Source organism: Anaerotruncus colihominis (assembly GCF_010206195.1).
Taxonomy (GTDB): domain Bacteria; phylum Bacillota; class Clostridia; order Oscillospirales; family Ruminococcaceae; genus Anaerotruncus; species Anaerotruncus colihominis_A.
Genome location: NZ_VIQT01000004.1, coordinates 1 through 40,618, shown reverse-complemented (window position 1 = coordinate 40,618; position 40,618 = coordinate 1). Strand labels below are relative to the sequence as shown.

Here is a 40,618-nt window from a genome sequence, read left to right as displayed (position 1 = left end):
TACAACATAACGGAAATTATGTGATCACAAGTCCCAGGCGTTCTATTTGCCGGCGGTGCGCCGCGCCGCTTTCCACCGTATAGATGCGTGTGGTGGAAACGTTCGTGTGCCCCAGAATGTCGGCCAGCCGGGACAGATCCTTTTCGAGAGAATAAAAGGTACGTGCAAATAAATGGCGCAGGTTGTGTGGGAATACCTTGCCCGCCTTGACGCCGGCGCGCTTGCACAGCGCTTTCATATCGCGCCAGATGTTGGAGCGGTCGAGCGGTTTTCCCGTCCTTGTGATGAAGACCGGCCCGGCTGCTCTTTTTTGTTTCGCCAGATAGGCCGACAATGCGCGCCGCAGCCGCTCCGGTAAAAAGATATACCGCGTTTTGCCCTTGCAGCGGACAACCGCGCGCCCCCTGCGCACGGCCTCTGCCGTAACAAATAAAAGCTCCGAAACGCGGATGCCTGTGGAGCAGATTGTCTGCAAAACAAGCGACAGCCGTTCGTTGCCGGATTGGACGGCTGCCCGCACCAGCCGCAGGTATTCATCGCGCGAAAGCTCCCGCTCCTCCCGGCAGAACAGCTCCCGCTGGATTTTCAGAGGCTTAACACGGCAGCCGGACCAGCCGCAGAAGCTTAAAAATCCGTTTGCGGCTGCCAGCATCGCGTTGACGCTGGCGGCCGCATACTGCTGCATCAGGCGTTCCTTCCAGGCGATTAAAGCGTGCTTTGTGACAGGCGCGCCCTGCAAAAAACGGTGAAGCGCGGCCAATCCACGGCTGTATTGGGCGATGGTGGAGCCGCTTTTTTCCTGGTCGCGCAAATAAGCGGTAAATTGCCGCAGACGCTCCTGTGTGATCACCTGTGGTTGTTTTTTACTTTCCATGGCTGAAATCCCCTTTCCAATCCTTGATACGGTTATTTTGCCGAATGTTCGGGAAATCATACCGGAAAATGAAAAAGGCCGGTTGGTATCTGGAAACCAGCCGCGCTTACGGTTTGGGCGAAGCAGCTTGACATGACGGGAAGAAACGTATAGGCTATCAGTAGAAGGTCTTAATATTGATTATGAGCCGCGTCGTCTGCGCGGGGCTGTTTGATGAAAATGCATCTGCCCACTCTGCGGACAGATGCGCAAAAACAGTCGCTTTGCAACTGTTTTTGACAGGAACCTGTCTTTGGAGGAGGGAACTGCTGTGGAACGCAGGAATACGAAGCAACGACAGCTTGTTCTGGAGGTGGTGCGCCGGCATGGCGGACATATCAGCGCGGATGAGGCGTATTTGAAAGCAAGGGAGATCGACCCGAGCATCAGCCGCGGGACGATTTACCGCAATCTCAAACTGCTGGGTCAGTCCGGCGAGATTAAACAGGTGCGCCTTCCTGGCGCTGACCAGTTTGATGTGCGCACGGACCGCCACGACCATCTGATCTGCAAGAGGTGCGGCAAGCTGGTAGACGTTGCGCTGCCATATGACGAGCGGTTGGACCGGCAACTCGCCGCGCAAAGCGGATGCAGGATCGATTCTCACCAGACCCTTTTTGATGGTCTGTGCCCGGAATGCTATGTCCGGCAAAAACAGGAACAGGAGGAATAGGCGCGGCGAAATACAGATGCAATGTTTGCGGGTTTATCCGCGACGGGGAAAAGGAAAGCAAACCGTTTGATCGGCTGACGGAGCGCCCCGTCTGTAACGCCTGCACGATCTCTCCATAGAGGATCTGCGCGCCGTCAGCCAAAAGATCAGCGAATATACAGATATCGTGCACGCCTGACTGAAAAGCCGTGTAAAAACGCTCCGCACAGATCATATTGTGCGGAGCGTTTTATACAGATGGTCATAAGTATGTTGATATATATAAATTTACGGTTCGATCGCGACCTTGATGACGCCGTCGCGCTTTTCTTCAAAGAGTGCATACGCCGCCTCAATGTCCCGCAATGGATAGGTATGCGTGATCAGCGGCGTAGTGTCCAGGCTGCCCTGTGCAATCAGACTGAGGATTTCCGCGCAGTCGCAGCCATCGACGCCACCTGTTTTGAAGGTCAGATTTTTGCCGTACATCTGCGGCAGCGGAAGAACCTGCGGGCTGTTGTAAAGCGCGACAATGGTGACAACGGCGTTTGGACGGGCGCACTGCCACGCCAGGCGGAAGGTTTCAGCCGTGCCGGCGACCTCCAGCACCACATCTGCGCCGCCATGATCGCTGTTGGCCTGTACGCATGTGAGTACATCCTGCGGCGATACGGCGATCACCTGCGAAAAGCGTGTCCGGAGAAATTGCAGGCGCAGGGGATCTGTTTCACAAACGATCACGCGTTTGGGGCGTTTGAGCAAGGTACACAGCAGCGAGCAAAGGCCGGTGGGGCCAGCGCCGACGATCAAAACGGTGTCCTCCGGCGTAATTTCAGAAATACGCGCCGCCCAGAAGCCGGTGGCGAGCACGTCGCCCACAAAAAGGGCCTGGCGGTCGTTGACATGATCAGGGATTTTGTTTAGCCCCTGGTCGGCGTAGGGCACGCGCACGAATGCGGCCTGCCCGCCGTCGATGCGGCAGCCGAGCGCCCAGCCGCCGTTGGGATCGGTACAGTTGTTGACAAAACCGTGCTCGCAGAAGAAGCAACGGCCGCAAAACGTCTCCACATTGACTGTCACGCGGTCGCCGGGCCGGACCGATGAAACGGCGCTGCCCACGGCTTCAACTACGCCGACCATCTCGTGTCCGACGGTGACGCCCGGCACGGCGCGCGGAACGCTGCCATGCTTGATGTGCAGGTCGCTTGTGCAGATGCTGGCCAACGTCACCCGGACAATTGCGTCCCGCGCGTCGAGCAGGACGGGCCTTGGCTTTTCAATCAGCGCAAAGGTTCCCGGCTTGGTATAGGTATAGGCAAGCATTGAGAGTTCACCTCCCTGGTTTGAATTTGTTTGTAAGACAAGTATACGCCTTCCGGCAGGCGGCTGCAAGAGGACGGCCTTGCTGGGCAGAGTGCAAAAATGTATGAATTTGTTCTCGAAAAGGCGGTGCAAATCTGGTAAAATAGTTATATAAAAGGAAGGAGGCGGCCAGATATGCAGCTTTCGCAGTTGATGTATTTTATAACAGTTGCAGAGCAGGGCAGCATCAATAAGGCGGCGGAAAAGCTGTTTGTGACGCAGCCTAATTTGAGCAAGGCGATCGGCAATCTGGAAAGTGAGCTGAAGGTGCGGATTTTTGACCGGACGAATAAAGGTGTCATGCTGACTGAGGACGGCAAAAAACTCTACCAATACGCGCGCACGATCCTCAACCAGATGGAGCTGATATCGGGGCTTTCGGCGAATGAACGGGTGCGGATGCTCTCCATCGCTTCTTATCCGATTATTACGATGGGTAGATTGGTAAGTGAATTCTACAATTTGCACAAACAGGAGGGCATTTCGCTCAAGTTGGTTGAGCAGCGTATGCAGCAGGTGCTTGAAAGTGTGGAAAGCGGCGAGGCGGAGATCGGTTTTATAATGAGCAATCACGCGCAGGCCAAAGAATTAAAGCACATGCTGCATTATAAAAATTTGCAGTACCATACGCTCGGCGCCGACACCTGGTATGCGAACGTCGGTCCGCACAGCCCTCTGTATGGACAGGATGAGGTGACGATGCAGCAGCTTTTACAGTATCCCATTGTCCGTCTGCCGGACGACTATTTTTCAAATCTGACCCATTATCTTGAAATTGATGGCGTCCGGTTGATTGATCACAAAAGGGTTATCTATGCCAGCGACAGCGCGGCGATTATCGAACTGCTGCGCATGACCGATGTGTTCCGGTATGGGCCGGGGGTGAGCGCGGCGGATTTTGAGGAATACGGTGTGCGTACTATCCCGATCCGAAACTGTAAGGTACAGATCAGCGCCGGATGGCTGCAACGCAGGCGCGAGCTGTTAAGCCCCGAGGCACAGGCGTTTGTCGCGTTGCTGGAGGGGCTGTATCCATGTGGGCAAGCGCAGAATCAGGATAAAAATTGATACAACCTGGATGTGAAAAATAATTATAGCTGGGTTATAACTATTGCAGAAATGTCAGCCAGCTAACCGATTGGCATGTTTAAAATATAAAAAAGAGGCGCTGTGTTTTGTGCACAGCGCCTTTTTTATTTGTGCATTCATACAATCTTTTTTAAAATGATCCGTGAAAATTTGCTGTTTTAAAAAATTTATAGCTGTGCTATAAATTTTTCAAATTAGACAGATGAAAAAATGCTGTGGTATTCTTGGAACAGTAAGAGGCTGTTTGAGGGAACGGGCGCGCCGGATATTTTGAAGGTTTTCAGATAGCCCCAAAAAATGAAAAGGATGGATGGGTATGACACCAATTTTGGCGCTTGCGGTATTGTTGCTTATTTATGCGTTGGGAGAAATGACCGCACAGAAAAGCAAGGCCGTGCTTTCCACAGTGCTTACCATTGCGATCCTGCTGCTTGCGGGATTCTGGAGCGGCATATTGCCGCGCAGCGTGATTGAGGACGCGCAGGTGACAGGCTTTGGAAACCTGATTGCCGGCCTTATGATCGTATCGCTCGGCACGACCATCGACTTCCCCGAGCTGCGCCGCCAGTGGAAGGTGGTTGTCACCTCGCTGGTCTGCGTCGTCGGCGCAGTGGCGGCAATCCTGCTGGTTGGTATCCCGGTGATCGGGCGTGATATGGCGATTGCAGGCGCGCCGATCTTTGCCGGCGGCAGTGCGGCGACGCTGATCATGACATCGGCCCTCGATGAAAAGGGGCTGGTGCTGGCGAGCACTTTCTGCATTGTTTTGTATGTGACGCAGAAGTTTATTGGCGTGCCGATCGCGTCGTTCCTGCTGCGCCGGACAGCGCGCGAATTCCGGGATGATCCGGAGCTGGTCGCGCAGTACAGCGAACAGCAGCAGGAAAACGGCGGCGCGCAAAAGCGCGGGCTGCTTCAGCTTCCGCAGTCGTATGCCCGCCCGTCTGTTTTTCTGGCAAAGATGGGCCTGGTCGCAGTCGTGGCGCACTATGCCTCGGCCCTGACAGGCGGCGTGGTACATTATTTCGTGATGTGCCTGATTATGGGCGCGGTGTTTTTCGCGCTGGGCTTTTTGGAGAAGGGTATCCTCAATAAGACGCAGTCGAGCGGCCTGATAACATTTTTTATCACGATCCTGATCTTCTCCAACCTCGCAAAGACGACGCCGCAGCAGGTGATTTCTGTTTTGCCGGCCCTGCTGGTTTCCGCGGTCAGCGGTGTGCTCGGTACGGTTGTAATCGGCATTATCTGTGCGAAGCTGATGCATATTCCGTTCAGTCTGGCAGTTTCGTTTGGCATTAGCTGTACCTTCGGCTTCCCGACCACTGTATTGATCCCGCAGGAGGTCGCCGAGGCGTTTGGCCGCAATGAAAAGGAAAAGGCGGCGATCCTCAACTATCTGCTGCCCAAGATGCTGGTCGCCGGCTTTGTCACCGTAACCATCGCGTCCGTGCTGATTGCAGGCGTTGTGATCCGTATGCTGTAAGCCGCCGCAGGAGGGACAGATGATGGAGCAATATTTTGAACAAATCAGCTGTTATATTGACGGGCAGCGCGCGTCCATGCTCGCCCTGTGGGAGGAGCTGGTCAATACGGAGAGCGGTTCCCGGCAGATCGAGGGGGTAAACGCAGTCTGCGGTATCCTGCGGCGAGAGATGGAGCGCGCGGGAATCCATACCCGCGTCCTGCCGATGCCGGACGCAGGGGATATGCTGATCGGCGAATGGAATACCGGCAGCCCAAAAGCGCCGTTGCTGCTTATCGGCCATATGGACACGGTATTTCAGGAGGGCGCCGCGCGGGAAAACCCGTTTCGCGTGGATGAAAACGGGATGGCGTACGGTCCCGGTGTGCTGGATATGAAGGCCGGGCTGGTGATTGCGCTGTACGTTGTCAAGGCGCTGGCCGCCGTGGGCTGGAACGAACGCCCAGTCAAGTTCATTTTCGCCGGCGACGAGGAGAATCTGCATATGCTTTCCAATGCAAAGGAGCTGTTCGCCGCCGAAGCGAAGGGCGCGCTCGCCGCATTCAATTTTGAGACCGGCTATATGGACGACCGTTTTGTGGTGGGGCGCGCGGGCGGCGGCCCGGCCCGCATCAATGTGCACGGCGTCGCCGCCCATTCGGGCATTGCTCCGGAAAAGGGGCGCTCCGCCGTGCTGGAAGCCGCATATAAGATCGTTGAGATTGAATCGCAAAACGACATCGCGCGCGGCCGTCTGATGAACTGCGGCGTTGTAAGCGGCGGCGTCGGTGAAAACACCATCCCGGATGCATGTTCCATCCGCATTGGTATCCGTTTTCCAAACGCGGCTGTCGGCGAAGAAATCTTTGATATCCTGAAAAAAGCGTCTGACCGGAGCACGGTGCCTGGAACGACAGCGGAACTGGATCTGTCGCGCGTCATGCAGTGTATGGAGACGACAGATGGCGTGATGGCTCTGTTTGAGCATTTAAAGGAGACGGCCGCAACCTGCGGCTATGGGGAAATCGGCTGTTTTCAGGTTGGGGGCCTGTCAGATTCAGGCATCACGGTTGCCTGTGGCGTCCCCACTGTATGCGGCATGGGGGTCCGCGGCGCAGGCAGCCATACCGCCGCGGAGCACGCGGAGGTGCGGTCGCTGTACAGCAGATGCGTGCTGGCCGCCTGCGCCGCGTATACGCTCAGGGATGATTTCGCAAAGACCTGATGGGTCCGATAAATGGGAACAGGAGACACAGACGGCCCGCGCTTTCTGAAATTGGAGGCGCGGGCCGCTTTTGCATGCGATGAAGCCGGGCAAATGGGAGCGGCGGCAATTGTGAATGCAGGTTCTAAAAGAGCTTTGGCGGTTCGGCGGCGCGGCGCATCCGGTCGATCAGATCATCCAGGCCGCTGTCGCGCGGCGCGGCGCGGCGGGCAATCTCGGCCTGCCAGTCGGCCCAGGAACCATCGAAGGCGCGTACGCCGCCGTTTTCCACGAACAGCAGGCGCTGTGCAAGCCGTTCGGTGAGACGGCGGTCGTGCGTGACGACAAGCAGCGTGCCCTGCCAGCAGGTCAGGAGCCGTTCGAGCGCCTCCAATGCGTACAGATCGAGATGATTCGTCGGTTCGTCAAGGACGAGCAGGTTGCAGTCGGAGGCAAGCAGGCGCGCAAACGCGGCCTTGGCGCGTTCACCGCCGGACAGGACGCCGGCGGGCTTGGATACATCGCAGCTTGTCAACCCCAGATTCGCGAGGATGGCGCGCACCTCGTGCTCCGCGAGCGGAGAGCCGCTGCGCGCGTTTTCAAGCACCGTCCGGCCCGGGTCAAGCACGTCGTGATTTTGCGAGAAATATCCGGCCTTTACGCCGCCGGCAAAGCGTGCGTGCGCACCGCCGCGCATGAGATGTTCAAGCAGCGTCGTCTTTCCCGCGCCGTTTGCGCCGAGCATAACCGTGCGTGTGCCGGTCACAAGCTCGAACGATGCGTTTTGCAGCACGGTGCGCGTGCCGTAGCGGACGGTCAGTCCCTCTATGCACGCGGCGCGCCGCGCCGTGACGGGACTGGCCGAGCCAAGCGCCATGCGCACCTGTGGCAGATCGGCCGGGCGTTGCTTTTCCTCCAGCCGTTCAAGGCGTTTGGCCAAAACGCCCGCCCGCTTTGCAAGCTGTCCCTGCTGCTCGGCGGCTTTGCCCTTGTGCAGGCGCGCTTCGCTGTTGCCCATACGCTTTGGAGCCTTGCGCATCGCGCGCGTCTGTTCACGCCGGCTGTAAACCTCCTGTTGGAGACGGCTTCTTTCCGCGCGGTACTGTTCATATTCGAATTGCTGGAAGGCGCGTTCGCGGTCGCGCTGTGCGAGATAATCGGAATATCCGCCGGGATAGACGCGCAGCCCGCTGTTTTCGATCGCCCAGATGGACGTACAGAACCGGTCGAGCAGCGCGCGGTCGTGGGAAATGAGCACAACCGCGCCGCGATCATCCAGCAACAGCTTTTGAAGCTGTTCGATTCCATCGAGGTCCAGGTTTGTCGTCGGTTCGTCGGCGAATAAAAGCGGCGCGTTCTGAGAAAACGCCGCAGCCAGCGCGTAACGCGTGCGCTCGCCGCCGCTTTTGCGCCCGCCGCCCGGGGACAGCAGGCGCAGAGGCGGCCCATCGGCCGCTCCATCGGCGTCGCCGGACTGGCGCGCAATCGCGATGGGGCATCGCCGGTCGATGCAGCCCTGATCGGCCGGCTCGTCGCCGTGCAGCACAGCGAGCAAAGTGCTCTTGCCCGCGCCGTTCGCGCCGACCAGGCCGATGCGGTCGCCGCTGTGAATTTCGAGCCGGTCAAAGGCAAACAGCAGCCGGTCCCCGAACGATTTACTGACATGGTCAGCCTGTAAAAGCAACATAAACAATTCCCCCATTCCGCCGCTGTCATACGAGCTTGTTAAAAAGCTTTCAACAAATTCTGGCATAAGCGGCGCAAACAAAAATGAAATTTCTGCCGGCGGACGGGGAGGGGCCTGGCCGCCACTGCCGGCCGCTTCAAGGGAGCGGGGCAGAGGGCGGTTTTATTTTGTGCGGACAAATACACAAAATCCCTCCCGGAAATCCTGTCCGGGAGGGATTTGACGCGACAAAAACACACCGCGCAAGAGAACGCGGGCAAATCTGCATATCATCAAAACAGCCGGACAGGACAAATCAAAACGGACAAACGCCCGCCGAAATGTTCCTTTGATTGTCTGACTGTTAAGAACGCATTGTACGCAGTTACCTCGTGTTTCTATAGAATTCTACTGCATTTTATCACGGCGCCGCGCGCCTGTCAAGCCCTATTCACGCACAGCGTTGCGGAAAGAAACGCCGGTTAAAAACGGCGAAAACCCGATGCCGGAGACGCCACGGGCCGTCGCATAACAGGTTGTTTCAAAATAAAGCGGAATGACCGCGCCGTCTGTGAGCAGCAAGCGCTCCGCCTCGCGGTACGCTTCAAGCTGGCCCTGTGCGTCCAGCGAGGCGACCGAAGCGAGCAGCGCGTCAAATTCCGGGTTTTGATACCCGCTGAAATTCTGGCCGGAATCGGAACGGAAATAGGAAAACAGAGCGTCCGGCGACGAATAGTCCGCGGTCAGCGGCAGGATCGCGGCTGAAAAATCGCCTGCGCCCACACGCGAGAGAACCTCGTCCTGCGGCAGCACCGTTAAGCCTGAAAACAGGCCGAAGGACCGCTGAAGCCCCTGCTGGACATAACCGGCGAGCATTTTTTGACTGTTTGCGCCGCAGACGAGGATTTCCCCCGGATCGATCTGCGGCACGCCGAGTTCGCCGGTTCCGGCGGCATAATACCGCTTGGCCAGCTCGGTGCTGTAAGCGATGGGGCTGTCCTCGCCGGCATACGCGCGAAACGGCTCGCCGCCCATGCGGACAGCCGGCGGGATCAGCATGGAGGCGGCGCGCAGGTTTTTGGGAAGCTGCCCTTCAAACAGCGCGCGGTTGAGCGAATGGGCATAGGCTCTGCGGACAGACGCATTGGAAAAAGGTTCGGCGCGCGTGTTGAACACAAGCACCCAGACAGTGTCCTCAAACGCTTCAATATCGCCGCCCATGGCCGCGACAGCCGGCAGCGATTCAAATCCAATCTCACAGGCGTCTGTTTCGCCGTTTAAAAAACGTGTGACCGGCCCGCCCGCGCCGTCCAGAAAGGCGGATGTATACAGGTCGACGCCCGACGAAAGGACTGGCTCATCGGAAACATACTGTGGGTTTGGGCGCAGGGCGATGCGTTTTTCGTTATTCCAGATAGAGATATAAAATGGGCCGTTGAAAATCAGGCTGTCCAGATCGAAGCCGTAGCGCGCGCGCGTGGAACGGAAAAACGACTCGTTGCAGGGCCTTGCGTAGCTGGCGGACAGCAGCTCCGGCAGCAGGGCGTTGGGCCGGTCAAGCGTAATCTCAAGCGTGTGGTCGCCAATGGCGCGTACGCCGAGCTGGTCGGCTGTGAGCGCACCCCTCAGAATCGCGTCCGCATTTTTCAGGCAGGAAAATTCCCCTGCGAACGGACTGGCCGCCTGAGAGTTGAACATGCGCCGAAACGCAAACACAAAATCGTGCGCCGTCACAGGCGTACCGTTGTACTGCTTGCCGCCGCCCGTCCACACGGCGTCTGTGCGCAGATGAAACGTATAGGTCAGCCCGTCGGACGAGATCTCGTGAGATTGGGCCAGACAGGGCTGAACGTTTCCGTCGGGCATCTGGCGGAACAGCCCTTCAAACGTGTTGGAGATGATCATGCGGGCGGCCGGGGCGGTCGCAAACTGCGGGTCCAGATTGCTCACGCCGCCTGGTATATCGTATCGCACCGGGCCCCCTGCGCCGCCGCTGCAGCCGGCGAGCAGGACAACCAGGGCCAGAAGAAGGATCAAAAGACGTGTTTGCTTCATAGCGCACCCCCTTTGCACAAAACTGTTTTCGATAAAGAAACTGTTCCGTTTTCAAGCCTCAGAAGGCTTGTGAAAAGGGAAAAGCTCCTGTATGCTTTTATTCTTTGGGCAGGCTTTAAATAAGCCGGGGCATCCCCCTTGATCTGTTTGAGAGATTCCGCTGTTCATTCCGCCTGCTTATGACGATCATCCTAATGCATAGTTTAGCAGACTTCACAATCAATTGCAACGCGGCCGCACCCGTCTATAAGGTGTGTAAAGCCGCCGCGATTCCTGCGCGCGTTTTCGCGAAAAGGCACACAAAAGGGCGAAAAACAGAAGAACACAAGATATTGTGCATATACGCAAAAAATCATACTAAAAAATGTGCCGTCTCCCATTGACAGGCAGGCTCTTTTCCATTAAAATGATAGATGTTCGATTTGAAGAATACCAAGATATTGTGTATCGTTTTTGAATTTACACAATATATGGAAACGGTGAGAAGTTGGAGGGCCAAATGATCCAAACGATTATCAAGCGCGACGGGCGGTGCGTCCTGTTTGACGCGGATAAAATCGCATCTGCGATTTTTAAAGCCGCCCAGGCACTCGGCGGCAACGATTACGAGACGGCGAAGACGCTTGCCGGGCAGGTGGCCGCCTATCTCAATGAGCGGTATGGAGATGAAAGCCCCTCTGTCGAGCAGATCCAGGACGCGGTCGAGCGCACGCTCGTCGAGAGCGGACATGCCCGCACCGCCAAGGAGTACATTCTCTACCGCGCGCAGCGCACCCGTGTGCGCGACATGGGCACGCGCCTGATGAAAACGTATGAGGAGCTGACATATAAGTCGGCCGACGAAAACGACATCAAGCGCGAAAACGCCAATATCGACGGCGACACGGCTATGGGCACCATGCTCAAATATGGTTCGGAGGGCGCCAAGCAGTTCTATCACATGTTTGTGCTCAATCCCGTCCATTCCAAAGCGCATCTTGACGGGGATATCCACATCCATGACCTCGATTTTCTGACGCTGACAACCACCTGCTGCCAGATCGATATTGAAAAGCTGTTTGACGGCGGCTTCTGCACAGGCCACGGTTTTCTGCGCGAGCCGAACGATATCCAGAGCTACGCAGCGCTCGCCTGTATTGCCATCCAGTCCAACCAGAACGACCAGCACGGCGGGCAGAGCATCCCCAATTTTGACTACGGCATGGCAAAGGGCGTCGCCAAGACATACCGCAAGCAGTACACGCGCAATGCCGCCAAGGCGCTGGCGTTGTTCTGCGGGCTTGAAAACGCGGAGGACACAGCCAAGGCTATCCGCGAGCGCGTCCACAGTGAGACGGGGTTATACCCCGTCCTGGCTGACGACAACAGCTACCGTGAGCGCGAGGCCCCGCTGCTGGCGCAGTATGCCGACGGGGCGCTTGTGAAAAAAATCCAGAGCTTCGCCGTTGCGGAGGCGGCGCGTGAGACGCGCCGTGCCACCTATCAGGCGATGGAGGCGCTTGTACATAACCTGAACACGATGCATTCGCGCGCGGGCGCGCAGATTCCGTTTTCCTCCATCAATTACGGGACTGATACGTCGCCTGAAGGGCGGCTCGCGACAGAATGCGTCATGCGCGCCACCGAGGCCGGGCTTGGCAACGGCGAGACGCCGATTTTCCCGATCCATATTTTCAAGGTCAAGGAGGGCGTCAATTTTAATGAAGGCGATCCAAACTATGACCTGTTCAAGTTGGCCTGCCGTGTGTCTGCCAAGCGCCTGTTTCCAAATTTCTCCTTCATTGACGCGCCGTTTAACCTGCAATTTTATAAGCCCGGCCGTCCCGAAACGGAAATCGCCTATATGGGCTGCCGCACGCGCGTCATCTCCAACCACTATGACCCAAGCCGCCAGATCGTCAACGGCCGCGGAAACCTGAGCTTTACATCAATCAATCTGCCGCGTATCGCCATCCGTGCAAAAGGCGATACCGACTGGTTTTTCGAGGAGCTTGACCGCAAAATCGACCTTGTGATCGAGCAGCTTTTGGAGCGGTTTGAAATCCAGGCGAAAAAGAAGGTGCGCAATTTCCCGTTTTTGATGGGACAGGGCGTCTGGATCGATTCCGACAAGCTCGGCCCAGACGACGAGGTGCGCGAGGTGCTCAAACATGGCACCCTGTCCGTCGGCTTCATCGGCCTGGCCGAGACGCTCAAGGCGCTGATCGGCCAGCACCACGGCGAAAGCGATTATGCGCAAAACCTGGGACTGGAGATCGTCGGCCATATGCGCCGGCGCATGGACGACGCCACGCGTGAGACAGGCTTTAACTTCTCGTTGCTCGCCACGCCGGCCGAGGGGCTGTCGGGACGCTTTGTCCGCATGGACCGCAAGCTCTACGGCGAGATGGAGGGCGTCACCGATCATGAATTCTATACAAATTCGTTTCATATCCCTGTCTATTACAACATCTCCGCCAGCCGTAAAATCAGGCTGGAGGCGCCGTACCACGCCCTGACGAACGCCGGCCATATCTCCTACATCGAGCTTGACGGCGATCCGCTGAAAAATCTTGATGCGTTTGAACAGGTCGTGCGTTATATGAAGGAATGCGGCATCGGCTACGGCTCGATCAACCACCCGGTCGACCGCGATCCTGTCTGCGGCTATACAGGCATCATCGACGAAGTCTGCCCGCGCTGCGGCCGCCGCGAGGGCGAGGCCGTCAGCGTCGAAAAGCTGCGCCAGCTCGGCTGCTGGCATGAAAGTGCCGCTAACTGCGGCTACTGCGGCGATCCCTTCGAGGAGGACGAACGCGCCGCAAACCCTCTCTCCTTTTAAGCGCGCTTTTCCCCGCTTTTTTGAAAAAAAGCTTGGCAAAAAGCTTTCCAGCCTTTTTGAAAAAAGGCTTCGGCGAAAAACTTAGTTCGGCTGCGCCGCGAACAGTGGGGCAGGCGCAGTAAATCTGATTTACGCCGCGTCGATCAAAAGTTTTCGCCCGCCTTTTTCAAAAGGCGGCGGGTGAAGGGGAATGACAAGGCCCCTTGCGGGTCTTGTCATTCCCCGAGGGCAGAGCCCTTTCTCCGGGCCGCAGCCCTCATAAAAAGCGCGGACCGCAGGCCGCAAGACACCCGTTCAGACACGCCAGCCTGCCCCCAGCAAAATCCGTGACAGACGCCGCGCGGCTGGCATGGATTTTGCAAGCACCCGCTTTCCAGCCTTTTTGAAAAAAGGCTTCGGCGAAAAACTTTCCGGCTTTTTTGAAAAAAAGCCTCAGCAAAAAACTTTAGTCGGCTGCGCCGCGAACAGTGGGGCAGGCTCCGGTATTTTTACAGGCTGCGCCGCGAACAGCGGGTTTGGCGCCGCGTTTTCGGCGATAGAAGGCGAAAACAAGCTGAATCTTTCATATCTATAAAATTCATTTTTGGAGGCTTACAGGATGGTACAGGTTCATATCGAAAACGAACAGATGGTCGGACAGGGCGTCGGCTTTGAGCGCATCCGCCGCATTACGGGATATCTCGTCGGAACGCTTGACCGCTTTAACGACGCAAAGCGCGCCGAGGTGGGCGAGCGCGTCAAGCACACAGTCAGCCGCGAAGTTAAGCTGTGAGCGAGCCGCCGCGCCTGCGCGTATCCGGATGCGTCTCCGATTCCATTGTGGACGGGCCTGGGATGCGCTATGTCGTTTTTGTACAGGGCTGCCCGCACCACTGCCCCGGATGCCATAACCCGCAGACGCATGATTTCGGCGGCGGCTATGACGCCGACCTGGACGAGATCGTCCGGCAGATCGCCGGAGACCCGCTGATGAGCGGCGTGACGTTTTCCGGCGGCGAGCCGTTTTGTCAGGCCGAGGCGCTCTGCGCGCTCGGCGAGCGCATCCGTGCGCTTGGAAAAAGCATTGCTATTTACTCCGGGTATACATATGGGCAGTTGATACAAAAAGGAGAAAGCGATCCGTCGGTTCTGCGCCTTTTGGATCTGGCGGACCTTTTGATCGACGGACCATACATTGAGGCACAGCGCGATCTGTCCCTGCGGTTTCGCGGCAGCAAAAACCAGCGTGTGATTGATCTGCGCGGCCGCTCCCATGCGGCGCGGACATAAACGTGGTCCAGCGCAGTCATAAAAAGGAACGGGCCCTGCGGGGCCCGTTCCTTTTTAGCTTAATACCTGGTAAACGCAATATTCATATCGACATTGCCGCTGATTCCATTCACGCGCCCGGTGCTCGAATATTGCAGAATATCGAGCTTGTAGGGGTAGAACGGGACCTTGTAGTACTGCGCCAGCCAGAGGTCGTATTCGCTGATGGCGGCCAGATCCATCTTTTCGATAAACCATTTGGTATAGCTGTAAACCATCGGCGTATAGCCTGCGTCCTCGACCGCGCCGCAGAACGCATCGACAATCTGGGTCGTCGTGCGCGGCGTCAGCCTGTTGGTGCGGGCGCTGGCGGACGGCGCGCCTTCGATATCGAGCACAACCGGATAGGTGATATTGTACCCATCAATCGCGTCGAGCAGCATACGCGCCTCCTCGAGCGCCTCCGAGCGGTTGACCGCCTGCGAGTAGAAATAGACGCCCACGTCGACGCCCGCGTTGAGCGCGCCCTCGATATTCTGCTGATAACGGCTGTCATAGTTGAGCTTGCCCGTGCCATAACCGCGGTAGCCGACACGGATAAACGCGAAATCGACGCCCGAAGCCTTGACCTTATCCCAATTGATCGTGCCTTGGAATTCCGAGACATCGATACCCTTGCGTGCGTTGCCGTAACGCAGCTCGCCGTTCGAACGGCGTGTCAGGCTGTCCCAATCGATGTGGTTTTTGGGGATGCCGGATTTGATTGGTATGTATTCGAGCGTGTTGCCTGTTTTGAATACGAAGCAGTCGTCAAAAAACCGCTGGACATACTGCGCGGGCAGGCCGTATTCGCGCGCATAACTTTTGAGCGCCGATTGCCGGATCGATTTTTTGCCATCGATCTCGTCGAGAAAATCGGGGTCGACATCATAATCCTTGGCTACCTGTTTGAGCAGCTTGACAGGGATGTTCGCTCCACTTGAAACAGCGGTTGAGCCGGAGCCGGTCCGGTCGACAGGTTCCTCGTAGCCAACCTCATCCACAGGCTTGAGCAGCCGGCCGTCTGCGCTGACCGAGGCGGCGGGCGTCAGGGCGACGAGCGCAGCGGCAAGCAGCGCGGACAGGATGCGTGTGTTTTTTTTCTGTTGCATGGGTGCACCTTCCTTCCAGCATGTTGTACGCTTTTCTGTTCTATTTTAGCGTATTTTGTCGCCTTTTGGAAGGGGGAAACTCCATCAAATCACATGGAAATTCAAGGAGCACCGCGCAAAACCCCTGCCCGGCATGTTGTCAGGGGCGGCCACGCCCGGCGGCGCTCCTGGCCTTGCAGATCAGTTGCGTCATCGTGCCCATCGGGCAGTAAACGCACCAGGAGCGCGGCTTGAACAGGATCATGGTGACAAATCCGAGTACAGTAGAGGTCAGCATGACGCTGTAAAAGCCAAAGGCAAACTGCGCCGCGCCTGCATGAACCAACGTCCCGTGATATGCCCAGTTCCAGGGCAGCTTAAATGTCCAAAGCAGCGTTACAACCTGGCGGAGGCCCTGCACGTCTGCAAATACCAGATAGGTGACCCAAAGCATCTGGAAAAACATGATAAAAAAGAAAATTAGAAACCCATATCGGAACCATTTGCTTTTCATCCAATGTGGGATATCCTTTTTGCGCGACAATCCGAATTTCCCGCCCAGCAGGCCCAGGAGCTGCCCGCGTCCGCAGTAGCGGTTGCAGTACCCCTTCCCGCCGCCGGCGATTGCGATCAAAAGCGGGATAAAAAAGCACAACAGGCCGAGCCATGCGAACAGGATGTTGAAAAAGCCAAGTGCAAGATAGGTCAGGGACGCGATCCAGAGATAATCATACCAGTGTTTCTTCACAGCGCCGCCTCCCGAATGGTGATCACTGTCGCGGGACATTCCTTCGCGCAGCGGCCGCAGCCGACGCATTTTTCCGGATCGACGACGGCCATGACGCCGCGTGCGATTTGGATTGCGGATTTGGGGCAGACCTTGACACAGCAGCCGCAGGCGACACAGTCGGATGGTTCGACAAAGGCTTTGCGCACGGCCCGTTTCGTCTGGTTCATAAAGCATCCTCCTTCATTAGCCGGATGGCAGGATACCTTCATTGTAACAGGCCGGCCCCGCAGCGCACAGTGACTTGATCACTATGAACAAACTATTGCCGGCTGTCTGAGACAACGCGCCCGTCGATGATGCGGATCAACCGGCCGGCCGCGGAGGCGATCGATTCGTCGTGCGTAATCAGAATAATTGTGTGCCCCTCACCGTGCAGCGCGCGCAGAATCCCCATCACCTGCGCGCCCGCCGCGGAGTCGAGGTTTCCGGTCGGTTCGTCTGCCAGAATGATCGGCGGCTTGGCCGCGATCGCCCGGGCAATCGCGGCGCGCTGCTGTTGACCTCCCGATAGCTGGGCGGGATAGTGGCGCATACGGTTGGCGATCCCAACTCGTTCAAGCGCCTCCTGCGCCAGACGCAGCCGCTCACGCCTGGGAATCCTGCGGTAAATCAGCGGCAATTCGACATTTTCCAACGCAGTCAGGCTGGGGATCAGGTTGAAACTTTGGAAAATAAAGCCGATTCGCCGGTTGCGGATGCCGGCTAAAATGGTTTCGGGAATATCGGCTACATTTTTTCCGTCAAGCAGATATGATCCGGCGTCCGGCGCATCGAGACAGCCGAGCATATTCATCAGCGTCGATTTGCCCGAGCCGGACTGACCAGTGATCGCCACAAATTCACCGGCCTCTATGGAAAGCGATACGCCGCCGAGCGCGCGGACCTCGCTTTCGCCGGCGCTGTATATCTTGCATAAATCGGTCAACTGAACAAGCGGCATGATAAAAATCCCCCTTACGGTACCAGTGTTCGCACCGTGAGGGGGATTTATACTGCCAGAAGCTGTACCAATTGATACAGCTTCCTAGTCCGCAGTCAGCGCGCCGCCAGGATGACTGCGCTGAAGGGCGCGAGCAGTTCGTCCTTTGAGAGCGCCCCGAACAGCGGGACGGCGTTGCGGAATTCAGCCGGTATAACGGCCGGCGCGGGCTGCTCCGTGCGGTTGACCGCGATATACAGCGACCTTTCGCCGCAGTCGCGGATAAAAGAGACAACGCTTGAGGTGAACGAAACCGGGCAAAATCCACCTGTTGACAGCGACGGATAGTCGCGGCGCACGCGTCCAAGCTGCCGGAACGTCTCAATCAGATCGGCGTCCTCGCGGCCCCAGGGGTAGCAGCAACGGTTAAACGGGTCCTTATAGCCGTACATTCCCGCTTCGTCGCCATAATAAAGACACGGGATACCCGGCAGCGTGTATTGAATGACCGCCGCCAGACGCAGGAGCTTTTTACCAAGCTCGTAGCGGTCGCGGGAAAGCGTGTTGTTCTGCCCCTGCCACTCGCGTCCGTTGCCGCCGGTGGGCTGTCCGGCCAGAGCAGTGATCGCACGTTCCACATCATGTGTTGAGAGCGAATTCATCAGCACGTCGAGCACGGGTTTCGGATAATGCTCCAGGATATCCATGACCGTCATATACAGCCGGTAGCAGTCGCCGCCGCGTACAAAGGCAAGGATGGCGTCCTTAAACGGATAATTCATGACGGAATCGAGCTGCCCGCCAAGAAAATAACGGCGGCGCACGCCGTAGGCGCATTTTGTCGACGCGTCCTCCCAAACCTCTCCGATCACCGCGCCCTGGGGATTTTCCGCCTTGACAGCGGCTGTGATCTGATCAAGAAACGCGTCGGGCAGCTCGTCGGCCACATCGAGCCGCCACCCGGAAACGCCGGCGCGCATCCATTTGCGCAGCACGCCGTTTTCCCCGCAGATAAACGAGCTGTAGGCCGGTTCCTGTTCATTGAGATTCGGAAGCTCGGTAAAGCCCCACCAACTGTCGTACTCGTTGGGCCAGTTGTTAAACTGGTACCAGCTACGGTAAGGGCTGTTGGGATCGTTATACGCGCCGCCGTCTCCATAGCGGCGGAATTTGTTAAAATAGACGCTGTCAGCGCCGGTATGGTTAAACACGCCGTCAAGAATGACAGACATTCCGCGCCGTTTGGCCTCGGAGCACAGCGCGCGCAGATCCGCCTCACTGCCAAGCAGCGGGTCGATTTTTTCATAATCGGCTGTGTTGTAGCGGTGATTGGAATGCGCTTCAAAGATCGGGTTCAGATAGAGCACCGTTACGCCGAGACTTTCCAGATAGGGCAGCTTTTCGATGATGCCGCGCAGATCGCCGCCGAAATAATCGGAGTTTCTAAACTTGCCGTCCTGATCCGGCCGGTACACAGGCAGCTCGTACCAGTCGGTATGCATACTGCGGTCGCCCGGGACGTCCGTTTTCGGCATACCGGACGCATAAAAGCGGTCGGGAAAAATCTGGTACATGACGCCTGATTTCAGAAAATCGGGCGTTTTCATATGCCGGTCGTAAATTGTGAGCTGCCACATTTCACCGCCGTCGGGAAACAGCGCACCAAATCCATCCTGCCCGCGCGCGATGTGCAGTGTGCCGTTGACGCCCGTGACCTCAAACACATAAAAATAAAGCTGCGGGTCGGGTGCGTAAAAAATACAGTCATACGATGATGTGACGCCGTCGCTTGAAGCGTACCGCATGGGGATTCGTTCCGGGCAGTCCCAGTGGTCCGCCTTATACATCAGCAGAAACGGGTCGCGAAGCTGATAGGAGATCGGCAAAAAAACCCTGAAATGTACAACCTCATCCGTTGCGGCTGCGCCAAACGGCGTCTTACAGCGGGAATCCCGGCTGTCATACAGAAAATCGTTCATCCTCGTCACTCCTTTCTTCCAGCCTTTTTGAAAAAAGGCTTCGGCGAAAAACTGCATACCTTTTTTGAAAAAAGGTATGCCAAAAAACTTCATACCTTTTTTGAAAAAAAGGTATGCCAAAAAACTTTAGTCGGCTGCGCCGCGAATAGCGGGGCGGGTTCCGGTATTTTTACAGGCTGCGCCGCGAATAGCGGGGCGGGTTCCGGTATTTTTACAGGCTGCGCCGCGAATAGCGGGGCAGGTTCCGGTATTTTTACAGGCTGCGCCGCGAATAGCGGGGCGGGCGCTGCGCTTTTACAGGCCGCGCCTGCCCCAGGGTTGGGTCCATGGGATAGGGGCGGCCCGCCCCTGTCCCGTGAGGCGCGCTGAGGGGCGCAGCCGCGGCTTGTCCGCGCCCGGCGGCTACAGCCGCCGGAAAGCCCCGAATAGCCGGCCGGGCAAGCGAAGCGGCCGGCGGTGAGCGGCCCGCGCACGGGTCGCGCGCGCCCCAGTGGCCGGCGGTGAGCGAACCGCGCACGGGTCGCGCGCGCCTTAGCGCTCCAGCGACCTATTATAGGTTCCAGATATAATGGCTGTAATCGTTGATGGAGCGGTCGGCGCAGAAATAACCGGAGGCCGCGATGTTGTGCAGCGACATGCGCTGCCATACTTCGGTCTGCGTATAAAGCTGGGAGGCTTTCTTCTGGATATCGCAGTACGATACGAAATCGGCAAGCACCATGTAGGGGTCGTTAAAACGCAGGGAGTTGGAAATGTTGGGGAATTGCTGGTTGCAGATGCCCGCAGGGAGCATGTCAAGCGCACGGCGCAGACGATCGTCGCGGATAAAGTTTGACGGATGGTAGCCGGCCGCGCGCAGGGCGTCAACCGCTTCGGTGGTCATGCCGAAGATCAGGATATTTTCGCTGCCGACATGCTCGCCGATTTCAATATTCGCGCCGTCAAGCGTACCAAGCGTGACAGCGCCGTTGAGCATCAGCTTCATATTGCCGGTGCCGCTTGCCTCGGTCCCTGCCAGAGAGATCTGTTCGGAGATTTCGCTGGCGGGCATCAGCAGCTCGGAGATGGTGACGCTGTAATTTTCCAGAAATACGATGCGCAGTTTGTCGCGCACAGCCTCATCGCCTTCGATCATGTCGCGCAGGGTACAGATGAACTTGATGATCTGCTTGGCCAAAAAGTATCCGGGCGCGGCTTTTGCGCCGAAAATATATGTCTTGGGAACGAACGGCGCGTTCGGATTGTCCTTGAGCCAGAGGTATTCCGTCAGGATATGAAGCGCATTAAGATGCTGCCGCTTATATTCATGCAGGCGCTTGACCTGTACGTCAAAGATGGAATCGGTGTTGAGCGTCACGCCGGAGGCGTCAAGCACATATTTGGCCAGACGCTGCTTGTTTTCCTTCTTGACGGCGGCAAGCCGTTCAAGCGTCTGTTTGTCGTCGGCGAACCGTTTAAAACGGCCCAGATGCGACATATCGTGCAGCCAGCTGTCGCCGATGGTGTCGAACAACAGCTTTGTCAGTCCGGGATTGGACTGGTAAAGCCAGCGGCGCGAGGCGATACCGTTTGTGACATTCTTGAATTTATCGGGTGTGAGCTTATAATAATCGTGGAACACGCTGTCCTTGATGATCTGTGAATGCAGCTTGGAAACGCCGTTGACACAATGCGAGGCGATGACGGCCAGATTGGCCATGCGCACCTGATAATCGTAAATGACGCGCATACGGTCAATATCGTACTGGTCGTAATGATACGTTTCGCGCAGCAGCTCGCAGAAACGGCGGTCGATCTCCTGCACGATCATATAGATACGCGGCAGCAGGTTGCGGAAAATGTCCTCATTCCACTTTTCAAGCGCCTCGGCCATGACGGTATGATTGGTATAGGCAAAGGCGTCCGTCACAATTCTCCACGCCTGATCCCATCCATAACCGCAGTCGTCAAGCAGCACACGCATCAGCTCGGGAATGGCGAGCGTGGGATGCGTGTCGTTGATCTGGACGGCGTTTTTTTCGCCGAAATTGTCAAGCGTGCCGTAAAGCGCCAGATGGCGGCGCACAATATCGGAAATTGAGGCCGCGGTCAAAAAGTACTGCTGCTTGAGACGCAGCATCTTGCCCTCGGCGTGGTTGTCGTTGGGATAAAGAACCTTGGAAATCGCCTCTGCGGCGGAGGCGGCGCCGACAGAATTGACATAGTCGCCGCGGTTAAAGGCCTCCATATCAAAGCCGGGGCTTTTGGCTTTCCACAGGCGCAGCATCGCGACGCCCTCGCTGCCGAAGCCCGGGACATACATATCATGCGGCACGGCGTAAACGGTCTGATATTCGACATGGTTGACCCAGTGATGCCCGCCGGACCAGCCCTCCTCGATGCGGCCGCCGAATTTGACCGGTACGGTGCGGTCCGGCTTGACCTTGAGCCAGACGCTGCCGCCCGGCAGCCAGTAGTCAGGCGTTTCTGTCTGCCAGCCGTCGATGATGCGTTGCTTGAAAATGCCGTATTCATACAGGATAGAGTAACCCATTGCAGGCAGCTCGTTGGTGGCCATCGCATCAAGATAGCACGCCGCCAGGCGGCCAAGGCCGCCGTTCCCAAGCCCTGCGTCCGGCTCGAGCGCGTACATGTGCTCAATATCAACGCCGAGGCTGTCCAGGGCAGCCGTCATGGCGTCGTGGACGCCGAGATTGTAAAGGCTGTTTTTGAGCGAACGGCCCATCAGAAACTCCATGCTCAGATAGTAAACCTTTTTGCGGGCGCGCGCGTTGTTGTGCGCGTCAAAAAACTTGTATTTTTCACTGAGGATACCGCGGATCACACGACACAGCGCCTCATAATACGCTTCGTCGGAAGCGTACTCCGGATCAATCAGCATGTCGTTTTTAAAAGTATCCAGGATCAGGTTTTCCAGGACCGCCTTTGTATAATGTTTTTTTGTATCGATTCCCATTGTGAACCTCCCGAAGGCGGGCGTATCCGCCGCCTGTTTGAGTTAGGCGCGCCGTTAAAAACGCGCCGCTTTAATGAAAGCCCCGCTGCATTTTTATCCAATCTGGACGTTTTTGCGTGAAACACGGATTGCAGCAAACAAAAGCGAACAAAAACTGACGGCCGCAGACAATCCCTTTTCATGGGGCTTTGAGACAATTATCTTTATTATACTTAAATAAATGCGCGCGTGCAAGCGATTTGACGTAAATTTATGGAAGCGCACAGGCCATATCGATTGAATGCACGCTCATTCGTGGATTTTTTTGGGTGCGCCCCTTTATTCGCGCGGCCAAATGCGTTATAATAAGGATGATGGCCGGCAATAAGAATCCAACGCCGGCCGCGCGTTGCGCGCAAAACCCACAGGAAGGCAGCGGACTGAATTATGAATACATTCAACCGGATAAGGATTGTCGTAAACGGCGTCCATTATACAATTTCAACGGCGGAGCCGGAGGAATATGTGCAGCAGCTGGCGCAGGAGCTTAACGAGCAAATCCGCGGCGTCACCGATAAAAACCCCTCGATCTCGTTTAACGATGTGATGGTCCTGTGCGCCATCAATTATATTGATGCATACAAGCGCAGCGAGGAGAACGCCGACCGGATGCGCACGCAGATTTCCGAGTATCTGGAGGACGCCGCCAAAGCGCGCATCGAGCTTGACGAGGTCAAGCGTGAAAACGCCCATCTGCGCCGCCAGCTTGACGGACGCGAGACAAAGGGCCAGACAAAGCTGGAGGAAAAGTGAGCGCACGGGCCGGTCAGCCGGAGGTGCTCGCGCCGGCCGGCAGTCCCGCCGCGCTTGATGCGGCGCTGCTCTGCGGTGCGGACGCGGTGTATTTTGGCGTTGATGTGCTCAATGCACGGCGCAACGCCGAAAACTTCACGCTGGAGCATTTGGCGGACACTGTCCGCCGGTGCCATGTGCGGGGTGTCAAGGTATACCTGACGCTCAATATCGTTGTGCTCGAACAGGAAATCCCGCAGCTCATGCAGGCGGCCGAGGCCGCCTGCGCGGCCGGCGTGGACGCCGTGATTGTGCAGGACGCCGGCGAGGCGGCAATCCTGCGCCGCTGCGCGCCCAAACTGCCGCTGCACGCTTCAACGCAGATGGCCGTGCACAATGCCGAGGGCGCGCGCCGGCTGGAATCGATGGGGTTTTCGCGCGTCGTTGCAGCGCGCGAATGCGCAAAGGATGAGCTTGCTGCCATCGCGGCCGGCACTTCGATGCAGGTCGAGGCGTTTGTACACGGCGCGCTGTGCATGAGCGTTTCGGGACAGTGTTATTTAAGCTCCGTGCTGGGGCGGCGCAGCGGAAACCGGGGACTGTGCGCACAGCCATGCCGTCTGGCGTTTACGGCGGGCGGCTGCGGCCATGCGCTTTCGCTCAAGGATATGAGCCTGATTGAACGCGTCCGCGAGCTGCAAAAGGCCGGCGTCTGTTCGCTGAAAATCGAAGGGCGGATGAAACGGCCGGAATATGTCGCCGCCGCTGTGACGGCGTGCCGCGCCGCCTTAGCGGGTGAAACGCCGGATTTGGAGTCTTTGCAGGCCGTATTTTCGCGCAGTGGATTTACGAATGGTTATTTCGATGGCCGCATTGATTCCAACCTGTTTGGATATCGTCAGAAAGAGGATGTGACAGCGGCCGCCGGCGTGCTTGGCAAGCTGGAAAACCTGTACGCCGATCCGCGCCGTCAGGTGCAGAAGGTCGGCGTTGAGATGGCGTTTGCGATGAAGGCCGGCGCGCCGGCTTCCCTGTCGGTACTCGACTGCGACGGAAACCGCGTCTGCGCCGAGGGGGATATCCCGCAGGCGGCCGTCAATAAACCGACAGACCCGGACCGTGCGCGCGCCGCGCTGTGCAAGACGGGAGGGACGCCGTATCGTGTAGAGCGGGCGCTTTGTTCGATCGATCCGGGGCTGATGCTGCCTGCGTCGTCGATCAACGCGCTGCGGCGCGACGCGCTTGCAAAGCTCGACGGGGAGCGGGGCGCGCCGCGGCCGGTCCAATTTGACGCGGATGCACTCTGGACGCCGCCCGACAGTCCGCACGCGCAGCGTCCGGCGCTGCATGTGCGTCTGTACGATCCAAAACAGCTCAGTGAGGAAATGATGGAGGCGGCCGCGCTTGTGACGCTGCCCGTGCAGGCGTTGCTGGACCTCCTTGAAAGGGATGTGCCGCCGTGTCCAAAAAAGCTGTGCGCGGGCCTTCCCCGCATTCTGTTTGACGGACAGGACAGGCTGCGGGCGCAGCTTGAACGCCTGCGCGGGTATGGCGTCAAGCATGCGGCGGTGGGAAATCCCGGCGCGGCGCAGATTGCGGCGGACTATGGTTTTGCGATGCACGGAGAGCCGTTTCTCAATGTAACGAATTCCTACGCGGCCGAGGCGCTGGCCGGATGGGGGCTTTGTGATCTGGCTTTGTCGTTTGAATTGAGCCTTGACGCGGCGCGGGCGCTGCGGTCGCCGGTTTTGCGCGGCGTGACTGTGTACGGCCGCCTGCCGCTGATGACAATGCGGGCCTGTCCGGTCAAGGCGTTTGTCGGCTGCGCGCGGTGCAGGCAGGGGGAAAATTTCATAACCGACCGGCGCGGCGAACCCTTTTATACAAGCTGCGCGTATGGCTGCGCCGAGCTGCTCAACCCGATGCCGCTGTATATGGCGGACCGTTTGGACGAGCTTGGCGGCTTCGACTTCGTCGAGCTGCGCTTTACAACCGAGACGCCCGCCGACTGCGCGCGCATCCTGCGCGCATACCGTCACGGCGGCAGATGCGACGGCCCGTTCACGCGCGGCCTCCTCTATAAAACCGTCCTGTAGCTCTGGCCTTTTTGAAAAAAGGCCCCCGCTTTTTTGAAAAAAAGCTTGGCAAAAAACTTAGTTCGGCTGCGCCGTAAACAGTGGGGCAGGCGTTGCGTAATCAGGTTTTACGCCGCGTCGATCAAAAGTTTTCGCCCGCCTTTCCAGCATTTTTGAAAAAAGGCTTCGGCGAAAAACTTAGTTCGGCTGCGCCGCGAACAGTGGGGCAAGTCCCCGTGTTTTTACAGGCTGCGCTGCGAACAGTGGGGCGGGCGCCGGCTTTTGAGATAAGCGCATATATAAATGATAAATGAAAAGGAATGACCGCCATGTTAAAAATCAAACGCCTGCGCCCGTCGGCGCAAATCCCGTCGTATGCGACGCCGGGCAGCGCTGGGCTTGACCTGTGCGCGGACTTGGACGCGCCGGTGACGCTGGAGCCGGGCGGCGCGGCCACAATTCCGACCGGCCTTGCCGTACAGCTTGAGCCGGGACGGGCCGGATTCATTTTTGCGCGCAGCGGGCTTGGCGTGCGCCATGGAATCGTCCCGTCAAACTGCGTCGGCGTGATCGACAGCGATTATCGGGGTGAAATTTTGGTTGGGCTGCGCAACCAGTCGCAGGAGGCGTTTATCATAGAGCCTGGCATGCGCGTCGCGCAGATGGTGATTCTGGCGGTGGAGACGCCGCCGCTTTTGGAATGCGAGACGCTCGACGATACGGCGCGCGGCGCGGGCGGCTTTGGCTCGACAGGAAGCTGATCGGAGGGATGAACAATGCGCAAAACCCTGATAGCAGTTTTTTATTTAATTGCGGCCGTGGTGATCGGCGCGCTTCTGGCGGCGGCGACGGCACAGATTCCGTTTTTGTCGTGGCTGGCGTTCGGCAAGAGCATCGGTATTCCGGTGGATTCGCCGGCGGTGCTCGATCTGTCGGTCATCAAGCTTGCGTTCGGTTTTGAGGTTGGCGTGACGGTGGCGCATATCCTGTGCTTTATCGGCGCGTTTGCGGGATACAAATATACAGTGAAAAGGATGCGTCTTGATGAACGCGATGAATATGAAAAGGGAGAATAGAGTCCTGCTTGCGTCGCAGTCGCCGCGCAGGCGGGAACTGATGAAGCTGCTGTTTGCGGACTTCGATACATGCGTCACAAACGCCGACGAAACGCTTCCGGCCGGCGCTGCGCCAGGCGAGGCCGTGCGGGAAATCGCACTGCGCAAAGCGCGTGCCGCCGCGTGGGAGCATATGGACGCGATTGTGATCGCCGCCGATACAGTTGTTTCAATTGATGGGATGATCCTGGGAAAGCCGCGCGACGCCGGACAGGCGGCGCAGATGCTCCGCCGCTTGTCCGGACGCATACACCAGGTCTTTACAGGCGTGGCGCTCTGCCGCAGCGGGCATGAGGAGTCGTTTTTTGTAAAAACCGACGTTGCGTTTGCGCCGCTTGATGAAAGTGAGATCACATGGTACCTGACGACGGACGAGCCGTTTGACAAAGCCGGTGCGTATGGTATCCAGGGGTATGGCGCGCGTTTTATCACTGGGATTACGGGCGACTATTTCAATGTTATGGGCCTGCCGGTCAACGCAATTTATGAACGTCTTGGCGAAATTTGCCGCTAATGGTGTAAAAAACGCAAAACGTTAACAATCTGGTTGTTGTGCATTGGACAAAGGTACGGTATAATAACCGCAGGGCGGTTATTATATGCCTCATGGCCGGGGCGATTCGCGGGCGCAGCCCGCTGCCGCCCCAATGGCATATTATACCATGCCGCTTTGCGGACATGGTATAATAACCGCAGGGCGGTTATTATACGACTCATGGCCGGGGCGATTCGCGGGCGCAGCCCGCTGCCGCCCCAATGGCCGATTATACCATGCCGCTTCGCGGACATGGTATAATAACCGCAGGGCAAACAGCTTTGCCGTTTGCGGCCGCCATCCGGCGGCAAACGCTGCCGCCCCAATGGTCAAATATACCATGCCGCTTCGCGGCAGACAAGCTTGAAAGAGCTTGCCGCTGTGGTATAATAAACACAGAGTGTTTATTATACCAGGTTATGCCCAACGGCTCGCCGCTTATGGGGCAACCGCCTTATGACCAGGGCAATACGCGGTCGATGGCTAGCCGCCTGCGGTGGGCTTTGTTTCATACGGAACGCAAAGAAGAAATATACAGGAATGGCCTTTTACATACCGCAAAACGCGGATTGCTTCGATTGGAAATCGTTCCTGTTGAGATTTAAAGGGGGACGTTGCAAATATGTTCACAAAGGATATCGGTATTGACCTAGGCACAGCCAATACGTTGATTTTTAGGAAGGGCAAAGGCATTATTATGCGCGAGCCGTCCGTTGTCGCGGTCGATACGCGCAACGATACGGTGCGCTATGTCGGGCGCGAGGCCAAGGAGGTCATCGGGCGCACGCCGGGCAGCATTGTCGCGGTGCGCCCGCTCAAGGACGGCGTCATCGCCGACTTTGATATCACGGCTTCGATGCTTCAGATTTTTATCAAAAAGGTGTTTAACAATTCTGTGCTGGCGCGTCCCAGAATTATCATCTGCATCCCGTCGGGCGTCACCGAGGTCGAGCGCCGCGCTGTGCGCGAGGCGGCCTTTAAGGCCGGGGCAAAGCATGTTTCGATCATCGAGGAGCCGATGGCGGCCGCGATCGGCGCGGGCCTGCCCGTCGCCGAGGCGACAGGCAGCATGGTTGTCGATATCGGCGGCGGTACAAGTGAGGTCGCGGTGATCTCGCTCGGCGGCATTGTCGCGTCGCGCTCGGTGCGTATCGGCGGCGATGAGCTTGATAATTCCATCATCCAGTACATCAAGCGAAAATACAACCTGCTCATCGGCGAGCGCACGGCTGAGGATATTAAAATCGACATCGGTTCGGCATTTCCGTTTGAAAACGAGGCCGCGTCCGAAGGCGACGAATCCAAGGAGCCGCCCAAGACGGTCAAGGACATCAAAGGCCGCGACCTGATGGACGGTTTGCCCAAGAATATCCAGATCACCTCGCAGGAGATCCGCGAGGCTTTGGCCGATCCGCTCTCGCTCGTGCTCGACGCGATCCGTACCACGCTGGAAAAGACGCCCCCGGAGCTTTCGGCCGACATCATCGACCACGGCATCACGCTCACGGGCGGCGGCGCGTTGCTGCGCGGCCTGGACGCCTTGATCGAAAAGGAGACGGGTATGCCCGTACATATCGCGCAGACGCCGCTTGACTGTGTGGCGATGGGTACAGGTAAGGTGCTCGACGACATCGACCGTCTGCGCGAGCTGCTGTCCGATGATACGAAGAGCTACTGATATCATTGAAACACTTCAAAAGCGCCGCTTTTGAAGTTTGCGGCTTGTACAGCCTACAGCCGCGGAGGACCGTTTGCGCAGTTCTGTTTCGCATTACATAGTTAAAAGCGCATTTCACGCGCCTGCGGGCTGAAAGCCCGCTTGCCTGAAAACAAATCGTTTTCAAGTTTTTTGGCCACATCATTCGCCTGTGCTTTCGGGCGCCTGATCGAATTGTGTATCATCATCCGCCCGCGGCGGATGTCTGGAAAGGTTTCGTCTCTTGGGAGAATTTTTTAAAAGCGGAAAATTTAAAGTGTTGATCGCCCTGTTTATCATGCTGATTGCATTGATGCTGCGCGCATCCTGGACAGGCGGTCTGTCTCCGGCCATCGAGCAGGTGGCCGGAGCTATTGTCGCGCCGTTTCAGAAGCTTTCATCGACGATTTCGGACGGTGTGAGCGGCCTTTTCCAACGGTACGCGCGTGCCGACGAGGTCGCGCAGGAGAACGAGGCGCTGCGCGACGAGATCAACGGGCTGCGTGCGCAGCTTGTCAATTATGAGGAATACAAGCACGAAAACGAGGAGCTGCGCAAATATCTGGACATCGAATACAAAGAGGAGCATCCGGATTTTGAGATGGAACCTGCGGCTGTGGTCGCGCGCGACCCGGACAGCCGGTTTTATTCGTTCACGATCGACAGAGGTTCGCTCGACGGCGTCGCGCCGTATGATCCTGTCATCTGCGCGGACGGGTTGGTCGGACGCGTCAAGGAGGTCGGTCTGACCTATTCAAAAGTCATCACCATTCTTGACGTTGAGATCGATGTGGGCGCCTACGACGCGCGCACGCGCGATATCGGCATTGTCAACGGCTCGGTTGTGCTCGCGGCGGACGGCCGCTGCATCATGAACTATCTGCCGCGTGAAAGCGGCGCCGCGCAGGGGGATTTGGTCGTGACATCAGGCGGAAACCTCTATCCAAAAGGGCTTGTGATCGGCAAGATCGCCAGGCTGGACAACGCGCCCGGCAATATTTCGCTGTATGCGGAAATTGAACCGACCGCTGATATCCGCAATCTGACCGATGTAATGGTGATCACATCCTTCAACGGGCAGAAGGGGGGCGCGCCCGTTGAATAACCGGAAATGGTACCGTGTGGCCAAATATGCCGCCTATGCCGTTCTTATGCTGTTTTTATATGTATTACAGACAACGCCGCGCCTTTTTTCCATCCTGGGCGTGCGTCCAAATCTGGTTATCCCGGCGGCTGTGTGTATCGCCGTGCTGGAGGGTGCGTTCGCAGGCGGCGTTTATGGAGCTTTGGCTGGTATCCTGTGCGATCTGGTCGGAAGCGCGCTGTTTGGTTTCAGCGCCATCATCCTCATGCCCGCGTGCGTTGCGGCCGGGCTGCTGGTGACGTATCTGCTGCGTCCCGGAATCATCAACTATGTTCTGCTGCTGGCCGGCGTGCTGCTCACGCGCGGCCTGCTCGACTTCCTGCTCAATTATGTGATGTGGGGTTACGACAGCGTGTGGATGGTATTTGTATATGGGATCCTGCCGGGTATTATCTATTCAGCGGCTGTATCGCCGCTGATCTATTATCTGCTCGCGCTGATACGCGGACAGTTTGAAGCACGAATGGAAATCTGATTAAGGGCTGTTTGAAAAATTAAAATTACCGTCTTGTTTTACAAACAGCGGCGGACGCCGCGTAAAAAAGCCTCGGAATCCGAAAGGATTCCTGCGTTTTTTGCCTTGCATTCTCCAGCTGTTTGTGAACAATCCGGCGATTCCTCTATTTCCAAACAAGCCCTAGGCCAGTAATATGCGCCGCGCGCAGGGCCGGTGCGGCGCTGACAGGGGGAAGGCATGAATCCAAAAAGACAATCGCTGCGCGCGGCGCTGCTGCTGACGCTGCTGTGCGTGGTGCTTGCGCTGTATTGCCTGCGCCTGATGCAGATGCAGGTGGTTGACGGCGAAAAGATAATGGCGGAAATTGAACGCGGGAGCACGACCGAACAGGTGATCAAGGCGGCGCGCGGCGAAATTCTGGACCGCAATGGCCGGCCCCTCGCATCAAATACGATTGGACGCGACGTGGTGATCAATCAGGCGTATATGGAGCGCGGAACAACAAACCGGACGATTCTGCGCCTGATCGATATCATGGAGGAGGCCAATGAGGATTGGATTGACAATCTGCCGATTACAGAACAGGAGCCGTTCGCGTTCAAGGAAAGCGATGTGTACGAGGTGTCGATTGCGCGGCTGAAAGACGCGCTCGGCGTCGCGCAATATGCGACGGTGGATGATGTGATGTCGCATCTGATCGAAAATTACGGGCTGGAGGAGTTAAGCCCGCTTGACGCGCGCCGTGTGGCCGGCGTGCGCTATGAAATGGATCAGCGCGGTTTTTCTGCGTCGGTCCCCTATACGTTCGCTACGGATATCAAGATCGAAACGATCCCGAAAATCAAGGAACGGAGCTTTGAGATTCCGGGCGTCGATGTTGTGGAAAGCACCATCCGGCAATATGTGGCGGGCAACCTGGCGCCGCATCTGGTCGGGACGACCGGGCCGATCTACAAGCCGCAGTGGGACGAGGCTGAAAAGGTGAAAAATCCTGACGACAGTATTTCAGCCGTGATTGGTGAAAAGACATATCAGATGAATGACCAGATCGGAAAATCCGGCGCGGAGCTTGCGTTTGAGGGATACCTCAAGGGCACGGACGGCACGCGGCGTATCACGACAAATGCCGCGGGCGATGTGATCGAGGTTGCGGAGGAGCATGAGCCTGTTCCTGGAAACACGGTTGTGACCACCATTGATTCGCGCCTGCAAAAGGTGGCGCAGGATGCGCTTGAGAGCAACATTAAAATGCTCCGGGAGACGAAAAAGCCCGGACGCGGCCAGGAGGCCGAGGCCGGCGCGGCTGTTGTGGTCGAAGTCAACACTGGCGAGCTGCTTGCCGCGGCGACGTATCCATCGTACAACCTGGCGACATATCAGCGCGATTACGACCAGCTTGCCGCGACAGAGGGCGAGCCGCTTTTCAACCGTGCGCTTTCGGCCGCATATACGCCCGGTTCCTCCTTCAAGCCCATGGTTGCGGCCGCCGCGCTTGCCGAGGGCGTGATTACGCCGGAGACGATGTACAATTGTACACATATTTACGGCCGCTTTACAGATGTTGGATACTCGCCGCAGTGCGAGGGTTATCACGGAATGCTCAGCGTCGTGACGGCGCTGCGGTATTCCTGTAACATTTTCTTCTATGAGGCCGGATATTATATGGGCATTGATAAAATTGACGAATACGGCGCACTGTTTGGTTTCGGACAGCCGACCGGCATCGAGCTTGCCGAAAATATCGGGCAGGTGGCCTCGCCTGAGGTCAAGGCGTCGTCGCCCGCTTATGCGGACGATCCGTCGTGGCGGCCGGGCGATGTCATCCAGGCGGCCATCGGCCAGCAGGCGACAACGATCTCGCCGCTGCAATTGGCAAACTACACCGCTACGATCGCCAACAATGGAAAGCGCATGAAGGTAACAATGCTTAAATCGGTCAAATCGTATACGCTTGACGAAACGGTCTATGAACATGAGCCGGAGGTCGCGCAGTTCATTGACGAACCGTGGGCGATCAAAACCGTGCAGGAAGGCATGGTCGCAGCTTCGCGCATCGGTACGGCAGCGGGCACATTCGCCAATTACCCGATTACAGTCGGCTCTAAAACAGGTACGCCGGAACGCGGAGACGGGCTGTGCAACGCTGTGTTTATCGCATACGCGCCCGCCGAGGATCCGGAGATTGCGGTGGCGGTCGTGGTGGAAAAGGGCTGGGAAGGATATCAGATCGCGCCGGTTGCGCGCGAAATTTTCGACGCGTACTTTTTTACACAGGGCGATGCGGCGTCAGGCGGCTCGGGCTATGGCGCGCTGGCGCCGTAGGAGGCGCCGGAAGGGGAAGAAAGCGAATGGCACAGATGATTCTGGTGACAAGCGGGCGCGGCGGCGCGGGTAAATCGGCCGTGTGCGCGTATCTTGGCGCGGCGTTGGCTGCGTGTGGTAAAACGGTTTTGATCATCGAGGCGTCGCGCCGCTCGCTTGATGTATTTTTGGGCGTACAGGACCGCGTTGTGTTCGACCTTGCCGATGCGCTTGCACATCGCTGCGAGCTTGGCGAGGCTACAGTCACGTGTGAAAACGGTGTCCGGCTGATTTGCGGCCCGGTCGCCGGCGACACGCCGAAGCTCGGAGAATGGGCGTGCGCGCAGCTGCGCAGCGCGCTGGACGGGCACTTTGACTTTATTCTCGCGGAAATGGACGGTTCCGATCCGGCGCTTGCCGCGCTGGCGGCCTGCGCCGACCGTGCGGCGATCGTCTGCGCGGCGGATCGCGTCTCCGCGCGCGACAGCCGCTCCGTATCGGACGCTCTGGCCGCCGCGGGGATGCAGGATATCCGGCTGTGTATCAATATGCTCACGCGCGAATTTGCGCGCGAGCGTCCGGTGCCGGATCTGGATTGGATGATCGACAATGTCTGTGCGCAGCTGATTGCGGTTGTTCCGTTTGACGGGGCGCTGGTGACGCCGGCGCCCATGGGAAAAAATACAAATCTAGCGAATCTAACCAAAATCATATTTGATAATTTTGCACAAAGAATTATGGGAAACTATATTGATTTGGAGCTGCAATAAATGTTATAATAAATTATATCGCTTTACTTGGAACCATTTATAAAGAGAATAAATGAGTCTGGCGAACTGGTACGCGCGCCAAAATGCGGCCGGACGCGTGAGCGGTCCGAGCAGATGGGAGGTAACATCAATGAACATTGCGCTGATTGCACATGATTCAAAAAAAGAATTGATGGTACAGTTTTGCATTGCGTACTGCGGCGTTTTCAGCCGGCATGATATCTGTGCCACGGGTACGACCGGGAAGTTTGTCGCGGAAGCGACCGGCTTGGAGGTGATGCGTTTCCTTGGAGGCGCTCAGGGCGGCGATCAGCAGATTGCGGCGCGCATCGCCTGCAATGAAATTGACCTGCTGCTGTTTTTTCGCGATCCGATCCGTGCGCGTCCGGACGAGCCTGACGAAGCTGGCCTGCTGCGGCTGTGCGACGTGCACAACATCCCGGTGGCCACCAATATTGCTACGGCGGAGGCGCTGATCCACGCGCTTGAACGCGGAGACCTTGACTGGCGCAACATCGTCAATCCGAAGCGGTAGCCTTTCCAGGAGTCCGGATAGGCTTCCGGTATTTTTCCGTCAGGCCGGGTAGACGGCCGAAGCAGTCATTTAACCGCGCCTTTGCGCGTAAAAAGCACCTCGCCGCGCACGGCTTTGCAGTGCCGCCGGCGGGGTTTTTGTATTGATACGGGCACATCATCTATCATGATACGGGAATTGGCCGCGCCGTATCCGACGGTGGTAAAGATCTGGCCGCCTGCGGCGGCAGGACGGCTGAAAAAGTTGCATCGCGCGGCATGCGTCCATTGAAAAATCAAGTTGGACTGTTTATAATAAGGATATCTGCCAAAAACAGCCGGCGGAAAACCCATCCATATGGCAATGAGCCAATACGGCCAGGAAACCGGATGGAATTTGTGCCCGCCGCTTGCGGCTGGCTTTTATGGGAGGACAATCAAAATGGCGTTACTCACAAACGCGCCGCGCGGCACACAGGATGTGCTGCCTTCGCAAAGCGCAAGATGGCGGTACATTGAGGAGACGGCGCTCGATACGGCGCGCCTGTTCGGTTTTGAGGAAATCCGCGTGCCGACCTTTGAGCATACGGAGCTTTTTAACCGCTCTGTCGGCGATACGACGGACGTTGTGCAGAAGGAGATGTACACGTTTTTTGATAAAGGCGACCGTTCGATTACACTGCGGCCCGAGGGGACGGCCGGCGTGATGCGGGCAATCCTGCAAAATGGACTGACCGGCGGACCGCTGCCGGTTAAGGCGAGCTATGTCATAAGCTGTTTTCGATATGAAAAGCCGCAGGCTGGCCGCCTGCGTGAATTCCACCAGTTCGGTGTGGAGATGGCCGGCGCGGCGTCGCCCGCGGCCGACGCACAGGTGATCGCGCTGGCCAAGGCGGTGTTTGACGCGCTCGGTGTGACGGGGCTGGCGCTGGAGATCAATTCGATCGGCTGCCCGGAGTGCCGCGCCCGTTATCATGAGGCACTGCGCGCCTATTTTCAGGCGCGCGCCGGCGAGCTGTGCGAGACATGCCGCGGACGTTTGGAAAAAAACCCGATGCGCATCCTCGACTGCAAAAGCCCGGTCTGTGCGCAGATTGCCGAGGGCGCGCCGCACGTGCTCGATTATATCTGCGACGACTGCCGCGCCCACTTTGAGGGGTTAAAGACGCGTCTTGATGCGCTTGGCATCGCTTATACGGTCAATCCGACGATTGTGCGCGGGCTTGATTATTATACGCGCACCGTATTTGAATTTGTGGCGACCGGCATCGGCGCGCAGGGGACTGTCTGCGGCGGCGGCCGGTACGACGGCCTGATCGAGATGCTCGGCGGCACACCGACGCCGTCGATCGGTTTTGCGATGGGATTGGAGCGTCTTTTGCTTGTCATGGATCAGCAGGGCTGCGCATTTTTGGAGCCGCAGCAGTGCACCATGTATATCGGCAGCATGGGCGAGGCCGCGTCGGTGCGTGCGATACAGCTCGCCGACGGGCTGCGGCGGGAAGGCTTCTGGGCCGAGTGCGATACGGTCGGACGCAGCGTCAAGGCACAGATGAAATATGCAGACAAGCTCGGCGCGAAATTCAGCTGTATTCTCGGCGACAATGAGCTTGCGGCCGGGAAAGCGACTGTCAAGCGGATGGACAGCGGTGTACAGACCGAGTTAAAGCTTGACGCGGACGTGTTTACGCGTTATGTGTACCACAATACCTTTGAAGAAATCGCCGAAAGCGGACCGGCGCCAGAGCTTTCTCAAAAATGACGATATGATAGGAGAAATACAGGATGGATACAATGCAGGGGTTAAAACGGACGGACTATTGTGGCGCATTTACGGCGGCCGACGACGGCAGGCAGGCGGTCGTATGCGGATGGGTTCAGCGCGTGCGCGACAAGGGGATGCTGGTATTTATTGATCTGCGCGACCGCACAGGCGTCATGCAGCTCGCCTTTGATGATAAAACCGCCGCAGATCTGCGCGCCAAGGCGCAGACTGTGCGCGCTGAATTCGTATTGATGGCGAAGGGCACTGTGCGTAAACGCGAATCGGTCAACCGCGATATCCCGACCGGTGAGGTCGAGCTTTATGTCGATGACCTGCGTATCCTGGCCAGAGCGCAGACGCCCCCGTTTGAGATTACAGATCAGACGAACGTCAAAGAGGAACTGCGCCTGCGTTACCGCTATCTTGACCTGCGCCGCAGCGAGATGCAGCATGCATTGCTGATGCGCCATAAGATTGTGAAAGCGGCGCACGATTATTACGATGAAAATGGTTTTATTGAGATTGAAACGCCCGCGCTGATCAAATCGACGCCGGAAGGCGCGCGCGATTATCTGGTACCCAGCCGCGTGCATCCGGGGGCGTTTTACGCGCTGCCGCAGTCGCCGCAGCAGTATAAGCAGATGCTGATGCTGTCCGGTTTTGACCGCTATATGCAGATCGCGCGGTGTTTCCGCGACGAGGATCTGCGCGCTGACCGTCAGCCGGAGTTCACACAGATTGACCTGGAGATGTCGTTTGTCGACGAGGACGACGTGATGACGGTCAATGAAGGCTTTATGAAGCGTGTGTTTCACGATGTGCTCGGCGTTGAGATCGAGACGCCGTTTCTGCGTATGCCGTATGATGAGGCGATGCGCCGCTTTGGCTCCGACAAGCCTGACGTGCGCTTTGGCATGGAGCTGACCGATTTGTCCGATCTGCTTTCCGGGTGTGCGTTCAAGGTGTTCCGCGGCGCGCTCGACGCGGGCGGCAGCGTGCGCGCCATCAACGCGAAGGGCGCGGCCGACCATCTGTCGCGCAAGGAGATCGATAAGCTGGCCGATTTTGTCAGGACATACCGCGCGGGCGGCCTGGCGTTTACACGCCTGACGCACGATGCGGAAAGTTCCTCCTATGAGAAATTCCTTACAGACACGGAAAAAGACGCGATCCGTGCGCGTATGGGCGCGGAGAAGGGCGACGTGATCCTGATTGTCGCGGACGGTAAAAACCAGACGGTGTTTGACAGCCTGGGCGCGCTGCGTGTGGAGCTTGGCAATCGCCTGGGCCTGATTCAGCCGGGCGTGTTTAAATTTTTGTGGGTGACGCAGTTCCCGCTGTTTGAATACAGCGAGGAGGAGGACCGTTATGTCGCCAAGCATCACCCCTTCACACATCCGGCCTTTGAGGACATCGACCGTGTCGAAAGCGACCCTGGCGTTTGCCGCGCACGCGCATATGATATGGTGCTCAATGGCTGCGAGGTCGGCGGCGGTTCCATCAGAATCAATACGCCGGAGCTTCAGGAGCGGATGTTCCGCGCGCTTGGCTTCAGCACGGAGGAGGCGCGCGCACGCTTCGGTTATCTGATTGACGCGTTTAAGTTCGGCGCGCCGCCGCATGGCGGTATGGCGTATGGGCTTGATCGCCTTGTGATGCTGATGCTGGAAAAGGATTCAATTCGCGATGTGATCGCTTTCCCGAAGGTACAGAACGCCAGCGAACTGATGACGCAATGCCCGGCCGAGGTCGATGAAAAGGCGCTGCGCGAGTTGTCGCTCGCCATCGTAAAAGAGTGAGGCACAGCGCGCGGCCCATATATGGGCCGCACGCCGGATTACGGGACCGAGTCCCTCATATTGGCGGTGTGTTAAATTGAGAATCAAGTGTGGGACATGCGGAAAACCATATGATTATGCGCGGTATGAAACATGTCCGCGCTGCGGCGCGCATAACCGGCCGCCGCGCGGCGGTGAAAAGTACGCATATGAGCCTGCGCAGGCGCCGGAAGGCGCGTACCATGATTTGTATACGCTGCTGCGGCAAACCGGCCGCCGTACCCGGCCCGGTCCGCGCAGTATGGCGCTGGCCGCGGTGCTTGTGCTGATGATCGGCCTGACTTTGATACAGGCGTACAGCCGTCTGCATTCTGGTTTGTCCCCACAAAGCCCGCTGCCCGCATGGGAGCCGGCCACGGAGCGGGCGTTCCAACCGGAGACGGATGCAGGCAGCCGGCTGGATGACGCTTCGGATGACGAGGGGGATGTGCCCGAAACGCCGCGCAGGACGGTCAAACCGGCGGGCGGTTCATACAGGCTCGCCGCCAGGGACGTTGCGAAAGACGATAGGGCGGCCTTTGCACCGGGCGCGGCGCAGGCCGCGCCCGGTGACGCCGGCGAAGCAGATGCTTTGCCGGCGGACGCGGCGGAAAACGCCGCGTCAAAGGCCGCCCCCTCCCCCGGCGATGGTTCGGCCATGCCGGACATCATGCGGCGCGCATCGGTTTCCTATCTGCAAACCAGCTTTGAAGGCGCGGGGGCGTGGCTCTCGAGGTTGTATGCACCGGCATTGTCGACGACCCGGATGTGCAGGAACGGCTGCTGCCCGGTGAAAAATGTATATTCATCCACTTCAATGCGCATGTGACCGACCATGGGCTGTTTAATTATGAATTTTTCCAGCCGCCGTTTGTACACGATGTGGATGGCCGCGGACGAAGGATGTTTCTGGACGAAATCCCGGATGGCTTTACATATCTTGAAGTTGACGATTTGCGGTACAGCGGCGCTGACGCCATGAGCGGCCAGTTGTTTTATGCGGTGCCGGAGGATTGCACACAGTTCACTCTGACATATGGCGCGCGCGACAGGGACGGAGAGCCTCAAAGCCTGCGATTGCGGGTATAACTGAAATAAGGAGAGCATATGAAGCAACGAAGCTTTGCGATCGCCCTTGTAAGCCAAAAGGCGCAGCGGCAGATTGAACAGGGGCATCCCTGGGTTTATGATACGGAGATACGTTCGATCGAAGGCGCATATGAAAACGGGGACCTTGTCGATATCGCAGGTGAAAAGGGAACATATCTTGGAACCGGATTCGTCAGTGAACAGTCAAAAATCCGCATCCGTATGGTTTCCCGCAATGCAAACGACCGCTTTGATGAAGCGTTTTGGGCGCGCCGCCTGCGCTATGCGTGGGAATATCGAAAAACTGTGCTGGACGAGACGGATTTGTCCTGTTGCCGTGTGATTTTTGGTGAGGCGGACCAGTTTCCGGGTTTGACGGTCGACCGCTTCGGCGATGTGCTGGTGACACAAACCCTGTCGCTTGGTATGGAACGTGTCAAGCCGCTTTTATTCCCGTTGCTGCGCGGGCTTCTGGAACAGGATGGGCAGCGAATTCGCGGCGTTTATGAACGAAACGATGTGCCCATCCGGGAGCTGGAAGGGCTTATGCAGGGACGCGGTTGGTTTGGCGGTGACGGCGGCGTGACAAAGACACAGATTGTTGAAAATGGGATTACTTACGAGGTCGACTTCGAAAACGGACAGAAAACAGGATTCTTTCTCGATCAGAAGTACAACCGCCGGGCAGTGGCGCGTCTTGCAAAGGGACGGCGTGTGCTCGATTGCTTCACGCACACAGGGTCGTTCGCGCTCAATGCGGCGCATGGCGGCGCAGCTTATGTGCGCGCCGTCGATGTGTCGGAGGCTGCCGTCGCGCTTGCGCGGGATAACGCGGCGCGTAACGGTCTGGATGGTGTGATCGAATGTCAGGCGGCCAATGTGTTCGATTTGCTGCCGGCGCTGGAAGCGGCGGGGGAACGTTTCGATTTTATCATTCTCGACCCGCCGGCGTTTACAAAGAGCCGCCGGACGGTTGGCGGTGCACAGCGCGGTTATAAGGAGATCAATCTGCGCGCGATGAAGCTGTTGCCGCGCGGCGGATATCTGGCGACCTGTTCCTGCTCCCATTTTATGACGGACGACCTGTTCCAAAGGATGCTGCGCGCTGCGGCCCATGATGCTTGTGTAAATCTGCGCCAGATCGAAGCGCGTCAGCAGTCGCCCGATCATCCGATTTTATGGAACGTTCCGGAAACAGATTACTTGAAATTTTATCTGTTTCAGGTTGTGTGATTTTGCGACTATTAGAAGAAAATACATTTTACCATTGGCATATTAAAATAAACGATACGCCCCGGAAGCTTAGAAGTTTCCGGGGCGTATCGTTGAAAAATGCAGAAAGACACAGCACTTGCAAAATCCACGCCAGCCGCACGGCGCTGGGGCGTGCACAATCCGTGCGCGGATTGCTCACCGCCGGGGGGCGCGCGTGACCCGTGCGCGGGTCACTCACCGCCGGGCGCTGCGCTTGCCCGGCCGGCTATTCGGGGCTCTCCGGCGGCTATAGCCGCCGGGCGCGGACAAGCCGCGGCAGCGCCCCTCAGCGCGCCTCACAAGGGGAGGGTCGAGCGACCCCTCCCCTTATGTTATCCCCACCTCTGCTTGGCGCGACCGTATTGGGCGCACGCCAGTACGTCCGGAGGGGGATCGTTTCACTGAACCTGCCCCACTGTTCGCGGCACAGCCGACTAAAGTTTTTTGCCAAGCTTTTTTTCAAAAAAGCGGAGGGCTATTCGTCGCCCGGCGAGCGGCTGCGGGTGATCAGGCGCAGGATTTCAAGCACCTCCCTGCGGCGCTTTTTTGGCAGACGCCGGTAAAGTTCAATCAATTCCTGCTCCGATGCGGTGACAAAAGACCCTGCGCTGCCTGTCCCGAGCACTTGGTCCGCTGAAAGCTGGTAAAGCTCCATAAGCTGCGCAAAGGTGGTCAGATCCGGTTCCGCGATGTTGTTTTCATAACCGGAGAGCGTTTTATTATTGATGCCGGTGCGCCGCATGACCTCAGTCTGTGTCAGGTCGCGGTCCTCTCGGGCTGATTTCAAAATGTATCCCAGGTTGTGCATAGCGGTTTCGGATGCCTCCTCGCCGGACAGTCCGAGCCTATCCGGCATTCATTGTGAAATCACGACAGGATTCTATGTTTAGTTTATATATTTTTTTCTCTTTAACGCGATTATTCTTAAAAATTACGAATATGTATATTGAAATCTTTAAAATTAAGATATAAAATGAAGTTATGCGGCAAATTTAAAGAATGGAGACAGCAGATGCACAGACAAATTGATATTTTTGGAGTAATCGCGCTTGGCATACTGGCTTCAC

33 protein-coding genes and 1 pseudogene are annotated in these 40,618 nt (G+C 57.4%); 23 read left to right on the top strand and 11 right to left on the bottom strand.

The window, feature by feature from the left end:
- Window positions 1-16 precede the first annotated feature (16 nt).
- Complete coding sequence (locus FMM72_RS02285; protein ID WP_180322864.1) at window positions 17-874, bottom strand: tyrosine-type recombinase/integrase; 858 nt, start codon at window positions 872-874, stop codon at window positions 17-19.
- Window positions 875-1,184: 310 nt separating this feature from the next.
- On the opposite strand from FMM72_RS02285, the gene FMM72_RS02280 reads away from it, so the two are divergent.
- A complete protein-coding gene (locus FMM72_RS02280) occupies window positions 1,185-1,586 on the top strand; it encodes a Fur family transcriptional regulator (protein WP_257431579.1) in 402 nt (133 codons plus the stop codon).
- 267 nt (window positions 1,587-1,853) lie between these two features.
- On the opposite strand, the gene FMM72_RS02275 is transcribed toward FMM72_RS02280, so the two are convergent.
- Window positions 1,854-2,888, bottom strand: coding sequence for an alcohol dehydrogenase (locus tag FMM72_RS02275; protein ID WP_162220460.1), 1,035 nt, complete (start codon window positions 2,886-2,888; stop codon window positions 1,854-1,856).
- Window positions 2,889-3,062: 174 nt separating this feature from the next.
- Here FMM72_RS02275 and FMM72_RS02270 point away from each other — a divergent pair, with 174 nt between their 5' ends.
- The 3 genes from FMM72_RS02270 to FMM72_RS02260 all read left to right on the top strand — a co-directional run bounded on the left by FMM72_RS02270 (window position 3,063) and on the right by FMM72_RS02260 (window position 6,706).
- Window positions 3,063-3,995 (top strand): LysR family transcriptional regulator, encoded by a 933-nt coding sequence (locus FMM72_RS02270; RefSeq protein WP_162220459.1) that lies wholly within the window; start codon window positions 3,063-3,065, stop codon window positions 3,993-3,995.
- 337 nt (window positions 3,996-4,332) lie between these two features.
- Window positions 4,333-5,502 carry a hypothetical protein gene (locus tag FMM72_RS02265; protein WP_162220458.1) on the top strand — a complete coding sequence of 390 codons (1,170 nt, stop codon included), beginning with the start codon at window positions 4,333-4,335 and terminating at the stop codon, window positions 5,500-5,502.
- A 19-nt stretch (window positions 5,503-5,521) separates the two neighbouring features.
- A complete protein-coding gene (locus tag FMM72_RS02260; protein ID WP_306815404.1) occupies window positions 5,522-6,706 on the top strand; it encodes a M20/M25/M40 family metallo-hydrolase in 1,185 nt (394 codons plus the stop codon).
- Window positions 6,707-6,830: 124 nt separating this feature from the next.
- Here the strand turns inward: FMM72_RS02260 and abc-f are convergent, their stop codons facing one another.
- Together abc-f and FMM72_RS02250 are read right to left on the bottom strand one after the other, a co-directional pair.
- Window positions 6,831-8,372, bottom strand: coding sequence for a ribosomal protection-like ABC-F family protein (gene abc-f, locus FMM72_RS02255; protein WP_162220457.1), 1,542 nt, complete (start codon window positions 8,370-8,372; stop codon window positions 6,831-6,833).
- Between the two features lie 426 nt (window positions 8,373-8,798).
- On the bottom strand, window positions 8,799-10,406 hold the full coding sequence (locus FMM72_RS02250) for a peptide ABC transporter substrate-binding protein (RefSeq protein ID WP_160209595.1): 1,608 nt from the start codon (window positions 10,404-10,406) through the stop codon (window positions 8,799-8,801).
- Between the two features lie 499 nt (window positions 10,407-10,905).
- Here FMM72_RS02250 and FMM72_RS02245 point away from each other — a divergent pair, with 499 nt between their 5' ends.
- From FMM72_RS02245 to nrdG, 3 genes and pseudogenes are all read left to right on the top strand, one after another.
- Window positions 10,906-13,227 carry an anaerobic ribonucleoside triphosphate reductase gene (locus FMM72_RS02245; protein WP_162220456.1) on the top strand — a complete coding sequence of 774 codons (2,322 nt, stop codon included), beginning with the start codon at window positions 10,906-10,908 and terminating at the stop codon, window positions 13,225-13,227.
- Between the two features lie 640 nt (window positions 13,228-13,867).
- Window positions 13,868-13,999, top strand: a pseudogene (gene nrdD / locus FMM72_RS02240) (anaerobic ribonucleoside-triphosphate reductase); the annotation flags it as partial.
- Window positions 13,996-14,496 (top strand): anaerobic ribonucleoside-triphosphate reductase activating protein, encoded by a 501-nt coding sequence (gene nrdG, locus FMM72_RS02235; RefSeq protein ID WP_257431587.1) that lies wholly within the window; start codon window positions 13,996-13,998, stop codon window positions 14,494-14,496. The pseudogene nrdD and the gene nrdG, both read left to right, overlap by 4 nt.
- Window positions 14,497-14,555: 59 nt before the next feature.
- Here nrdG and FMM72_RS02230 read toward each other — a convergent pair whose 3' ends face one another.
- The 6 genes from FMM72_RS02230 to FMM72_RS02205 form a co-directional block, all read right to left on the bottom strand.
- Complete coding sequence (locus tag FMM72_RS02230; protein ID WP_162220455.1) at window positions 14,556-15,626, bottom strand: glycoside hydrolase family 25 protein; 1,071 nt, start codon at window positions 15,624-15,626, stop codon at window positions 14,556-14,558.
- A 139-nt stretch (window positions 15,627-15,765) separates the two neighbouring features.
- Window positions 15,766-16,353, bottom strand: a complete 588-nt coding sequence (locus FMM72_RS02225) for a 4Fe-4S binding protein (RefSeq protein ID WP_160209590.1) — start codon at window positions 16,351-16,353, stop codon at window positions 15,766-15,768.
- Window positions 16,350-16,562, bottom strand: coding sequence for a 4Fe-4S binding protein (locus FMM72_RS02220; RefSeq protein WP_160209589.1), 213 nt, complete (start codon window positions 16,560-16,562; stop codon window positions 16,350-16,352). Before FMM72_RS02220 ends, FMM72_RS02225 begins: the two co-directional genes overlap by 4 nt.
- Window positions 16,563-16,654: 92 nt before the next feature.
- Complete coding sequence (locus FMM72_RS02215) at window positions 16,655-17,335, bottom strand: ABC transporter ATP-binding protein (RefSeq protein ID WP_180322863.1); 681 nt, start codon at window positions 17,333-17,335, stop codon at window positions 16,655-16,657.
- A gap of 95 nt (window positions 17,336-17,430) precedes the next feature.
- Window positions 17,431-19,293 carry a glycoside hydrolase family 13 protein gene (locus FMM72_RS02210; RefSeq protein WP_162220454.1) on the bottom strand — a complete coding sequence of 621 codons (1,863 nt, stop codon included), beginning with the start codon at window positions 19,291-19,293 and terminating at the stop codon, window positions 17,431-17,433.
- A 550-nt stretch (window positions 19,294-19,843) separates the two neighbouring features.
- The gene (locus FMM72_RS02205; protein WP_162220453.1) at window positions 19,844-22,249 is read right to left on the bottom strand and encodes a glycogen/starch/alpha-glucan phosphorylase; all 2,406 of its coding nucleotides are present in this window, start codon (window positions 22,247-22,249) and stop codon (window positions 19,844-19,846) included.
- Window positions 22,250-22,675: 426 nt separating this feature from the next.
- Between FMM72_RS02205 and FMM72_RS02200 the strand changes: the two genes are divergently transcribed.
- The 16 genes from FMM72_RS02200 (at window position 22,676) to FMM72_RS02125 (ending at window position 39,530) form a co-directional block, all read left to right on the top strand.
- Window positions 22,676-23,041 (top strand): cell division protein ZapA, encoded by a 366-nt coding sequence (locus FMM72_RS02200; RefSeq protein ID WP_160209586.1) that lies wholly within the window; start codon window positions 22,676-22,678, stop codon window positions 23,039-23,041.
- Window positions 23,038-25,116, top strand: a complete 2,079-nt coding sequence (locus FMM72_RS02195) for a U32 family peptidase (protein WP_162220452.1) — start codon at window positions 23,038-23,040, stop codon at window positions 25,114-25,116. The genes FMM72_RS02200 and FMM72_RS02195 overlap by 4 nt, the downstream gene beginning before the upstream one ends.
- A 299-nt stretch (window positions 25,117-25,415) precedes the next feature.
- Complete coding sequence (gene dut, locus FMM72_RS02190) at window positions 25,416-25,856, top strand: dUTP diphosphatase (protein WP_160209584.1); 441 nt, start codon at window positions 25,416-25,418, stop codon at window positions 25,854-25,856.
- Window positions 25,857-25,871: 15 nt separating this feature from the next.
- A complete protein-coding gene (locus FMM72_RS02185) occupies window positions 25,872-26,171 on the top strand; it encodes a DUF4321 domain-containing protein (RefSeq protein WP_160209583.1) in 300 nt (99 codons plus the stop codon).
- Window positions 26,140-26,724, top strand: coding sequence for a Maf family protein (locus FMM72_RS02180; protein ID WP_243151614.1), 585 nt, complete (start codon window positions 26,140-26,142; stop codon window positions 26,722-26,724). The genes FMM72_RS02185 and FMM72_RS02180 overlap by 32 nt, the downstream gene beginning before the upstream one ends.
- Before the next feature lie 643 nt (window positions 26,725-27,367).
- On the top strand, window positions 27,368-28,423 hold the full coding sequence (locus FMM72_RS02175; RefSeq protein WP_160209582.1) for a rod shape-determining protein: 1,056 nt from the start codon (window positions 27,368-27,370) through the stop codon (window positions 28,421-28,423).
- 262 nt (window positions 28,424-28,685) lie between these two features.
- Window positions 28,686-29,546 carry a rod shape-determining protein MreC gene (gene mreC, locus FMM72_RS02170; RefSeq protein ID WP_162220451.1) on the top strand — a complete coding sequence of 287 codons (861 nt, stop codon included), beginning with the start codon at window positions 28,686-28,688 and terminating at the stop codon, window positions 29,544-29,546.
- Window positions 29,539-30,060, top strand: coding sequence for a hypothetical protein (locus FMM72_RS02165; protein ID WP_160209580.1), 522 nt, complete (start codon window positions 29,539-29,541; stop codon window positions 30,058-30,060). The genes mreC and FMM72_RS02165 overlap by 8 nt, the downstream gene beginning before the upstream one ends.
- Before the next feature lie 219 nt (window positions 30,061-30,279).
- Window positions 30,280-32,364, top strand: coding sequence for a peptidoglycan D,D-transpeptidase FtsI family protein (locus FMM72_RS02160; protein ID WP_162220450.1), 2,085 nt, complete (start codon window positions 30,280-30,282; stop codon window positions 32,362-32,364).
- A 26-nt stretch (window positions 32,365-32,390) separates the two neighbouring features.
- Entirely contained in the window at window positions 32,391-33,113 is a 723-nt protein-coding gene (locus FMM72_RS02155; protein WP_160209578.1) for a cellulose synthase operon protein YhjQ/BcsQ, read from the top strand.
- Between the two features lie 130 nt (window positions 33,114-33,243).
- Window positions 33,244-33,648, top strand: a complete 405-nt coding sequence (gene mgsA / locus FMM72_RS02150) for a methylglyoxal synthase (protein ID WP_040343241.1) — start codon at window positions 33,244-33,246, stop codon at window positions 33,646-33,648.
- A gap of 420 nt (window positions 33,649-34,068) precedes the next feature.
- Window positions 34,069-35,388: a histidine--tRNA ligase gene (gene hisS, locus FMM72_RS02145; protein ID WP_162220449.1), complete on the top strand. Its 1,320-nt coding sequence runs from the start codon at window positions 34,069-34,071 to the stop codon at window positions 35,386-35,388.
- 23 nt (window positions 35,389-35,411) lie between these two features.
- Entirely contained in the window at window positions 35,412-37,190 is a 1,779-nt protein-coding gene (aspS, locus tag FMM72_RS02140; RefSeq protein WP_162220448.1) for an aspartate--tRNA ligase, read from the top strand.
- 76 nt (window positions 37,191-37,266) lie between these two features.
- Window positions 37,267-38,037, top strand: coding sequence for a hydrogenase maturation nickel metallochaperone HypA (locus tag FMM72_RS02135; protein ID WP_162220447.1), 771 nt, complete (start codon window positions 37,267-37,269; stop codon window positions 38,035-38,037).
- The gene (locus tag FMM72_RS02130; RefSeq protein ID WP_162220446.1) at window positions 37,932-38,297 is read left to right on the top strand and encodes a hypothetical protein; all 366 of its coding nucleotides are present in this window, start codon (window positions 37,932-37,934) and stop codon (window positions 38,295-38,297) included. Before FMM72_RS02135 ends, FMM72_RS02130 begins: the two co-directional genes overlap by 106 nt.
- A gap of 18 nt (window positions 38,298-38,315) precedes the next feature.
- Window positions 38,316-39,530 (top strand): class I SAM-dependent rRNA methyltransferase, encoded by a 1,215-nt coding sequence (locus FMM72_RS02125; protein WP_162220445.1) that lies wholly within the window; start codon window positions 38,316-38,318, stop codon window positions 39,528-39,530.
- 496 nt (window positions 39,531-40,026) lie between these two features.
- On the opposite strand, the gene FMM72_RS02120 is transcribed toward FMM72_RS02125, so the two are convergent.
- The gene (locus FMM72_RS02120; protein WP_160209573.1) at window positions 40,027-40,359 is read right to left on the bottom strand and encodes a helix-turn-helix domain-containing protein; all 333 of its coding nucleotides are present in this window, start codon (window positions 40,357-40,359) and stop codon (window positions 40,027-40,029) included.
- Window positions 40,360-40,618: the final 259 nt, after the last annotated feature.

What these genes read in the sequence shown, in the direction of transcription:
- FMM72_RS02285 (WP_180322864.1), bottom strand. Translation starts at nt 874, where the DNA reads ATGGAAAGTAAAAAACAACCACAGGTGATCACACAGGAGCGTCTGCGG.
- FMM72_RS02275 (WP_162220460.1), bottom strand. Translation starts at nt 2,888, where the DNA reads ATGCTTGCCTATACCTATACCAAGCCGGGAACCTTTGCGCTGATTGAA.
- FMM72_RS02270 (WP_162220459.1), top strand. Translation starts at nt 3,063, where the DNA reads ATGCAGCTTTCGCAGTTGATGTATTTTATAACAGTTGCAGAGCAGGGC.
- FMM72_RS02265 (WP_162220458.1), top strand. Translation starts at nt 4,333, where the DNA reads ATGACACCAATTTTGGCGCTTGCGGTATTGTTGCTTATTTATGCGTTG.
- FMM72_RS02260 (WP_306815404.1), top strand. Translation starts at nt 5,522, where the DNA reads ATGATGGAGCAATATTTTGAACAAATCAGCTGTTATATTGACGGGCAG.
- abc-f (WP_162220457.1), bottom strand. Translation starts at nt 8,372, where the DNA reads ATGTTGCTTTTACAGGCTGACCATGTCAGTAAATCGTTCGGGGACCGG.
- FMM72_RS02250 (WP_160209595.1), bottom strand. Translation starts at nt 10,406, where the DNA reads ATGAAGCAAACACGTCTTTTGATCCTTCTTCTGGCCCTGGTTGTCCTG.
- FMM72_RS02245 (WP_162220456.1), top strand. Translation starts at nt 10,906, where the DNA reads ATGATCCAAACGATTATCAAGCGCGACGGGCGGTGCGTCCTGTTTGAC.
- FMM72_RS02230 (WP_162220455.1), bottom strand. Translation starts at nt 15,626, where the DNA reads ATGCAACAGAAAAAAAACACACGCATCCTGTCCGCGCTGCTTGCCGCT.
- FMM72_RS02220 (WP_160209589.1), bottom strand. Translation starts at nt 16,562, where the DNA reads ATGAACCAGACGAAACGGGCCGTGCGCAAAGCCTTTGTCGAACCATCC.
- FMM72_RS02215 (WP_180322863.1), bottom strand. Translation starts at nt 17,335, where the DNA reads ATGCCGCTTGTTCAGTTGACCGATTTATGCAAGATATACAGCGCCGGC.
- FMM72_RS02210 (WP_162220454.1), bottom strand. Translation starts at nt 19,293, where the DNA reads ATGAACGATTTTCTGTATGACAGCCGGGATTCCCGCTGTAAGACGCCG.
- FMM72_RS02205 (WP_162220453.1), bottom strand. Translation starts at nt 22,249, where the DNA reads ATGGGAATCGATACAAAAAAACATTATACAAAGGCGGTCCTGGAAAAC.
- FMM72_RS02200 (WP_160209586.1), top strand. Translation starts at nt 22,676, where the DNA reads ATGAATACATTCAACCGGATAAGGATTGTCGTAAACGGCGTCCATTAT.
- dut (WP_160209584.1), top strand. Translation starts at nt 25,416, where the DNA reads ATGACCGCCATGTTAAAAATCAAACGCCTGCGCCCGTCGGCGCAAATC.
- FMM72_RS02185 (WP_160209583.1), top strand. Translation starts at nt 25,872, where the DNA reads ATGCGCAAAACCCTGATAGCAGTTTTTTATTTAATTGCGGCCGTGGTG.
- FMM72_RS02180 (WP_243151614.1), top strand. Translation starts at nt 26,140, where the DNA reads ATGAACGCGATGAATATGAAAAGGGAGAATAGAGTCCTGCTTGCGTCG.
- FMM72_RS02175 (WP_160209582.1), top strand. Translation starts at nt 27,368, where the DNA reads ATGTTCACAAAGGATATCGGTATTGACCTAGGCACAGCCAATACGTTG.
- FMM72_RS02160 (WP_162220450.1), top strand. Translation starts at nt 30,280, where the DNA reads ATGAATCCAAAAAGACAATCGCTGCGCGCGGCGCTGCTGCTGACGCTG.
- FMM72_RS02155 (WP_160209578.1), top strand. Translation starts at nt 32,391, where the DNA reads ATGGCACAGATGATTCTGGTGACAAGCGGGCGCGGCGGCGCGGGTAAA.
- mgsA (WP_040343241.1), top strand. Translation starts at nt 33,244, where the DNA reads ATGAACATTGCGCTGATTGCACATGATTCAAAAAAAGAATTGATGGTA.
- hisS (WP_162220449.1), top strand. Translation starts at nt 34,069, where the DNA reads ATGGCGTTACTCACAAACGCGCCGCGCGGCACACAGGATGTGCTGCCT.
- aspS (WP_162220448.1), top strand. Translation starts at nt 35,412, where the DNA reads ATGGATACAATGCAGGGGTTAAAACGGACGGACTATTGTGGCGCATTT.
- FMM72_RS02125 (WP_162220445.1), top strand. Translation starts at nt 38,316, where the DNA reads ATGAAGCAACGAAGCTTTGCGATCGCCCTTGTAAGCCAAAAGGCGCAG.
- FMM72_RS02120 (WP_160209573.1), bottom strand. Translation starts at nt 40,359, where the DNA reads ATGCACAACCTGGGATACATTTTGAAATCAGCCCGAGAGGACCGCGAC.